The organism is Paraburkholderia fungorum (assembly GCF_902833645.1).
Lineage (GTDB): Bacteria > Pseudomonadota > Gammaproteobacteria > Burkholderiales > Burkholderiaceae > Paraburkholderia > Paraburkholderia fungorum.
The window spans coordinates 115,344-173,014 of record NZ_CADFGE010000017.1 but is presented as its reverse complement, the minus strand read 5'-3'; the positions used below and the strand labels follow the sequence as shown (position 1 = coordinate 173,014).

General features: G+C 62.7%; 52 protein-coding genes (1 of these 52 only partly in view). 13 read left to right on the top strand and 39 right to left on the bottom strand.

Going from position 1 to position 57,671, the window contains the following annotated elements:
* Positions 1–129: 129 nt before the first annotated feature.
* Positions 130–624: a peptidylprolyl isomerase gene (locus tag HWX91_RS36845; protein ID WP_007181373.1), complete on the top strand. Its 495-nt coding sequence runs from the start codon at positions 130–132 to the stop codon at positions 622–624.
* A gap of 47 nt (positions 625–671) precedes the next feature.
* A complete protein-coding gene (locus tag HWX91_RS36840; RefSeq protein ID WP_028199555.1) occupies positions 672–1,469 on the top strand; it encodes a UDP-2,3-diacylglucosamine diphosphatase in 798 nt (265 codons plus the stop codon).
* 100 nt (positions 1,470–1,569) lie between these two features.
* Here HWX91_RS36840 and cysE read toward each other — a convergent pair whose 3' ends face one another.
* Both cysE and HWX91_RS36830 read right to left on the bottom strand, forming a co-directional pair.
* Entirely contained in the window at positions 1,570–2,382 is an 813-nt protein-coding gene (gene cysE / locus HWX91_RS36835; protein ID WP_028199554.1) for a serine O-acetyltransferase, read from the bottom strand.
* 210 nt (positions 2,383–2,592) lie between these two features.
* A complete protein-coding gene (locus tag HWX91_RS36830) occupies positions 2,593–3,444 on the bottom strand; it encodes an RNA methyltransferase (RefSeq protein ID WP_028199553.1) in 852 nt (283 codons plus the stop codon).
* 396 nt (positions 3,445–3,840) lie between these two features.
* Between HWX91_RS36830 and HWX91_RS36825 the strand changes: the two genes are divergently transcribed.
* From HWX91_RS36825 to HWX91_RS36810, 4 genes are all read left to right on the top strand, one after another.
* Positions 3,841–4,644, top strand: coding sequence for an inositol monophosphatase family protein (locus HWX91_RS36825; RefSeq protein WP_028199552.1), 804 nt, complete (start codon positions 3,841–3,843; stop codon positions 4,642–4,644).
* Between the two features lie 243 nt (positions 4,645–4,887).
* On the top strand, positions 4,888–6,186 hold the full coding sequence (gene lplT, locus HWX91_RS36820) for a lysophospholipid transporter LplT (protein ID WP_028199551.1): 1,299 nt from the start codon (positions 4,888–4,890) through the stop codon (positions 6,184–6,186).
* 148 nt (positions 6,187–6,334) lie between these two features.
* The gene (gene mutS, locus HWX91_RS36815) at positions 6,335–9,019 is read left to right on the top strand and encodes a DNA mismatch repair protein MutS (RefSeq protein ID WP_028199550.1); all 2,685 of its coding nucleotides are present in this window, start codon (positions 6,335–6,337) and stop codon (positions 9,017–9,019) included.
* A complete protein-coding gene (locus tag HWX91_RS36810; protein WP_028199549.1) occupies positions 9,006–10,388 on the top strand; it encodes a hypothetical protein in 1,383 nt (460 codons plus the stop codon). The genes mutS and HWX91_RS36810 overlap by 14 nt, the downstream gene beginning before the upstream one ends.
* Here the strand turns inward: HWX91_RS36810 and HWX91_RS36805 are convergent.
* A complete protein-coding gene (locus HWX91_RS36805) occupies positions 10,368–10,910 on the bottom strand; it encodes an FKBP-type peptidyl-prolyl cis-trans isomerase (protein WP_028199548.1) in 543 nt (180 codons plus the stop codon). The genes HWX91_RS36810 and HWX91_RS36805 overlap by 21 nt on opposite strands.
* A 32-nt stretch (positions 10,911–10,942) precedes the next feature.
* On the opposite strand from HWX91_RS36805, the gene HWX91_RS36800 reads away from it, so the two are divergent.
* Together HWX91_RS36800 and HWX91_RS41010 are read left to right on the top strand one after the other, a co-directional pair.
* Positions 10,943–12,193, top strand: coding sequence for a cupin domain-containing protein (locus tag HWX91_RS36800; RefSeq protein WP_028199547.1), 1,251 nt, complete (start codon positions 10,943–10,945; stop codon positions 12,191–12,193).
* A 231-nt stretch (positions 12,194–12,424) separates the two neighbouring features.
* Positions 12,425–12,685 carry a hypothetical protein gene (locus HWX91_RS41010; RefSeq protein WP_081588221.1) on the top strand — a complete coding sequence of 87 codons (261 nt, stop codon included), beginning with the start codon at positions 12,425–12,427 and terminating at the stop codon, positions 12,683–12,685.
* A 147-nt stretch (positions 12,686–12,832) separates the two neighbouring features.
* Here the strand turns inward: HWX91_RS41010 and yoaA are convergent, their stop codons facing one another.
* From yoaA to HWX91_RS36780, 3 genes are all read right to left on the bottom strand, one after another.
* On the bottom strand, positions 12,833–15,088 hold the full coding sequence (gene yoaA / locus HWX91_RS36790; protein WP_028199546.1) for a DNA repair helicase YoaA: 2,256 nt from the start codon (positions 15,086–15,088) through the stop codon (positions 12,833–12,835).
* Between the two features lie 63 nt (positions 15,089–15,151).
* Positions 15,152–15,370: a DUF465 domain-containing protein gene (locus tag HWX91_RS36785; protein WP_028199545.1), complete on the bottom strand. Its 219-nt coding sequence runs from the start codon at positions 15,368–15,370 to the stop codon at positions 15,152–15,154.
* Positions 15,371–15,481: 111 nt separating this feature from the next.
* The gene (locus tag HWX91_RS36780; protein WP_028199544.1) at positions 15,482–16,417 is read right to left on the bottom strand and encodes a hypothetical protein; all 936 of its coding nucleotides are present in this window, start codon (positions 16,415–16,417) and stop codon (positions 15,482–15,484) included.
* Between the two features lie 393 nt (positions 16,418–16,810).
* Between HWX91_RS36780 and HWX91_RS36775 the strand changes: the two genes are divergently transcribed.
* A complete protein-coding gene (locus HWX91_RS36775; RefSeq protein WP_028199543.1) occupies positions 16,811–19,153 on the top strand; it encodes a Tex family protein in 2,343 nt (780 codons plus the stop codon).
* A 156-nt stretch (positions 19,154–19,309) separates the two neighbouring features.
* Here HWX91_RS36775 and HWX91_RS36770 read toward each other — a convergent pair whose 3' ends face one another.
* From HWX91_RS36770 to ndk, 17 genes are all read right to left on the bottom strand, one after another.
* Positions 19,310–21,196, bottom strand: a complete 1,887-nt coding sequence (locus tag HWX91_RS36770; RefSeq protein ID WP_028199542.1) for a potassium transporter Kup — start codon at positions 21,194–21,196, stop codon at positions 19,310–19,312.
* A gap of 302 nt (positions 21,197–21,498) precedes the next feature.
* Complete coding sequence (locus tag HWX91_RS36765) at positions 21,499–22,083, bottom strand: phosphoribosyltransferase (protein WP_028199541.1); 585 nt, start codon at positions 22,081–22,083, stop codon at positions 21,499–21,501.
* A 3-nt stretch (positions 22,084–22,086) separates the two neighbouring features.
* Positions 22,087–23,433 carry an adenylosuccinate synthase gene (locus HWX91_RS36760; protein WP_028199540.1) on the bottom strand — a complete coding sequence of 449 codons (1,347 nt, stop codon included), beginning with the start codon at positions 23,431–23,433 and terminating at the stop codon, positions 22,087–22,089.
* Positions 23,434–23,646: 213 nt separating this feature from the next.
* Positions 23,647–24,798, bottom strand: coding sequence for an ATP phosphoribosyltransferase regulatory subunit (locus HWX91_RS36755; RefSeq protein ID WP_028199539.1), 1,152 nt, complete (start codon positions 24,796–24,798; stop codon positions 23,647–23,649).
* Positions 24,799–25,017: 219 nt separating this feature from the next.
* Positions 25,018–25,209: a DUF2065 domain-containing protein gene (locus tag HWX91_RS36750; protein ID WP_028199538.1), complete on the bottom strand. Its 192-nt coding sequence runs from the start codon at positions 25,207–25,209 to the stop codon at positions 25,018–25,020.
* 44 nt (positions 25,210–25,253) lie between these two features.
* Positions 25,254–26,156 carry a protease modulator HflC gene (hflC, locus tag HWX91_RS36745; RefSeq protein ID WP_028199537.1) on the bottom strand — a complete coding sequence of 301 codons (903 nt, stop codon included), beginning with the start codon at positions 26,154–26,156 and terminating at the stop codon, positions 25,254–25,256.
* A gap of 12 nt (positions 26,157–26,168) precedes the next feature.
* Positions 26,169–27,560 carry an FtsH protease activity modulator HflK gene (gene hflK / locus HWX91_RS36740; protein WP_028199536.1) on the bottom strand — a complete coding sequence of 464 codons (1,392 nt, stop codon included), beginning with the start codon at positions 27,558–27,560 and terminating at the stop codon, positions 26,169–26,171.
* A gap of 49 nt (positions 27,561–27,609) precedes the next feature.
* Positions 27,610–28,797, bottom strand: a complete 1,188-nt coding sequence (gene hflX, locus HWX91_RS36735; protein WP_028199535.1) for a GTPase HflX — start codon at positions 28,795–28,797, stop codon at positions 27,610–27,612.
* A 57-nt stretch (positions 28,798–28,854) separates the two neighbouring features.
* A complete protein-coding gene (gene hfq / locus HWX91_RS36730) occupies positions 28,855–29,091 on the bottom strand; it encodes an RNA chaperone Hfq (RefSeq protein WP_006051315.1) in 237 nt (78 codons plus the stop codon).
* 155 nt (positions 29,092–29,246) lie between these two features.
* Positions 29,247–30,584: a ribosome biogenesis GTPase Der gene (der, locus tag HWX91_RS36725; protein WP_028199534.1), complete on the bottom strand. Its 1,338-nt coding sequence runs from the start codon at positions 30,582–30,584 to the stop codon at positions 29,247–29,249.
* 414 nt (positions 30,585–30,998) lie between these two features.
* Complete coding sequence (bamB, locus tag HWX91_RS36720; RefSeq protein WP_028199533.1) at positions 30,999–32,144, bottom strand: outer membrane protein assembly factor BamB; 1,146 nt, start codon at positions 32,142–32,144, stop codon at positions 30,999–31,001.
* A 75-nt stretch (positions 32,145–32,219) separates the two neighbouring features.
* Complete coding sequence (locus HWX91_RS36715) at positions 32,220–32,849, bottom strand: YfgM family protein (protein WP_012433528.1); 630 nt, start codon at positions 32,847–32,849, stop codon at positions 32,220–32,222.
* Positions 32,850–32,914: 65 nt separating this feature from the next.
* Positions 32,915–34,255, bottom strand: coding sequence for a histidine--tRNA ligase (gene hisS, locus HWX91_RS36710; protein ID WP_028199532.1), 1,341 nt, complete (start codon positions 34,253–34,255; stop codon positions 32,915–32,917).
* Positions 34,256–34,275: 20 nt separating this feature from the next.
* Complete coding sequence (gene ispG, locus HWX91_RS36705) at positions 34,276–35,607, bottom strand: flavodoxin-dependent (E)-4-hydroxy-3-methylbut-2-enyl-diphosphate synthase (protein WP_028199531.1); 1,332 nt, start codon at positions 35,605–35,607, stop codon at positions 34,276–34,278.
* A gap of 87 nt (positions 35,608–35,694) precedes the next feature.
* A complete protein-coding gene (locus HWX91_RS36700; protein ID WP_028199530.1) occupies positions 35,695–36,828 on the bottom strand; it encodes a helix-turn-helix domain-containing protein in 1,134 nt (377 codons plus the stop codon).
* Between the two features lie 216 nt (positions 36,829–37,044).
* Positions 37,045–38,196, bottom strand: a complete 1,152-nt coding sequence (rlmN, locus tag HWX91_RS36695; protein ID WP_028199529.1) for a dual-specificity RNA methyltransferase RlmN — start codon at positions 38,194–38,196, stop codon at positions 37,045–37,047.
* Between the two features lie 174 nt (positions 38,197–38,370).
* The gene (ndk, locus tag HWX91_RS36690; RefSeq protein ID WP_028199528.1) at positions 38,371–38,796 is read right to left on the bottom strand and encodes a nucleoside-diphosphate kinase; all 426 of its coding nucleotides are present in this window, start codon (positions 38,794–38,796) and stop codon (positions 38,371–38,373) included.
* A gap of 299 nt (positions 38,797–39,095) precedes the next feature.
* On the opposite strand from ndk, the gene HWX91_RS36685 reads away from it, so the two are divergent.
* Positions 39,096–39,794, top strand: coding sequence for a Bax inhibitor-1/YccA family protein (locus HWX91_RS36685; RefSeq protein WP_028199527.1), 699 nt, complete (start codon positions 39,096–39,098; stop codon positions 39,792–39,794).
* 157 nt (positions 39,795–39,951) lie between these two features.
* Here HWX91_RS36685 and HWX91_RS36680 read toward each other — a convergent pair whose 3' ends face one another.
* The 10 genes from HWX91_RS36680 to HWX91_RS36635 all read right to left on the bottom strand — a co-directional run bounded on the left by HWX91_RS36680 (position 39,952) and on the right by HWX91_RS36635 (position 49,062).
* Entirely contained in the window at positions 39,952–40,725 is a 774-nt protein-coding gene (locus HWX91_RS36680; protein ID WP_028199526.1) for an MBL fold metallo-hydrolase, read from the bottom strand.
* A gap of 7 nt (positions 40,726–40,732) precedes the next feature.
* The gene (gene bamC / locus HWX91_RS36675; RefSeq protein WP_028199525.1) at positions 40,733–41,872 is read right to left on the bottom strand and encodes an outer membrane protein assembly factor BamC; all 1,140 of its coding nucleotides are present in this window, start codon (positions 41,870–41,872) and stop codon (positions 40,733–40,735) included.
* A 129-nt stretch (positions 41,873–42,001) separates the two neighbouring features.
* Positions 42,002–42,916, bottom strand: coding sequence for a 4-hydroxy-tetrahydrodipicolinate synthase (dapA, locus tag HWX91_RS36670; RefSeq protein ID WP_028199524.1), 915 nt, complete (start codon positions 42,914–42,916; stop codon positions 42,002–42,004).
* Between the two features lie 43 nt (positions 42,917–42,959).
* The gene (locus HWX91_RS36665) at positions 42,960–43,571 is read right to left on the bottom strand and encodes a class I SAM-dependent methyltransferase (protein WP_042276610.1); all 612 of its coding nucleotides are present in this window, start codon (positions 43,569–43,571) and stop codon (positions 42,960–42,962) included.
* 23 nt (positions 43,572–43,594) lie between these two features.
* Positions 43,595–44,797 carry a tryptophan--tRNA ligase gene (locus HWX91_RS36660; RefSeq protein WP_028199522.1) on the bottom strand — a complete coding sequence of 401 codons (1,203 nt, stop codon included), beginning with the start codon at positions 44,795–44,797 and terminating at the stop codon, positions 43,595–43,597.
* A 6-nt stretch (positions 44,798–44,803) separates the two neighbouring features.
* Complete coding sequence (locus HWX91_RS36655; protein ID WP_028199521.1) at positions 44,804–45,466, bottom strand: site-2 protease family protein; 663 nt, start codon at positions 45,464–45,466, stop codon at positions 44,804–44,806.
* A gap of 47 nt (positions 45,467–45,513) precedes the next feature.
* Positions 45,514–46,149 carry an L-threonylcarbamoyladenylate synthase gene (locus HWX91_RS36650; RefSeq protein ID WP_028199520.1) on the bottom strand — a complete coding sequence of 212 codons (636 nt, stop codon included), beginning with the start codon at positions 46,147–46,149 and terminating at the stop codon, positions 45,514–45,516.
* A gap of 97 nt (positions 46,150–46,246) precedes the next feature.
* The gene (locus HWX91_RS36645) at positions 46,247–47,077 is read right to left on the bottom strand and encodes a 3',5'-nucleoside bisphosphate phosphatase (RefSeq protein WP_028199519.1); all 831 of its coding nucleotides are present in this window, start codon (positions 47,075–47,077) and stop codon (positions 46,247–46,249) included.
* Positions 47,078–47,180: 103 nt separating this feature from the next.
* Positions 47,181–48,065, bottom strand: coding sequence for an alpha/beta fold hydrolase (locus tag HWX91_RS36640; RefSeq protein ID WP_028199518.1), 885 nt, complete (start codon positions 48,063–48,065; stop codon positions 47,181–47,183).
* A gap of 85 nt (positions 48,066–48,150) precedes the next feature.
* On the bottom strand, positions 48,151–49,062 hold the full coding sequence (locus HWX91_RS36635; RefSeq protein ID WP_028199517.1) for a ferritin-like domain-containing protein: 912 nt from the start codon (positions 49,060–49,062) through the stop codon (positions 48,151–48,153).
* 318 nt (positions 49,063–49,380) lie between these two features.
* Between HWX91_RS36635 and HWX91_RS36630 the strand changes: the two genes are divergently transcribed.
* The 3 genes from HWX91_RS36630 (at position 49,381) to HWX91_RS36620 (ending at position 51,469) form a co-directional block, all read left to right on the top strand.
* Positions 49,381–49,905 (top strand): gamma carbonic anhydrase family protein, encoded by a 525-nt coding sequence (locus HWX91_RS36630; RefSeq protein WP_028199516.1) that lies wholly within the window; start codon positions 49,381–49,383, stop codon positions 49,903–49,905.
* 64 nt (positions 49,906–49,969) lie between these two features.
* Positions 49,970–50,920, top strand: coding sequence for an Hsp33 family molecular chaperone HslO (gene hslO / locus HWX91_RS36625; protein ID WP_028199515.1), 951 nt, complete (start codon positions 49,970–49,972; stop codon positions 50,918–50,920).
* A 168-nt stretch (positions 50,921–51,088) separates the two neighbouring features.
* A complete protein-coding gene (locus HWX91_RS36620) occupies positions 51,089–51,469 on the top strand; it encodes a hypothetical protein (RefSeq protein ID WP_028199514.1) in 381 nt (126 codons plus the stop codon).
* A 57-nt stretch (positions 51,470–51,526) separates the two neighbouring features.
* Here the strand turns inward: HWX91_RS36620 and ftsB are convergent, their stop codons facing one another.
* The 6 genes from ftsB to HWX91_RS36590 form a co-directional block, all read right to left on the bottom strand.
* A complete protein-coding gene (gene ftsB, locus HWX91_RS36615) occupies positions 51,527–51,961 on the bottom strand; it encodes a cell division protein FtsB (protein ID WP_028199513.1) in 435 nt (144 codons plus the stop codon).
* 107 nt (positions 51,962–52,068) lie between these two features.
* A complete protein-coding gene (gene eno, locus HWX91_RS36610; RefSeq protein WP_028199512.1) occupies positions 52,069–53,352 on the bottom strand; it encodes a phosphopyruvate hydratase in 1,284 nt (427 codons plus the stop codon).
* Between the two features lie 164 nt (positions 53,353–53,516).
* Positions 53,517–54,371, bottom strand: a complete 855-nt coding sequence (gene kdsA, locus HWX91_RS36605; RefSeq protein WP_028199511.1) for a 3-deoxy-8-phosphooctulonate synthase — start codon at positions 54,369–54,371, stop codon at positions 53,517–53,519.
* Positions 54,368–56,041, bottom strand: coding sequence for a CTP synthase (locus tag HWX91_RS36600; protein ID WP_028199510.1), 1,674 nt, complete (start codon positions 56,039–56,041; stop codon positions 54,368–54,370). The genes kdsA and HWX91_RS36600 overlap by 4 nt, the downstream gene beginning before the upstream one ends.
* Positions 56,042–56,295: 254 nt before the next feature.
* The gene (locus HWX91_RS36595) at positions 56,296–57,099 is read right to left on the bottom strand and encodes an alpha/beta fold hydrolase (protein ID WP_028199509.1); all 804 of its coding nucleotides are present in this window, start codon (positions 57,097–57,099) and stop codon (positions 56,296–56,298) included.
* A 106-nt stretch (positions 57,100–57,205) separates the two neighbouring features.
* Positions 57,206–57,671 carry the 3' portion of a DNA internalization-related competence protein ComEC/Rec2 gene (locus tag HWX91_RS36590; protein WP_028199508.1) on the bottom strand. It continues 2,255 nt past the right edge of the window, so only the last 466 of its 2,721 coding nucleotides appear in the window; its start codon lies beyond the right edge, outside the window; its stop codon occupies positions 57,206–57,208.

Below are 57,671 nucleotides of genomic sequence, written 5' to 3'. Positions count from 1 at the left end.
CCCGGCGCGCTGTACACGAAGTCAACGATAACTGATAACTCTACGCACCCGGCGCGGCCCGTCGTCATTGCATCTCACATGACGGGCGGCCACGCCTTTTACTCACTCCGATCATCAAAGGATTCCATCATGGTTGAACTGCACACGAACCACGGCGTCATCAAACTCGAACTGGACGCTGAAAAGGCACCGAAGTCGGTTGAGAACTTCCTCAACTACGTGAAGGCCGGCCACTACGACAACACGGTGTTCCACCGCGTGATCGACGGCTTCATGATCCAGGGCGGCGGTTTCGAACCCGGCATGAAACAGAAGCCGACGGCAGAGCCGATCACCAACGAAGCGAACAACGGTCTGAAGAACGTCAACGGCTCGATCGCGATGGCTCGTACGAACGACCCGCACTCGGCAACGGCGCAATTCTTCATCAACGTGAACGACAACGACTTCCTGAATCACTCGTCGCCGACGCCGCAAGGCTGGGGCTACGCCGTGTTCGGCAAGGTCGTCGAAGGCATGGACATCGTCGAGAAGATCAAGAAGGTCAAGACGGGTTCGAAGGGCTTTCATCAGGACGTGCCGGCCGACGACGTCGTGATCGAAAAAGCAGTGATCGTCGACTAAGCGTCGGATCAACGCTACCCCGTTCGAACTGAAATCAGGCACCTTCAATGCTGCAAGAAACGCCGCTGCGAAGCGTCGCCGCGGGCGTGCCTGGCGAGGGCAAACGCCCGCACGCCGCACGCCCGTTTTTTTTCCTCTCGGATATTCATCTGAGCGAGGCGATTCCGCGCACCGTCGCCGCGTTTGAACACTTCATACGCGTCACGGCCGAGCAGGCGGATTCGGTTTTCATTCTCGGCGATCTGTTCGAGTACTGGATCGGCGACGACATGCTGGTCGAGCCGTTTGCCGCGCGAATGGCAGCATTGCTGCACACGCTGTCGGAGCGCGGCATCGCGCTCTACATCATGCACGGCAATCGCGATTTTCTGCTCGGCAAGCGCTTCATGAAAGCAGCCGGCGCGATCTGGCTGCCCGACCCGTTCGTGATCACCGCATTCGGCACGCGCATCATCCTCGCGCACGGCGACGGCCTCTGCACAGCGGATCGCGGCTATCAAATTTTCCGAGGCCTCGCGCGCTGCCGTCTGGCGCAGATGCTGTTTCTCGCGTGGCCGTTTCGCTGGCGTCAGGCGCTGGCGGAAAACATGCGCTCGAAAAGTGAGCAAGGCCGCTCGCGGCCGATTTCGGCGAAATATGACGTGACGGCGAAGGCCGTCGCTGCGTTATTCAAGTCGTCGAAAACGGCCACGATGATTCACGGACACACGCACCGACCGGCGCGGCATCGCGAACCGGACGGCACGCGCTGGGTTTTGCCAGATTGGGATCTCGACCACGGCGAGCGCCGTGGCGGCTATCTGCGGATCGACGCGGAAGGAATTCGGGCGTTGCCGCTGGATTGATCTGGGCGCGCGGATGGGCCGGTAACCGTGCGCATGAGCATGTGCACGTCCATGATTCGCCGGTGCCTTGCGCGAGGCGTTCTCGTGCACCGGCCGAGAATTAGCGCGCCGCCACCCCGTCCGCTTTTCCCGCAATCGCGGCCGACAGGCGCCGCAAGTCGAGCAATGCCGCATCGGCGCCTTGCAGACCTTCCAGACTTGTTCCCAGCCGCTCCAGCGCGTCGACGATTTCGTCGATACGCTTCGATTGCGTGGCGGCGTGATCGATCAGGCCGTGAATCGCCAACGAAACCGGGTCGTCCGCATTCGGTGTGATGCCGTAGGCGCAGAATCCGCTGCTTTCAGACGCGCGTTTGACCTCGTGCGCTGCACCGCCGGACTGCGCACCGGACCCCGCCGCCGGAACAATGATCCGGGCCGGATTGCCCACCGCCGTGCCGCGTGCCGGCACGGGCTTCGTGACCACCGCATTCGAGCCGATCTTCGCGTCCGCGCCAATCGTGAAGCCGCCGAGCACCTTCGCGCCGGCGCCGACGATCACGCCGCGCTCGAGCGTCGGATGGCGCTTCGCACCCCGTGTGAGCGACGTACCACCGAGCGTCACGCCCTGATAGATCGTGCAGTCATCGCCTATTTGCGCGGTCTCGCCAATCACGACACCCATGCCGTGGTCGATGAACACACGGCGGCCAAGCGTCGCGCCCGGATGAATTTCGATGCCGGTCATGAAACGCGCCATCTGCGAGATGAAACGCGCGAGCCAGCGGCGCCTCGCCTGCCAGCATCCATGCGCGAGCCGGTGCAGCACGAGGGCGTGCAGACCCGGGTAACACGTGAGGACTTCCCATGCGCTGCGGGCGGCGGGATCGCGCTCGCGGATCGTGGCAATGTCTTCGCGAAGTCTCGTGAACATGGCAGGGACTGTGTCGTGGGGGAAAGGACCGCAGGCGTGAAACACCACGCATCGCGGAGGCTTGCCGCATAGCAGATCGGCAGCTTTGCTTAGAACGTTTTGAGCAATTGTAGGGCGATTGCGCGAAACCTGCCGGAAGCCCACGCTGCCGGCAAGGTCGTCGATTGCAGGGAGATCGGCGCACCGCCAGTGCGCGCCGCCCCGCGTCCTTCAAGAAGCGTCGCCGCCGGGCGTTCTGGTTTTCAGCAGTATATGCTTGGCGATGCCGCGCACGATGTTGACCTCCTCCCGCTCCAGACCGGAACGCGCGAATAGGCGCCGCAAACGCGACATCAGCTTTTTCGGATTGGCCGGATCGAGAAACTCGAGCGCAATCAGCGCACTTTCCAGATGCGCGTACATGCTTTCGATTTCGTCGCTCGCCGCCCGTGCGCCGAGCGCTTCGCCCTGTCCCGAGGACGCCTGCCCCGCGCACGCCTGAGCCGCGGCGGCCGGCGCGGATGTTGCGTCGCCGGCAGACAGATACGCCGTGCGCAACTCATACGCCAGCACCTGCACCGCCTGCGCAAGATTGAGCGAACTGTAGGCCGGATTGGCCGGAATATGCGCGAGCGCGCTGCAACGCTCGACGTCCTCATTCGACAAACCCGTGCGCTCGTTGCCGAACACCAGTGCGATCTCGCCATGCACAGCCTGCTCGCGCGCGGCGCCGGCCGCGGCACGCGGCGTCCATTGCGGCGGCCCGTATTCGCGCAACCGCGCGGTCAGCGCGATCGACCAATGCACGCCGCTCAACGCGTCGGTAAGCGTGGGCACGACGTGCGCGGATGCCAGCACGTCGTCGGCGCCGCTCGCCATGGCGATGGCTTCCGGATCGCTTTGCACGTGCGGCACGCGGGGCGACACCAGCACAAGGCGTGAAAAACCCATGGTTTTCAGCGCGCGAGCCGCCGCGCCGACGTTGCCGGGATGGCTGGGCTCGACGAGCACGAAGCGCGTCGACGTAAAACCGCCGCGCAGGTCCGCCACGGCGGGATCGGAGGAATGGTGGGTGTGGTCCACGATGAAACTCGGCAGGCTAAAGAACGCGTATGGTAGCGCCAACCCCGCGCCGGCTCCGAATTGCGCATGAATTGCGCATGAATTGGCGCATGCCGGCCGCACAAAACGTGTGCCCATCTTTGCCAATCGCCAGTCATACCGGCTGCCGGACAGCAAGCGCTGCCGCGGCGGCCGGACTCAGGTAAAATACCGGGATTCGCGTCCGGCTTTGGTCTGTAAAAAGTCCGGCGCCTCGTTCTTATTCAATTCGTCTCCGTCGGCGGAATCCGCACCGATCCTTTACCGGACGTGCGTTCCGTGCTGTTTCCGCGCCCCTTGATGGCGCTCAGTCAGCGCTCATCCCGCGCTCATTTACCGGCAAGCAGCCGTGCTGCCCCGGCACAAGGATCCAGTCTCATGCATCCCATGCTCAATATCGCTGTGAAGGCCGCGCGCCGCGCAGCCCAGATCATCAACCGCGCGTCGCTCGACCTCGATCTCATCCAGGTCAGCAAGAAACAGCACAACGATTTCGTCACGGAGGTCGACAAAGCGTCTGAAGCGGCGATCATCGATACGCTCAAGACCGCCTACCCCGATCACGCCATTCTCGCCGAAGAATCCGGCAAGTCGCAGAACGAGTCCGAATATCAGTGGATCATCGATCCGCTCGACGGCACCACCAATTTCATCCACGGTTTCCCGTACTACTGCGTGTCGATCGCGCTCGCGCATAAGGGCATCGTGACGCAGTCGGTGGTCTACGATCCGACCCGCAATGACCTGTTCACCGCCTCGCGCGGCCGCGGCGCGTTCCTGAACGACCGCCGCATCCGTGTCGCCAAGCGCGACCGTCTCGCCGACGGCCTGATCGGCACCGGTTTTCCGTTCCGCGAAACCGACGGCCTCGAAGCGTACGGCCGCCAGTTTGCCGAAATGACGGAAGCCTGCGCCGGCCTGCGCCGTCCGGGCGCCGCCGCGCTCGATCTGGCCAACGTCGCCGCCGGCCGGATGGACGGCTTCTTTGAACAAGGCCTGAATCCGTGGGACGTCGCCGCGGGCAGCCTGCTGATCACGGAAGCCGGCGGTCTGGTCGGCAATTACACGGGCGACTCGGATTTCCTGCACGTCGGTGAAATCGTTGCGGGCAATCCGAAGGTCTATGCGCAGATGATCCCGATCCTGTCGCGCTACAGCCGCACGCGTCAGCAATCGGCTTAAGGTTTCTGGCCTGGAGCCTCCGGACAGGCGCTCAAGCCTGCTATCCGGGCGACTCTGCATCGGCTTGAGCAACACAAGAAAGCGGCTTCGGCCGCTTTTTCGTTGGCGCGCCTGCATCCCGCGAGCGTTCGTGCTACAAAGCGGAAGGCCGCGCCGGCATGCTCGATTCGCCGGCTGCGTTTCGCGCGTCTTTCACAGCGCCCTGCTTCGCGTCACATTTGCGCGCAGCTTCGAACCCGCTTCATGAAAAAAGGCTTCTACACAATTATCGCGGCGCAGTTTATTTCGTCGCTCGCGGACAATGCCCTGCTGATCGCCGCCATCGCCTTGCTATCGGTGATCCGCTCGGCCGCCTGGGTCACGCCGCTGCTGCAGATTTTCTTCACCGTCTCCTACGTGCTGCTTGCGCCCTTCGTCGGCGCATTCGCCGACGCGCTGCAAAAGCGGCACGTGATGTTCGTCTCCAACGCGCTCAAGGCAAGCGGCTGTCTGATGATGATCGCCGGCGTTCATCCGATGATCGCGTACGGCGTGGTCGGTTTTGGCGCGGCCGCATACTCGCCAGCCAAATACGGCATTCTCACCGAACTGCTTCCCGCGGAAAAACTCGTCAAGGCAAACGCCTGGCTCGAATCGGCCACCGTGCTGTCGACCATTGTCGGCACGATGGTCGGCGGCGCGCTGATCAGCACACTCGCCGATAAATTCGTCGCCCACGCGCATTTGCCGCTGATCCGCTCCTCCGCCGATCTGGCCATGTTCGCGGTAATGCTCACGTATGCCGTCGCGGCCGGGATCAACATCTTCATTCCCGACACCGGCGCGCGCTATCCGAACCGTTTGACCGAACCGAAGAAACTGGTCGGCGATTTCTATCACTGCTTCAACGTGCTGTGGGCCGACAAGCTCGCGCAGATTGCGCTGTGGGTCACGACGCTGATGTGGGGCGGCGCGGTCACGCTGCAATTGCTGGTGCTGAAATGGGCGAATGTGAACCTCGGTTTGTCGCTCTCGAAAGCCGCCGTGATGCAAGGCGTCACGGGCCTGGGCATCGCCGTCGGCGCGGCGGCTGCCGCCGCGCTAATTCCGTTGCGCCGTTCGCTGCGGGTGCTGCCGATCGGCATCCTCACGGGCGCGGTAGCGATCGCCATGGCGTTCTACAACAAGGACCTGTTTCCGGCGGGCGCCGGCATTCGCCTCGGCTCATACGTCCTGCCGTTCTATATCCTGTTCGCCTATCCCTTGATGATTCTGCTCGGCGCGCTGTCCGGATTTTTCATCGTGCCGATGAACGCTATTCTCCAGCACCGTGGCGCGACCCTGCTCTCCGCCGGTCATTCGATCGCGGTGCAGAATTTCAACCAGAATCTGGCCGTGCTGCTGATGCTCGGCGCCTACGCGATCCTGCTCACCGCGAAGATGCCGGCGCAATGGATCATCGTCGTGTTCGGCAGCTTCATCACGTTCATGATGTGGCTCGCAAAACGGCGCAGTGCCGTGAATGAGCGCACAGTGGATATGCGGGCGCTGGTGGAAGAATGACGGCATGGCAAGCGTCACACGACAGGTGCGAGTATGGACGTGCCGGCATGCGAACAGTATGGCGGATTGGCCGTCCGGCCAGGGTCCGCTCGCCGCGCCGGCGGGTTAAACTCACGCCCTGAACAGCTAACGCAAAAAGACACCAAGGATGGGTATTCAAACCGCAGCGGCCAATGACGTCGCACAACACACGCCCATGATGCAGCAGTATCTACGCATCAAGGCGGATCATCCGGGCACGCTGGTGTTCTACCGGATGGGCGACTTCTATGAACTCTTTTTCGAAGATGCGGAAAAAGCCGCGCGTCTGCTCGATTTAACACTTACGCAGCGTGGTGCGTCGGCAGGCAACCCGATCAAGATGGCGGGCGTGCCGCATCATGCGGTCGAACAGTATCTGGCCAAGCTGGTGAAGCTCGGCGAATCCGTCGCGATTTGCGAGCAGATCGGCGATCCGGCTACGTCGAAAGGGCCTGTCGAGCGCAAAGTCGTACGCGTAGTCACGCCGGGCACGCTGACGGACGCAGCCCTTCTGTCCGACAAGAGCGATGTCTATCTGATGGCGCTGTGCGTCGCGCATAACCGGCGCGGCGTCGCGACGAGCGTCGGGCTCGCGTGGCTGAATCTGGCGAGCGGCGCATTGCGCCTCGCCGAAGTTGCTCCCGATCAGGTGGCAGCCGCGCTCGAACGGATTCGTCCCGCGGAAATTCTGGTGGCCGATACGTCGGCCGATTCCGCGAGCTGGACGCCGCCCGTCAACGCCGGCGCCCTCACCCGCGTGCCGGTCTGGCACTTCGATATCGCCTCGGGCACGCAACGCCTGTGCGATCAACTGGAAGTGGCCGGCCTCGACGGCTTCGGCGCGCATTCGCTGACCGCCGCATGCGGAGCGGCAGGCGCGCTGCTGCTGTATGCGGCGGCCACGCAAGGCCAGCAACTGCGCCACGTGCGCAGCCTGAAGGTCGAGTACGAGTCCGAATATATCGGCCTCGACCCCGCCACGCGCCGCAATCTTGAACTCACGGAAACGCTGCGCGGCACCGAATCGCCCACGCTGTGCTCGCTGCTCGACACCTGCTGTACGACGATGGGCAGCCGTCTGCTGCGTCACTGGCTGCACCATCCGCCGCGTGAAGCCGCCGTGGCGCAAGCACGTCAGCAGGCCATCGGCGCATTGCTCGACGCGCCGCTGGCGGCAAGCGTCGACACGCTGCGCGGCGCGTTGCGGCAGATTTCCGACATCGAGCGGATTACCGGGCGTCTGGCACTGCTATCCGCGCGGCCTCGCGATCTGTCGAGCCTGCGCGATACGTTTATCGCCTTGCCCGAACTGCGCACGCAACTCGCGGCCGTTTCGTCCAATGCAGATTCGCTGGCGCGTATCGACGCGTCGCTGGAACCGCCGCAAGCGTGCGTCGAACTCCTCAGGCGCGCGGTCGCGCAGGAGCCATCCGCCATGGTGCGCGACGGCGGCGTGATCGCGCGCGGCTACGATGCGGAACTCGATGAACTGCGAGATATTTCGGAGAACTGCGGGCAGTTCCTGATCGACCTCGAAACACGCGAACGGGCGCGCACCGGCATCGGCAATCTGCGCGTCGAGTACAACAAGGTGCACGGCTTCTATATCGAAGTCACACGCGGCCAGACCGACAAGGTGCCGGACGACTACCGCCGCCGTCAGACGCTGAAAAACGCCGAGCGTTACATCACGCCGGAACTGAAAACGTTCGAAGACAAGGCGCTCTCCGCACAGGAACGCGCGCTGGCCCGGGAACGCTCGCTGTACGACGCGTTGCTGCAAGCGCTGCTGCCTTTTATCCCGGACTGCCAGCGGGTTGCCGCAGCACTCGCCGAACTCGATCTGCTGGCTGCATTCGCTGAACGCGCCCGCGCACTCGATTGGGTCGCACCGACGTTTTCGCCGGACACCGGCATCGAAATCGAGCAGGGCCGGCATCCGGTTGTCGAGGCCCAGGTCGAGCAGTTCATCGCCAACGACTGCACGCTCACCCCCGAGCGCAAACTGCTGCTGATCACCGGCCCGAACATGGGCGGTAAATCGACCTTCATGCGGCAGACCGCGCTGATCGCCTTGCTGGCGTACGTGGGCAGCTATGTGCCGGCACGGCGCGCGTCATTCGGCCCGATCGATCGCATTTTCACGCGCATCGGCGCGGCGGACGATCTGGCCGGCGGCCGTTCCACCTTCATGGTGGAAATGACCGAAGCGGCGGCGATCCTGAACGACGCGACGCCGCAAAGTCTCGTGCTGATGGACGAAATCGGGCGCGGCACATCGACATTCGACGGCCTTGCGCTAGCCTGGGCCATCGCGCGGCACCTGCTCTCGCACAACGGCTGTCATACGCTGTTCGCCACGCACTACTTCGAGTTGACGCAGTTGCCCGCCGAGTTTCCACACGCGGCCAATGTGCATCTGTCGGCGGTCGAGCATGGGCACGGTATCGTGTTCCTGCATGCGGTCAATGAAGGTCCGGCGAATCAGAGCTACGGTTTACAGGTCGCGCAGCTGGCCGGCGTGCCAAACGCGGTGATCCGCGCGGCCCGCAAGCATCTCGCGCATCTCGAGCAGCAGTCCGCGGCGCAACCCGCGCCGCAACTCGATCTGTTCGCGGCGCCTGTGCCCATGCTCCTTGAAGACGCCGAAGACGAACGCGGCGCGAAGCCGGCAGCAGCGATATCGCCGGCCATGCAGGCACTCGCCGAGCGCCTGCGCGCCATTGATCCGAACGATCTGCGGCCGCGCGAAGCGCTCGACCTGCTGTACGAACTGCACGAGCTGGCCACCGCGCCGGATGCAGATCATTGACGCACACAGGCCCTCGCAGCGCCCGCGCAAACTTTGCGCGGCGCTGAGCCTCGTCCTCACGCGCAGCCTTGCGTCGCTCGCGTGTCTGGGTTCGCTACTGGCGCTCACCCCGCTCGCCCACGCCGAAACGTCGCGCTATGTGTTCGCGGTCATCGCCAGCACGATGCAAAGTCCCGCGGACGAGGCGCCCACGCAACGCCTGATCGACGCGATCAGCCGCGAACGCAACATTTCGTTCATTGTCTACGACGGCAATCTGAGGGGTACGAAAGAAGCCTGCCGGGATGCGCTATACGAACGCCGCCATGCGCTGCTTGAAACATCGCGGCCCGCCCTCTTCTTCATTCCGGGCCAGCATGACTGGACCGACTGCGGCACGGCCGAGGCCGGCGGCTTTGACCCGGTCGAGCGGCTCGATCAGTTGCGCCAGACCCTGTTCACCGACCCCACGTCGATGGGTCAAAGCCCGATTGCATTGACGCGCGAAAGCGAGGTATCGCGCTTTCGTCCGTTTCGGGAAAACGTGCGCTGGCAAGTCGGCGACACCGTCTTCGTCGGCCTCAACGTGCCGGGTCCGAATAATCACTACCTGACCGCGGGCGGCCGCAACGGCGAGTTCGAAGACCGCGTGATCGCCAATGCATTCTGGCTCGAGCACGCCGGTGAATATGCCAAGCGCCGCGACGCCCGCGCGATTGTCGTCTTTATTCAGGGTGACCCCGATCCCGAGCGCTACGAACGGCCTGACCGTTTCGCGTGGCTGCGCTTTGCGCGCAACACGCGCCGCGACGGTTTTCTGGAATTCAAACGCAGCCTTGTCAAACTCGCGCAGATTTTTCGCGGCCCGGTGCTGCTGATTCATTGCGATGACGAACGCGCGAGCGGCGGCTTCGTGATCGATCAGCCGCTACGCAATGACAAGGGGATGCTGGTGACGAATCTCACGCGTGTCGCGATCGCGCCGCATGATCGTCTTAACCAGTGGATTCAGATTGATGCGGATCTCGGCAAGAAACCGCCGTTCCGCGTGAGTGTGCGCGATGTGCCGAGGCAAATGCCAATGCCCACCACGCCGTCCCTGCCGCAGCGCGACGAGCCGGCCGCTTCAATGCCGGCAGTGCCTGCGTTAGGCCCGGCTTCCGAGTTGCCGCCCATGTTGCCGACACCTGGGCAACCTCAACCGCTCCAGCAGCAACCCGACCAGCCGCAATCCAAACCGGCGGACGACGGCAGCGGCGAGTATGGACAATACGGCCCGTATGGACCCGCGATGTCCGGGCCGCCCGCTTCAGCCGTGTTGCCGCACGCACCGGTTGCGCCCTCAGGCGCTCCCGGGCTGCCCGCAAGCTCAGTGCAGCGTGGGCCCTGACTTTTCGTCATCGGCTTCGTCGTCATCGTCATCGAGGACTTCGAGGCCGTCGGCGCCATGCGCGTGTTCGTGCGTGATTTCGTCTTCGGTAGCCGGACGCACGTCCTTGACGGTCAGTGCGAAACGCAGCGCCATGCCGGCAAGCGGATGGTTGCCGTCGAGCACGACTTTGTCTTCTGCCACGTCGGTCACCACGTAGACGAGCGAATCGAGATCCTCATCGCCTTCTTCCGGCGTGCCTTCGAATTGCATGCCGACTTCAAGCGGTTCCGGGAAGCGATCGCGCGGCTCGATCTTCACGAGATCAGGGTCGTACTCACCGAACGCGTCTTGTGGCTCGAGCTGGATCTGGGTCTCGAAGCCGGCCTCGTGGCCGTCGAGCTCTTCCTCGATCTTGGGGAACGTGCCATCATAGCCGCCGTGCAGATAGACCATCGGCTCGTCGCTTTCTTCAATCAGATTGCCCTGCGCATCCGACAGCTTGTAAGCGACCGACACGACGGTGTTCTTTGCGATTTTCATTCGATTCTCCAGAATACAACTTACATTATACGATGCCCAAGCGGCCCACTGACCACCCGGCCGACGCAGCTTCGGCACGGAAATCTTCGCCGGCTTCGAAGCCGGTGCTCCCCAGCCTGCCGCCGTCGCCCGACACGCCCACGCCCTTGCTCGGCAATCTGACACCGTCGCAATTCATGCGCCGATATTGGCAGAAAAAGCCCTTGCTGATCCGCCAGGCGATTCCGAACGTGGAAGCGCCGCTGTCACGCGACGAGTTTTTCGAGCTGGCTGATCGGGACGAGGTCGAAGCCCGGCTGATCACGCACTTTCGCAACAAGTGGCAAATGGAGCACGGTCCGTTCGCGCCCGATGAACTGCCCTCGGTAAAGCAGCGCGCCTGGACCTTGCTCGTGCAAGGCGTGGACCTGTACGACGATCGCGCGCGGGCCTTGCTCGACCGTTTCCGCTTCGTGCCGGACGCCCGTCTGGACGACCTGATGATTTCGTATGCGAGCGATGGCGGCGGCGTGGGCCCCCATTTCGATTCCTACGATGTGTTTCTTTTGCAAGTAAAAGGTAAGCGCCGGTGGCGCATCAGCGCACAGAAAGATCTGACGCTGCAGGGGGGTTTGCCTTTGAAAGTTTTACAGCATTTCGAGCCGGAACAGGAATGGCTGCTCGAACCGGGCGACATGTTGTACCTGCCGCCGCATATCGCTCATGACGGTGTCGCCGAAGGCGAGTGCATGACCTGCTCGATCGGTTTTCGCGCCCCGTCGGCGGGCGAGCTGACCGCGCAGTTCCTCTACCATCTGGCCGAGCGCGGCGAGTCGGCGCCGCGCCCCGCCGCGCTCTATCGCGACCCCCAGCAACCGGCGGTCGACCGCCCGGCAGAACTGCCCGCAGCATTGATCGAACGGGTTGGCGCAATCCTTGCTGGAGTCAAATGGAATGAGCAGGACATTGCGTCGTTCCTTGGCACATATCTCAGCGAACCGAAGCCGAGCGTCGTGTTTGATCCGCCGCAACGACCGCTCAACGTAGCGCGTTTCATTGGTCAGGCATCGAAGTCCGGGATCCGGCTCGACCGCAAGACTAATTTGTTGTACAACCGCCGTTTTTTCTTCGTAAATGGAGAGGAAATGCCGTTCGATGGCGCGAAAAAATGGCTGTTTGACCTCGCGGACCATCGGTGTATGAGTGCGAAACGCTTTGTAACACTCTCACACGATTCGTCGGTGACAGCACTACTACACGAGTGGTATTGTGCGGGCTGGATACAAGTGGGCGAGCTTGCGTAACTCTGCCCGCGTGTTATACCGTACTGTGAAATTTTGTATGAGAAAGACAACGTATTGACCCCGGATTTATGGATTGTCAGTACGAAAGTGCATATAATTTCCGCCCAAGCCGTAGGGAAGATTCTAGCTCGTCAAAAGAGCGTCTCCACCAGCGGCCCAGGTCGGTGTTGGAGCACATTACCGGTATTATTTTGCGCTGTTGCTTACCTTTAACCATAAAAGGACGTGATCATGAAGAAATCCCTCCTCGTAGCATCCCTGTTGGCAGCTGTGGCACTGGCTGCATGCAACAAGAGCAACGATCAAGCCGCTGCCCCGGCTAGCGACGCAGCTGCTGCTTCGGCACCGGCTGCTGCAGCTTCGGATTCGGCTGCTGCTGCATCGGGTGCGGCTGCTGCTGCGAGCGACGCTGCTGCTTCGGCTTCGGCCGCTGCTTCGGACGCAGGCGCTGCTGCTTCGGCTGCTGCTCCGGCTTCGGGCGCAAGCCAGTAAGCTGTCGCATAGGGTTCGCCTTCGGGCGGAAACTGCTCCAGGAAATCATCTTGATTTCCTGGGCAGTAAAGCGAAACGCCACGGATTCACATCCGTGGCGTTTTGTCATTTAAAAGCCGCTTTTTACAACGGCATTCACTTAATCACCTATTGAGCGGGCATTGCCTTCTCTTCGAAGAATTCGCGCACGACTTCGATCTCACGCGTGCGCTTGAATGGCGGCAGGCTCTGCCATATACGGCGCCCATACGGCTTGTCGACCAGACGCGTGTCGCAGATCATCAGCACACCGCGATCGGTCTCAGCGCGAATCAGACGGCCTGCGCCCTGCTTCAGCGTAATGACGGCCTGCGGCAGTTGATGGACCGCAAACGGGCTCAGGCCTTTCTTCGTCAGCGCATCCAGGCGCGCCGACAGCACCGGATCATCAGGCGGCGCAAACGGCAGCTTGTCGATCACGACCAGCGAGAGCGCATCGCCGCGCACATCCACGCCTTCCCAGAAGCTCTGACTACCCACCAGGATCGCATTGCCATAGGTACGGAAGCGGTCCAGCAACTCGGTGCGGCTCGCGTCGCCCTGCACGAGCAGCGGGTAGTTCCAGCCGCGCGTTTCGATGACGTCGCGCAACTTGTTCGAAATGCGATCGACCGCGCGCAGTGTCGTGCACAGCATGAATACGCCACCGCCGGAGGCCTCGATCGCCGGCAAGGCGGCGTCGAACACGGCATCCGTAAACATCGGCGAGGAAGGCTGCGGCAAGTTGCGCGGCACGTACAGAAGCCCTTGCGTCGGATAGTCGAAGGGGCTTGGCAGCGTCATCGAACGTTTTGCGTTCAGGCCCATCTGCGCCGCATAGTGCGTGAAATCGCCCCGCACCGACAATGTCGCCGACGTGAAGATCCACGCGCGCGGCACACCGGCACGCTGCTTGGCGAAGATCGGCGCGACCGACAACGGCGTTTCGTGCAACTGCACCGTATGCGCGAAAACTTCGATCCAGCGCACCTTTTCATTCGGATCGGCAGGCTCGGCCCTGGCATCGCCCGCAGCGGCGTCAGCGGCTGCCCGTTCGGTCTCGGTGGGCGGCGTCGTCCAACCCGCCAGAACGCCTTGCAACTCGCGCGCGCGACGCAAACAGGCGCCGATCGATTCGGCGCGCTCGGCCTGGCTCGACAACGCGGAAGTCAATGCGTCGAGCTCGGTCTCAAGCGTTTCGAGCGCGGGAAATAACGGGTGATCGTCGGGTAGCTGACCGATCGACAAGCGTATCGAGTCTTCCTTGAACGCGAGCCGCACGTCACGCGCCGCGCGTTCGAGCGTCGAGCCAAGTTTGACCCAGTCGACCGACTCGCGCGCATGGCCCAGCCCCTCCGCTACGGAATCGCGCGCGAGCTCGAGAAACTGCGTGGTCGAAAGCGTTTCGCCGAAAAACAGCGTCGCGGTTTCCGGCAGTTGATGCGCTTCGTCGAAGATAACGGTGTTCGCCGTTGGCAGCAATTCGGCCATGCCGGTATCGCGCAACATGATGTCGGCGAAAAACAGATGGTGATTGACCACCACGATGTCGGCCTGTTGCGCCTCGCGGCGCGCCTGCATCACAAAGCACTCCTTGTAGTGCGGGCACTCCTGGCCGAGACAGTTTTCACGCGTGGACGTGACCATCGACCACACCGCCGCCGTTTCCGGCACGCTCGCGAGTTCGGCCTTGTCGCCGGTGCGCGTGATCTTGGCGAAACGAATGATGTCCTGCAGATACGAGGTTTCCTGGCGCGACGGCAAACGGCCGTTATCCGCCGTGCGCTGCAGGTAGTAATGGCACAGATAGTTCGCCCGCCCCTTGAGCATCGCCACCGAGACCGGCACGGCGAGTGCATCGCGCACAGTCGGAATGTCGCGCTGAAAGAGCTGATCCTGCAAATGCTTGGTGCCGGTGGAGACGATCACCTTGCCGCCCCACAACATGGCCGGCACGAGGTACGCATAGGTCTTGCCCGTGCCCGTACCTGCCTCCACGATCAGCGTGTTTTCGCTGCCGTCGAGTGCGTTCGATTCATCAGGTTCGGAGGCTTGCGCCGCCGCATCGGTGCCCGGCGCTTGCAGACGCCGCGCCGGACGCTTTTGCGCTTCGAACATCGCCGGTTCGGGCATGGCACGGCCCGACGCTTCCATGGCGGCCGCGACGGCGCGCGACATCTCGATCTGCGACGCTCGCGAGCGATAGCCGTCGATCTGACGGGCGAGCAAGCCGTTGTCGGCGAAGATATCGTCCAGTTCGGCGGCGCGGCGTGGATTCAACGACGCGGAGAGCGCGGACGCGGGAGGACGCGGCGCCGGCGCGCCGGCCACGGGGGCGTCGTCGGCCGCCGTGGCGTGTGGTGAAGTTTCAAGCGGTGAATTCAAGGCAAGCGTTTCCTGCAAAGTCCGGCGCGCGCGGCGCGACCCGGCGCCCGCCAGGCCACGAACTCAGGCGCGTGCGTCCGGTTCGAGCTGCAATTGCAGCAAGATGATGGTGTCCTTGACTTTGAGTTTGCGCTTTTTCAGGCGCTGCAACTCGAAGTCGTCGATGCCGGGCTCATCCGACATTCGGTCGATCAAGCGATCGAGCCCACTATGCTCCGATTCCAGTTGCAGGATACGGTCGCGAAGTGTGTCCGCGGTGATGACGTGATGTTGATCGCGCATGCTCGCCTCCTCTCGTAAGCGGCACGGGCTGCGTGGCGCCGCCCGATGCCTGAGGTTGCTGTCCGGCTTAAAACGCGTACGACTACCCTACCAGAACCCGCTACAGCCCATCTACTGTTGTTGCTGTTGCTGCTTCTGCTGTTCTTCAAGTTGCTGCTGCTGTTTCAACTGGTCCTGACGCTTCTGCTCGGCTTTCTCGGCCGCCTGCTTCTGGCGCGCTTCCACGTCGGCCTTGTGCTGCGCCGCATCGGCCTGCTTCTTCTCGAAGCTTTGCTGCTTCTCCACCCGCTCCTGCGCCTTTTGCGCGCCCTGCTGACGCGCCTGCTCGAGCTTACGCTGGAAATCGTCCTGCTTCTGCTCGTACGCCTGGGTGTTGGCAGCGGCTTGCGACGGACTGATGCCGCGCTGCGCCTGATCCAGCGCATGCTGTTGCTGTTTCTGCTGATACGCTTGAGCATTGGCGGCGCGTTGCGGCGCCTCGGCCGCGCGCTGCGCCTGATCGATCTGATGCTGGCGCTGCTTGTCTTCGTAGGCCTGTGCGTTGCGCGCTTCGTCGGCGGCGCGCTGCGGCGCGCCAGCTTCGTCCTGAGCGCGTTTGAGCGCTGCCTGCTCGTCACGCTCACGGGCGCGCTGGACACGCTGCTCGCCGTCGAGCGCGAGCTGCTCCTTGCGAATGTCGGCCTGCACCGAGCGCATACTGTCACGCGCCTTGCCCAGACAATAGTTCACGAAGAACTTGCTGTAGCAGTCGTGTTCGGCAACCGCGTAACGGTAGTTGTTTTCCTCGGTGCGCTGATCCAGCACTTTCTGCCGCGCGTCGAATTCGCTGTCAAGCGATGCCGCGCTATCAGCGTTGCCGGCACTATCCGCGTTGTCCACATTGTCCGCACTGCTCGCGCCCGCGCCGTTCGTGGCGCCCATTGCCTGCGTCGCGCTGGTTGCCCGCGCGCCCGAAGCGGCTGCCGGGGTCGCCGATTGTGCCGCGGCCGGCGCGGACACGGCTAGCGTTGCGGCGAGGAGGCACGAGGCGCACGAAGCAAAAAACATCCCATTGGACGGGAGCGTTGCTCCAGGCACGAACCGCGACGTCCACCCAGTCGACAGGAGCGACATCAACAACATAAGCGGCGAGCGCGCCAAACGCGGCGACGAAGAAAACGGCAATTGTGACAAGCGAGAGACCAAGCGGGAGCCCAGGCGGTTGAGGGACAAGGAGGTAGGCAACGTCGTAAATGGTCAACGGAACATGCCCGAAATTCTATCACCCTGCGGTTGAGCCCTTTGGCATTTATGGCAAAATGCCCCGCTCCAGCAACCTGGTCGCAGCGCGCACGCCCAGCGTGCACCGGCGTGTCCGACGTGGGCCCGGCGTGTCACGCGTGCGAAGCGTGTGGCATTAGCGCGCGACCTTTGATTGAGTAGCAGGAACACCAAGACCTTATGACGGAAACCGTAGCACTCAAGATCGTACAGCGCATCGCCGCCGAACTGTCCGTCCAGCCGCGCCAGGTCGCGGCCGCGGTGCAACTTCTCGACGAAGGAGCGACTGTTCCGTTCATCGCCCGCTACCGGAAGGAAGTGACCGACAATCTCGACGACACGCAACTGCGTAACCTCGAGGAACGCCTGCTGTATCTGCGCGAACTGGAAGACCGGCGCGCCACGATCGTCGCCAGCATCGACGAACAGGGCAAACTCACCGACGAGCTGCGCGCCGCGATCGAAGGCGCCGACAGCAAGCAGGTGCTGGAAGACCTGTATCTCCCTTATAAGCCGAAGCGCCGCACGCGCGCGCAGATCGCCCGCGAAGCCGGCCTGCAGCCGCTCGCCGACGCCTTGCTGGCCAACCCGCTGCTCGACCCGCAAACCGAAGCCGCAGCCTACGTGGACGCCGAAAAAGGCGTGGCCGACGTCAAGGCCGCGCTCGACGGCGCGCGCGACATTCTCTCCGAGCAGTTCGGCGAAACCGCCGAACTGCTCGGCAAGCTGCGCGACTACCTGTTCAACCAGGGCGTGGTGTCGTCGAAAGTGGTCGAAGGCAAGGAACACGCGGAAGAAGAAAAATTCCGCGACTACTACGACTATGCGGAAACCATCAGGACCGTGCCGTCGCATCGCGCGCTGGCCCTGTTCCGCGGCCGCAATGCCGGCGTGCTGATGGTCAAGCTCGGGCTCGGCGAGGAGCTCGACGCGCAGGTTCCGCATCCGGGCGAAGCGTTGATCGCCCGCCACTTCGGCATCGCCAATCAGAACCGCCCGGCCGACAAGTGGCTCGCCGACGTGTGCCGCTGGTGCTGGCGCGTGAAGGTGCAGCCGCACATCGAAAACGAGCTGCTGACCAATCTGCGCGACGAAGCCGAACACGAAGCAATTCGCGTGTTTGCGCGCAATCTGAAGGATCTGTTGCTCGCCGCGCCCGCCGGGCCGAAGGCCGTGATCGGCCTCGATCCGGGCATGCGCACCGGCGTGAAAGTCGCGGTAGTCGATCGGACCGGCAAGGTGCTTGCCACCGACGTGATCTATCCGCACGAGCCGCGCCGCGACTGGGACGGCTCGATCGCGAAACTGGCGCGCCTCTGCGCGCAGACTCAGGCTGAGTTGATCAGTATCGGCAACGGCACGGCATCGCGCGAAACGGACAAGCTCGCGAGCGAACTGATCGCGCGTCATCCGGAGTTCAAGCTGCAGAAGATCGTTGTGTCGGAAGCCGGCGCGTCGGTGTACTCGGCCTCCGAACTCGCGGCGAAGGAATTCCCGGACATGGACGTGTCGCTGCGTGGCGCCGTGTCGATTGCGCGCCGTCTGCAGGACCCGCTCGCGGAACTGGTGAAGATCGAGCCGAAGGCAATCGGCGTCGGCCAGTATCAGCACGACGTGAATCAACGCGAACTGGCCCGCTCGCTCGATGCGGTGGTCGAGGATTGCGTGAACGCGGTCGGTGTGGACGCCAACACGGCATCGGTCGCCTTGCTGGCGCGCGTGTCGGGTCTGAACGCCACGCTGGCTCGCAACATCGTCGACTATCGCGATGCAAACGGTCCGTTCCCGTCGCGCGAACATCTGCGCAAGGTGCCGCGCCTCGGCGACAAGACCTTCGAGCAGGCCGCCGGATTCCTGCGCATCAACAATGGCGAAAATCCGCTCGATCGCTCGTCGGTTCACCCGGAAGCCTATCCGGTCGTGGAACGCATCCTCGCGAAGATCAGCAAGCATGTCGGCGAAGTGCTCGGCAATCGCGACGCGCTGCGTGGCCTGTCGCCAGCGGAATTCGTCGACGAACGTTTCGGTCTGCCGACCGTGCGCGACATTCTGCTGGAACTCGAGAAGCCGGGCCGCGACCCGCGCCCCGAGTTCAAGACCGCGACCTTCCGTGAAGGCGTCGAGAAGGTCAGCGACCTGACGCCGGGCATGGTGCTGGAAGGTGTCGTGACGAACGTGGCGGCCTTCGGCGCGTTCATCGACATCGGCGTGCATCAGGACGGCCTGGTGCACGTGTCGGCGATGTCGACGAAGTTCATCAAGGACCCGCACGAAGTGGTCAAGGCCGGCCAGATCGTCAAGGTGAAGGTGCTGGAAGTCGATGTGAAGCGCCAGCGTATCGCGCTGACCATGCGTCTGGACGACGAGTTCGGCGCGGCAGCCGCGCCGCGCAGCGGGGGCGGCGCCCAGCAGGATCGTGGCCGCTCCGGCGGCGGTGGACGCGGTGCGCAACAACAGCGCTCGCGCGAACCGGAAGCAGGCGGTGCAATGGCGGCCGCGTTCGCCAAGCTCAAGCAGAAGTAAGCGGATCCGTCAGTGCGCGATTCCATCGCGCACTGACGTTCACGAGCGCCGGCTAAGCGGCAATAAAAAAGCCCACGCAAATTGCGTGGGCTTTTTTTATCGCATGCCGGTTGCGGCACCCCGGCTTGCGAGGTGCAGGTGAACCTGGGTCCGCGTTCAGATCTCGATCTTCGTTCCCAACTCCACCACCCGATTGGCCGGAATACTGAAGAAATCGGTCGGTTTGGCGGCATTCTGATGCATCCAGGCGAACACACGTTCGCGCCACACCGACATGCCCGGCAACTGCGTCGGCACGACCGTTTCGCGAGCGAGGAAGAACGACGTGTCCATCAACTCGAACGTCATGTCGTGCGTGCGGCCGACTTCGAGCAACACAGCCTTCACGTCAGGCGTTTCGTTGAAACCGTACGCCGCCTTGACGAGGAACAAGCCGCCGTCGAGATCCTTCACCGTCACGCGTTCCGCGTCATTCACATACGGGATATCGAGCGTCACAAAGGTCAGGAAAATCGTGCGCTCATGCAGCACCTTGTTGTGCTTCAGGTTGTGCAGCAAGCTCACCGGCACAAGCGAATCGCTGCCAGTCAGATAGATCGCCGTACCCGACACGCGGTGCGGCGGATGCGCGAGCAGGCCTTGCAGGAACGGCATCAGCGGAATACCGTCGGCCGCCGTGCGTTCCTTGACGATCATCCGGCCCTTGAACCAGGTCATCAGCAGGAAGAACAGAAGCGCGCCGATGCCAAGCGGCAGCCAGCCACCCTCCGCCACCTTGAGCAGATTGGCGCCGAAAAAGCCGAGGTCGACCGCCATGAATACGCCAATGATCAACGCCACGAGGAACTTGTTCCATTTCCACACGTTCACCATCACGACGCAGGCGAGGATCGTGGTGATCACCATGGTGGCCGTCACCGCGATACCGTAAGCGGCGGCGAGGTTATCCGAGCTCTTGAACGCAATCACGATGCACAGAATGATGAACAGCAACATCCAGTTCACCACTGGCACGTAGATCTGGCCGATCGCCAGTTCCGACGTGTGCAGGATCTTCATGCGCGGCACGTAGCCGAGCTGGATCGCCTGACTCGTCAAAGAGTAGGCGCCGGAGATCACCGCCTGCGACGCGATCACGGTCGCCACCGTCGACAGCACCACGAGCGGCAGCAGCGCCCAATCCGGCGCGAGCAGGAAGAACGGGTTTTCGATCGCCTTCGGGTCGTGCATCAGCAACGCTCCCTGCCCGAAATAGTTCAGCACCAGCGAAGGCATCACAAGGAAATACCAGGCCATGCGAATTGGCTTGGCGCCGAAATGGCCCATGTCGGCGTACAGCGCTTCGGCGCCGGTCAGCACCAGCACGACCGAGCCGAGCACCACATAAGCCTGCAACACGTGCGCGGCCATGAAGGTATAGGCGTAGTACGGGTTCAGCGCGCGGATCACGTTCGGCGACTGCAGGATATGCCACAGGCCCAGCGCGGCGAGCACCAGGAACCACAGCACCATGATCGGACCGAACAGGCGGCCGACCGTAGCCGTTCCGTGCCGCTGAATCCAGAACAGCAGCACGAGGATGATCATCGTGAGCGGCAGCACCAGATGGGACAGATTGGGCGCAGCGATCTCCAGGCCTTCGACCGCCGAGATCACCGAAATGGCCGGCGTAATCACCGCGTCGCCATAGAACATGCAGGCGCCGAAGATACCCAGCATCATCAGCAAGCCGGCCATCTTCGATTTTTGATCGATGGAGCGCAGCGCCAGCGCCATCAGCGCGAGAACACCGCCCTCGCCGTTGTTATCGGCGCGCATCACGAACAACACATACTTGACGCCGACCACGATCATGATCGCCCAGAACAGCAGCGAGATCACGCCCAGGATCGACTGATCGGTCAGAGGAATGCCATGTGAAGGGCTGAACGCCTCTTTCAGCGAGTACAACGGGCTCGTGCCGATATCGCCGAACACCACCCCAATCGCGGCAATCGCGAGGGAAGGCAGGGGCTGTTTGTGCACGTGATTGTTATCTGTCATAAACGCGAGAAAATCCGTTCCCTGAGCGGAAAAAACGACCGCTATTTTAAACTGCCCGTCTGACGCCGCCCGGCTTGTTGTGGATACACCACGCGGATGGTCCGCGAAGTGTAGCACTGCGATTTGGGCACGTCTGCTACGTCAGACGTTTCACGAGGGCAGGTGCGCGCGTTCCGCGAAGCGCCAGCGCAAAACCTACGCGACGGACACGCAGCGCACAAAAAAAAACGGAGCCCGGTCGGGCTCCGTTTTGCAGGTACTGCACGGGATACGACGCAACAGGTATGGCGTCGTAACTCGCATCACGTGCCCGACGACTCCTGCTGCATACCGCGCTTGATCCACGCGCCGAGATTGTGCGGACGAACCGTGTCCCATTCCTCGAACGGCTGGTGAATCCACGGATTGGTGGGCAGATACTGCACGTGGTAGTCGGGCTTCACTTTCGAACAACCCTTGTACCAGAGCACCGCCGAACGTACCGCGGTGATCGCCGGATAGCGTTCCTTCAGATGTTGCTGCACACGTGCCAGCGTCACACCGGAATCGACCAGATCGTCGACCAGCAGCACGTTGCCGTGCAATTCGCCGCGCGTCATCGTGATGTATTGCGCGATGTCGAGTTCGCCCTGCTCCGTGCCGGCCGCTTCGCGATACGAACTGGTGGCGAGAATCGCCAACGGCAGATCGTAAATACGCGAAAGCTGATCGCCGACGCGCAAACCGCCGCGCGCGAGACACAGGATCTTGTCGAACTTCCAGCCCGACTCGTGCACCTGCAACGCCAGCAGTTCGATCAGCCGGTGATACTCGTCCCAGCCGACCCACAGGTTCTTGTCGTCGTTGCGCGGATCTTTCATCGCAATCATGGGTACACCTTGAACCATGGCTTAAACCTTGAACGGATGACGGAGCAGAATCGTTTCGTCGCGATCCGGACCGGTCGACACCATGTCGATCGGAATACCCGCGACTTCCTGCACACGGGTCAGATACGCACGCGCGCTGGCCGGCAGCTTGTCCCACTGCGTGATGCCGACGGTGCTTTCCTTCCAACCGGGGAAAGTTTCGTACACCGGCACGCAACGCGCGACTTCCGACGCGCCACGCGGCAGCAGATCGACCGGCTTGCCGTCGACCGTGTAGCCGACGCACAGCTTCACTTCGTCGAGGCCGTCGAGCACGTCGAGCTTGGTCATGCAAAGACCCGACACACCGTTGATCTGGATCGAACGGCGCAGCGCGGCGGCGTCGAGCCAGCCCGTGCGGCGCGGACGGCCGGTGACCGAACCGAATTCCTTGCCGACGGTGGCCAGTTCGAGGCCGATCGCTTCCTGGCGCGCGGCGTTATCCGCGTCGTACAGTTCGCTCGGGAACGGGCCCGAACCGACGCGCGTGCAATACGCCTTGGTAATGCCGAGAATGTAGTTCAGCTTTTGCGGACCGACGCCCGCACCCGCGGTGGCCGCACCGGCCACGCAGTTGCTCGACGTGACGAACGGATAGGTGCCGTGGTCGATATCGAGCAGCGTGCCTTGCGCGCCTTCGAACAGCAGATTGTTGCCGGCGGCGTTTTCGTCGTACAGACGACGCGACACGTCGGTCACCATCGGCTTCAGACGGTCGGCGTAGCTCAGCATCGTGTCGAGCGTTTGCTGGAAGTCGACAGCTGCGACGCCCAGGTACTTGGTCAGCACGAAGTTGTGGTAATCGAGATTTTCACGCAGACGTTCGGCGAAGCTTTCCGGCTCGAACAGGTCTTGCACGCGCAGACCGCGGCGCGCCACCTTGTCTTCGTAGGCCGGGCCGATGCCACGGCCGGTGGTGCCGATCTTGCCCGCGCCACGACGCGCTTCGCGGCCCTGGTCGATCGCAATGTGATACGGCAGGATCAGGGTGGTGGCTTCGGAAATGAAGAGGCGATTCTGAACATCGACCCCGGCGGCTTCGAGCTCGCCAATTTCCTTGAACAGCGCTTCCGGCGACAACACGACGCCATTGCCGATGTAGCACGCGACGCCGGGATGCATGATGCCCGACGGAATCAGACGCAAGATGGTTTTCTTGCCGCCGATGATAAGCGTGTGACCGGCATTGTGACCGCCCTGGAAGCGAACGACGCCTTGAGCGTGGTCCGTCAGCCAGTCGACGATCTTGCCCTTGCCTTCATCACCCCATTGGGTTCCCACGACGACGACGTTACGCCCGGGGTTCACATTCACTGCGCTGGCAGACATGTTGTTTCGTAAGCTGGTTAAAAACGTATTCTACCTATGTTCGCGGAACCTTCCGAATTTTTCCGTTTCCGCTCAATGGTATGCACGTTATGGTGGGTATATCGAAAATAGCGCGGCGAGGAGCCGCGCCGGGTCCGGCGACGCTTTGGACGCCTTCAGAAATGCCCTTCGGTCGCCCCGCGAACGGTTTGACTATCCGGACTCAGTTTGGACTCAGGGCCGCGGTTCGACCACCCACGCGCCGTTGCGCTCGACCAACACGCGGTCGCACGCGAACTCGTCCAGATCGTGCTCGTGGCCAGGCAGTGCCTGGATCACGACTTCACCCGCATCGCGCAACGCCGCGACGCTCACGCGCAGCGCGTCGTCGTGTTGCCACGGCGCGAGAATCGCACTGCTACGGGCCTCGACAGGTGAAATACGGGCGACTTCGCGCAGATCGAGCGAGAAACCGGTTGCCGCGCGAGCGCGACCGTAGGCCTGGCCGACGTGGTCGTAACGGCCGCCGCGCGCAACCGCATTCGGCACACCATCGACATATGCCGAGAACATCACGCCGCTGTGGTAGGCATAGCCGCGCAAATCGGCCAGGTCGATCATGACTTCGGCGCCTTCCACCTGGCTCGCGAGGAACGCGAGGTCGTCGAGCGCGCGGGCAATCGCGGGTGCGTTCGGCAAGCGCGCGCGGGCTTCGTCGAGTACCGATGCGTCGCCGTAGAGCGTGGGAAGCGAGCGCAAAGCGTCGCGCGTGACCGGCGTGAGATTCGCGGTCAGTTCGACGAGGCGCGGCACGTCCTTGCCCGCCAACGCGTCGTAGAGCGATTGACCCAACTCGGCCGCCGCCGGCTCCGCTTCGATCAGCGCGGCGAGCACGCCCGCGTGACACAAGTCGAGCCGCACTTTCGCGAGGCCGGCCAGACGCAGTGCGTCGAGCATCAACTGCTGGATTTCCAGATCCGCCTCGAGGCCGGCGTGACCGTAGATTTCCGCGCCGATCTGAATCTGCTCACGCGTGGCGTGCAGGCCGCGCGGACGCGTATGCGCCACATTGCCGGCATAGCAGAGGCGCGTCACGCCCTGACGATTCAGCAAGTGCGCGTCGATACGCGCGACCTGCGGCGTAATGTCCGCGCGCAGACCGAGCGTGCGCCCGGACATCTGATCGACGAGCTTGAACGTGCGCAGATTCAGATCGTGGCCGCCGCCGGTGAGCAGCGACTCGATGTATTCGAGCAGCGGCGGCATCACCATCTCGTAGCCGTACGAGCGGAAACGGTCCAGCAAACGGCGCCGCAATTCTTCGATCTTGCGGGCTTCCGACGGCAGCACGTCGGCGATATTCTCGGGAAGTAACCAGGTCGACATCGATACAGTCCTACGACGTTGAACACGGCGACTGGGGCGCCGGTAAGTAAGTGTGAATGGCGGGCGACGGCTCTATTTTGGGGGCTGTAGCGGGCGTGGGGCCGCCCTTCCTTCGCAGCCCCTCGGCCAGCCACAGCGCTCGCTATTGCCGCGCCGCTGCCCGCAGCGCATTTCGCCAGTGCAACGGTACGCTGCGAAGCGCGTCGCGCAAACGCCCCGTCAGGTCACGATGAACAGCAGGATCAGTCCGAGCACCATCACGATCAGCCCGCCGATGCGAATCTGTTGGGGGGGCCGTTCCGCAATTTTACGGAACGTATCGCGCCAGGCGCTCGGAAAAACGAAGGGAAACATCCCTTCGATAATCAGCATCAATGCGATCGCGAGCAGTAACGAGCCGGCTATGTCCATGCGAATCAAGGGGCCGCGATGCGGATGCCGCGGCGTTCCGGTTATCAGTGTTTGCGCGGTGCCGCGGAAGCGTCCGGGGCTGCGCCGCCGGTCGGGCTACGCATGAAGCGGAAGAACTCGCTGCTCGGGTCGACCACGATCACGTCGCCCGGCTTGAAGGTGTTCCTGTATGCCTGCATGCTTTGATAAAACTGGTAGAACTGCGGGTCGCTACCGTACGCCGCGGCCGCGATTTCCGCTGCCTTGGCATCGCCCTCGCCCTTGATGGTCTGGGCCTGACGATAGCCGTCCGCGAGAATCGCCTGTTGCTGGCCGAGCGCGTCCGCCTTGATCTGATCAGCCTCGGCCGTACCCTTCGCACGTTCGTCGGCCGCCACCTGCTCGCGTGCGGCGATCATCCGCTTGTAGACTGAGTCGGCCATCGCCGCCGGGAAATCGACTCGCGTGAGTTGCACGTCGAGCACCGAAACGCCCAGCGATGCCGCGGCTTTGTCCATCGCGCCGCGGGCTTCGTCGGCAACGGCTTGCTGCTTCGCCAGCGCATCGGTCAGCGTGACCTTGCTGAACGCGTCGCCGAGCGCGCCGCGCGACAGCAGCGCCAGGCGGTCCGACAGGCTTTGCACATCGCCCTTGGTTTCGGCGAGCAGCTTCAGCGGATCGGTCACGCGGTATTTGATGACCGGGTTAGCCAGCAGATCGGTTTTGTCCGACGTGACGAAGCGGTCTTCATCCGGCGCGTCGAGCGACTGGATGCGGTTATCGACCAGCGTGAGCGTTTGCAACGGCGGCGGCAGCTTCACATGGAGGCCGGGCCCCAGCAATACGGGCGCGGTGTCGCCATGCGAGGACAGCACGGCCATATGCCGCTGGTCGACCACGAATACCATCGACGATGCGGCAAACAGCACGATGACTAAGGCGACGACGAGCGCAATGATCTTGTTCATGATGTGCGCTCCTTATTGAACGTCGTCTTCACGCATACGGCTGCGGAAGGAGTCGCGTGAACGGAGTGCGTCGCTGCTGGCGGCGGCCTGGCTGGCAGGCGTCGCGACCGCGGCGGGTGTGGAAGCAGCAGCGGAAGGCGCGGCGGCAGATGGTGCCGCGCTGCTCGTGCCTTGCGGGACGGCACCCGGCGCACCCGCCGATGCCGCTGCACCCGAAGCGGCCGCTGCCGCATCGGCGACGCGCTGGCGAGTCTGCTCGACCAGTTTATCGAGCGGCAGATACAGCACGTTGTTGCCGCTCTTGCTGTCCACAAACACCTTGGTCGTATTCGAGTAGATCTGCTGCATGGTTTCCAGGTACATACGCTCGCGAATCACAGCGGGCGCTTTCGAGTACTGCGCGTAGACCTGCTTGAAGCGTTCGGCGTCGCCTTGCGCCTGCGCCACGGTCTTATCGCTGTACGTTTTCGCTTCGTCGATCTGACGCGCGACGTCGGCCTGCGCGCGCGGCAGCAACTGGGCCGCATAGGCCTGCGCTTCGTTTTTGGCGCGCTCGTTGTCCTGACGCACCTTGGCGGCATCGTCGAAAGCGGCTTGCACCTGGTCAGGCACCTGCACGCCCTGGATCGTGACGCCGGTCACGGCGAGGCCGGACTGGTATTCATCCAGGGATTGCTGAATCGACGCCATCAGTTGCTGGCGAATTGCTTCGCGATCCTGATAGAGGATGTCGTTGGTGCTACGCGCGCCGACGATGTTGCGCACCGCGGCTTGCGCGGCCTGCATGACGCTCTGATCGGGATCGACGCTGCGGAAAAGATAGTCGGTCGGCTTGCTCACCTGATACTGCACGGCAAAGCGCACGTCGACGATATCGGCGTCGTGCGTGAGCATCGACGCGTCCTTCACGTTAGCGAGACGCACCACATTGTTACGGCCGACCTCCACCTGGCGGATCTGGCCGATATTGACGAGTTCATGCGCTTCGAACGGATACGGCAGACGCCAGTGAACGCCCTGCCCGGCCGTGTAGCGATACTTGCCGAACTGCATCACGACGCCGGCCTGGCCATCCTGCACGACGAACACGCCGCTGCCGAGATAGATCGCGATCAGCACGCCGATCACGATGCCTACGCCAATGCGCGCACCGCGACCGTTGTCCGGGCGGCCACCGCCCGCTCCGCCGCCCTTGCGACCGAACACCCGGCTCAGACGGCGGTTGAAATCGCGCCACATCTCGTCGAGATCGGGCGGACCTTCACCGTCCTTGGTCGACGGACGCTTGGGTTCGTTGGGCCGTTGGCGATCGCCATTGCCGTCGCCCCGGCCCCAGCGCGGATCGTTCAGTGAAAGCATGGCGCGCATGCGCAGCCAGATACTCCGCTCGTTGTAATCGTTCACCTGTGTTCGTTCACCAGAGTAGACAGCGGGTCAGTGCAATTGGAGCGGGTCAGTGCCCGAGTTCTGAGACCTTGCGGTCCTCGCGTGGTGCTGCCGACCGGTCTTCTTCCGACAGATCGACCAGCGTATCGGAGAGAGGTTCGGCAGTAGCGATTTCAGCGATGGCAGCGCGCAATGTATCCAGCCCTTGCCCCGTGCGCGCGCTCAAAAAGACGCGCGAAATATTACCATACTCATCCCGCTCGACCGCGTCCCCACGAGCCGCCAACTCCGGCACGGCGTCGATCTTGTTGAACACCAGCACCTGACGGATCGTGTCCGCACCGATTGCGTGCAACACCTCGTTCACCTGGTCGATCTGGTCGAGCCGCACGGCGCTCGACGCGTCGACCACATGCAGCAGCAGGTCGGCGTGGATGGTTTCTTCGAGGGTGGCGCGGAAAGCCGCCACCAGCTGGTGAGGCAATTCGCGGATGAAACCGACCGTGTCGGACACCACCACCTGGCCGGCTTCGTCGCCCAGATAGACGCGGCGCGACGTGGTATCCAGCGTGGCGAACAGCTGGTCGGCCGCGTACGCCTGGGCCTTCGTCAGCGCATTGAAAAGTGTGGATTTGCCCGCGTTCGTATAGCCGACGAGCGACACCGACATGGTCTGGTTACGACTGCGCGCGCGGCGCTGCGTGCCATGCTGACGGCGCAGCTTCTCGAGCCGGGTCTTGAGCGCCTTGATGCGCTCGCCGATCAAACGGCGGTCGGTCTCGAGCTGCGTTTCGCCTGGGCCGCGCAAACCGATACCGCCTTTCTGGCGTTCGAGGTGGGTCCATGCGCGGATTAGCCGCGTCGATAAGTACTGCAATTGAGCGAGCTCTACCTGCAGCTTGCCTTCGTGGCTGCGGGCGCGTTGCGCAAAAATATCGAGGATGAGGCTGGTGCGATCGATCACGCGGCGGTTAAGCGCCTGCTCCAGATTGCGCTGCTGCGCGGGAGCCAGTGCGTGATTGAAAATGACGAGTTCGATGTCGTTCGCCTCACACGCAAGACGCAGTTCTTCGGCCTTGCCGCTGCCGACGAACATCTTGGCGTCGGGACTGGACCGGCGCCCAGTGAGGGTGACTATGGGATTCGCGCCCGCGCTTTGCGCGAGCAGGCTGAGTTCTTCGAGACTGGCTTCGAAATCGATCTTACCGAAGTCGATGCCGACAAGCGCTGCATTGATCAAATTGGACGGTATCAAAATGAGGCGGCCGGGAGTAATCGCCAACGGGCGACGCTACGCCGGCCGCGACGGGGGTTAGGACTGTTCGGAATCCGGGTGGAAATTCACCGGACGGGCCGGCACGACAGTCGAAATGGCGTGCTTGTAGACCATCTGGGTGACCGTATTCCGGAGCAACACGACGTACTGGTCGAACGATTCGATGTTCCCTTGAAGCTTGATGCCGTTGACCAGGTAGATCGACACCGGCACATGCTCTTTACGCAGTGCGTTCAAAAACGGGTCTTGTAACAATTGCCCTTTGTTGCTCATAGCAAACTCCGTATTTTTTTGCAGGTTGACTGAATTGGCGACGAAGGAAAAAGGGATCCGCCGCCAACCGCTACACTATAGCCGATTTTCATTTTTGCGCGAGCAGGCGGCCCTGGCGGCCAAACCCAGCACGCACGCGGGTTTCAGCCTGAATTTCAGCCTTTGTCCGCGTAAGGGTTCGTCGACGATCTGAACTCTATGCGCAATGGAGTCCCTGTCAGCTTGAAAGTTTCCCTGAAGCGGTTTTCGAGGTAGCGTTTGTACGTGTCGGTGATCGCATCGAGCGCATTTCCGTGAATCACGATGATCGGCGGATTCTGGCCGCCCTGGTGCGCATAGCGCAGCTTCGGGCGCACCGGGCCGCGGCGGCGCGGCTGCTGGAATTCCACCGCATCGATCAGCGCACGCGTCAGTTTCGGCGTCGGCAGCTTGGTCATGGCGGCCTTGTAGGCGTCGTCGACCGAGCGCATCAGCGGGCCAATGCCGGTTTTTTCCGCAGCGGAAATGAAGTGAAATTTGGCGAAGTCGAGAAATTTTAATTTGCGCTCGAGGTCTGCCTTGGTGCGGTCGCGCACATGCGGATCGAGACCGTCCCATTTGTTCACGCCCACGACCAGCGCACGGCCCTGCTCCACCACGAAGCCGGCAATGTGCGCATCCTGTTCCGAGATGTCCTGACGTGCATCGAGCAGCAGGATCACGACGTTCGCGTCCGAAATCGCCTGCAGCGTTTTCACCACCGAGAACTTCTCGATCGCTTCGAACACCTTGCCGCGGCGGCGCAGACCGGCCGTATCGATCAGCGTATACGGCTTGCCTTGACGTTCGAAGTCGACGTAGATCGAATCGCGCGTGGTGCCCGGCATGTCGAACGCAATCACGCGCTCTTCGCCCACCAGTGCATTGATCAGGGTCGACTTGCCGACATTCGGCCGGCCGACGATCGCGATCTTTACACCGTGCGCCGGCTTTCCCTCGTCGCTCTCTTCCGGCTGCCCGGCGTACGCGACGCCGAGTGCCTCGTTGATCATTTCGGTGACGCCGTCGCCATGCGCGGCCGAGATCGCGCGCGGGTCGCCGAGACCGAGTTCGTAGAAGTCGGCGGCCACCGCGCTGTACTTCATCCCCTCGGCCTTGTTGACGACGAGGAAAATTGGCCGGCCGACCTTGCGCAGGTAGTCGGCAATCGTCTTGTCTTGCGGCGCGAGACCATTGCGGCCGTCGACGATGAACACGACGATGTCCGATTCCTCGACCGCCTGACGGGTTTGACGCGCCATCTCATGCAGGATGCCGTCTTTCGCGACAGGCTCGAAACCGCCCGTATCGACGACCAGATACGGCCGGTCGCCGGCGCGACCCTCGCCATAATGGCGATCGCGGGTGAGACCGGGCAGGTCGGCAACCAGCGCATCACGCGTACGCGTGAGACGGTTGAATAGCGTGGATTTCCCCACATTGGGGCGCCCAACCAGGGCAATAACGGGTTTCATCAGATGTTGTTCACGGTGAAACGCGGGATCGAAATCGACCGCCCGCGTAGCGACGCCATGCGGCCGCCACACGGCAGCGTTTGACGAAAATTATCACGAATTCGGCCAGCCCCGGATGTGCTGCCAATATGCGCAACCGGGCGGACGAGAGTTTGGCTGTATGGGGCGGCGCCAATGGGCCGCCGGGTTCAGTCTTTCTTGCTCAACGGCTCGCACGCCAGTTCGGGACGATTTCCTGCGATGCCGTTAAAGGTGGCGCCGCAAGCAGCCACCGAGGCCCACATGGGCCGTTTCTGATCCGACTTGCCGGACCAGCCAGTCCGGCAGAATTTTTCTAGTTAAGCTCTTGCAACACAAAAACGCGTGCGGCCGGCGAAGCCGGCCTGCACGCCTGACTACCCATTGCCTGCGCGATTAGCGCGGGCGATAGCCGTACAGGTCGCCGTCGTGCGTCTGCACAACCAGCGTTTCGCCGGCCAGCACCGGCGCCGCGGTAATCGCGCTGCCGTCGGTCTTCATACGGGCCACGAGCGTGCCGTCGTCGCGCGACAGGAAGTGCACAAAGCCCTGGTAGTCGCCCAGCACGGCGGCGTGACCCAGGATGAACGGGACGCTGAGCTCACGGTTCTTCAGCTTGTCGTTCTTCCACAGTTGCGTGCCGGTGGTGGCGTCGAACGCCGACACCACCGACCAGTCGTCGGCCGCCACCACCGCGCGATCATCCTGCGCGAGGCCGCTCGTGCTCGAGAACGCCTTTTCCCACAGCGCGCGGCCCGAGTTCGCATCGAAGCAGCCAATCTGACCCTGGAACGTCACCGCGCAGGTTTCCGAACCGACCAGCGTAGGCGGACCCGTCACGTCGTTAATACGCTCGACTTCGGTCACGCCCTTCGGATACGACACCGGCGTCTGCCAGTAGTTGTCTCCGGTCTGCAGGTTGATCGCGGCGAACGCGCCACCCGGGAAGCCTGCCAGCACGGCCGCGTCGCCAGCGAACGTCATGCCCGACGAGACGCGCAGATTGAGCGGCACGGCGCGATTGCGGTAGTTCCACTTCTGTTCGCCGGTCTGCGCATTGAACGCGACAATCTGACCGTCGACCGTGCGCACCACCACAAGACCGTTGCCGACCAGCGGCGGCGAGATGATTTCGCCGGGCGCCTTGGCGGTCCACAATTGCTTGCCGTCAGCGCCGAGCACGTAGACATCGCCTTTCAGGCCGCCGACCGCGGTGAGCGTGCCATCGCTGCCGACACCTGCCGAAAGGTCGTCATGCAGTTTGACGCGCCAGATGTCCTGGCCGGTTTGCGCGTCGATCTTCGCGACCGAGCCGTTCGCGCCGGCCGCGTACACCGCGTTGCCGACCGCGACCGGCGAGAACAGGTAACGACCCGCCTTGCCCACGCTGGCCTTCCACGCCTGCTGCACGTCGAGCACAGGTTTGAACTCGGTGAGCGGCGTCGGCACGCGGCGCTCGTCTTTCGTGGATGAGCAAGCCGCCATGGTGAGCACGGTCATCGCACAGGCAACGGGCACAGCGTAACGTTTCAGCAGATTCATCGGTGGACGAAGCATTCAGGAAATTAATTAAAGGAGACCGGTTGGTCGTGTCATGCGGCGCACTGCATACGGCGATTAGCCGCCCAGCGCGTCCAGCTTGAACTGAATCAACTGGCGCGCCGAGCTGTCATTTTTTGACAGCGAATCGAGCGCGAGCTTATAGGCCGCACGTGCATCGTCACGCTTGCCTTGCGCAGCGAGCAGGTCACCGCGGCCATTCGCCACAATGCCCTTGAACGCGTCGGACTGCGGTTCGGCGAGCAGTGCGAGGCCCTGGTCGTAGGCCTTGTCGTCGAGCAGCAGCGAAGCAAGACGCAGCTTCGCGATCTGCTTGAACTCGTCGTCTTTGGCGTGATCGATGGTCCATTGCAACTGGGCCTTCGCGGCGGCTTCGTCACCTGCGGCGTACAGCGCTTTGGCAGCACCGAGCGCGGTCATTTGCGCATACGCGGTGCGACTGAACTTGTCTTCCATGTCGGTGGCGACCCGCGTGATCTTCGCTTTGTCGCCCGATGCTACGGCTTGCTGCACCTGGTCATACAGTACCGCGGCTTCCGCCGCCTGGCGCCGTTGCCAGAAATTCCAGCCGTTCCAGCCGGCTGCGGCAACCAGTGCCACCAGCACGATCCACGTGGTTGCATTACCCCACTGCGTCCACCATGCCTTCAGGCTTTCAATCGATTCTTGTTCGTCGTGGTAACTCATCGCCCGGCGATTTCCTCTTTTTGATACGTGTGCGTGTCGAGCCAGCAGGCTCGACGACATCGCGATCAGTCGTCGCCGTCTTCGGCGGTTGCAACCATCGCATTGATTAGAAATTCGGTCAAGTCTTCAGCGGGCACGTTATGTTGCTCGTTTTTACCGCCGTTAGAACTTGTATCACGGAGCGGTTTGACGCCGACCGTGCCGTTGGCGATTTCATCTTCGCCAAGCACCACCGCGAAGGCCGCACCGCTTGCGTCGGCGCGCTTCATCTGCGACTTGAAGCTCGCCGTCTGGCCGTCTGCGCTGCAATGCAGGATCACGTCAAGGCCCGTATCGCGCAAACGCTCGGCAATAATAAAGGCCTGCTCACGTGCCGCGTCGCCCTGATGGACCACGTAGACATCGCAACCTTCATCTTCCGGCACGAGTTGCTCTTCTTTCAGCAACTCGAGGATACGCTCGACACCCATTGCCCAGCCGCACGCGCCCGTCGGCTTGCCGCCCAGCTGTTCGATCAGCGGATCGTAACGGCCGCCGGCCGCCACTGTACCTTGCGCGCCAAGCTTGTCGGTCACCCATTCGAACACGGTCAGATTGTAATAATCGAGACCGCGCACGAGACGCGGATTGATCGTGAACGGAATGTTGTTCGCCTTCAGAATGCGCTGCAGGCCTTCGAAGTGCGCGCGCGATTCTTCGCCGAGAAAATCGATCAGCTTCGGCGCGTTCTGCGCGACTTCCTGCATCGCCGGATTCTTCGTGTCGAGCACGCGCAGCGGGTTCGTGTACAGGCGGCGCTTTGCCTCCTCGTCGAGCACGTCCATGTGCTTTTCGAGGTACGCGATCAACTCGACGCGATGTGCCGCGCGCTCTTCTGCGAGACCCAGCGAATTGAGTTCGAGCTTGATGCCCATCAGCCCAAGGTCGTCCCACAAGCGCTGGCACATCATGATGATTTCAGCGTCGGTGTCCGGGCCCGCGAAGCCTAATGCTTCCACGCCGACCTGATGAAACTGCCGGTAGCGGCCGCGCTGCGGGCGCTCGTGACGAAACATCGGGCCGATGTACCACAGACGCTTCGGACCGTCGTACAGCATGTTGTGCTCGATCGCCGCGCGCACGACAGCGGCCGTGTTTTCCGGACGCATCGTCAGATTTTCGCCGTTCAGCGCGTCGGTGAAGCTGTACATCTCTTTCTCGACGATGTCGGTCACCTCGCCGATCCCGCGCTTGAACAATTGCGTATGCTCGATGATCGGCGTACGAATATTCTGGTATCCGTACGAACGCAGCATCGACTTGACGGTTGCTTCAAAAAACTCCCACAGCCCGGCTTCCTGCGGAAGGATGTCGTTCATGCCCTTCACGCCGGACAACTTTTCGAGCTTTTTCTTCTGTTCAGTCATCTGTCTTCGATTGACGGTATTTAGTTGAGTGCTTCGGCGCGGCCGGCTTCGGCGCGGCCGTAGCGGCGCTCCACATAGTCACTCACGATTTGCTGGAATTCTTGCGCGATGTTCTCGCCGCGCAGTGTCTTGACCTTCTCGCCGTCGATGAACACCGGTGCGGCCGGATTTTCTCCCGACCCCGGCAAGCTGATGCCGATATTCGCCTGCTTCGACTCGCCCGGACCGTTGACGATACAGCCCATCACCGCCACGTGCATCTTCTCGACGCCAGGATACTGATCGCGCCACACCGGCATCTGCGTACGCAGATAGGTCTGGATTTGCGACGCCAGTTCCTGGAACAGTGTGCTGGTGGTGCGGCCACAACCCGGGCATGCGATCACCATCGGCGTGAACGAGCGCAGACCCATGGTCTGCAGGATTTCCTGACCGACGACCACCTCGCCGGTGCGCGGGCCGCCCGGTTCCGGCGTCAGCGAGATGCGGATCGTGTCGCCGATGCCCTGCTGCAGCAATACGGACAACGCAGCGGTTGACGCCACGATGCCCTTGGAGCCCATGCCGGCTTCGGTCAAGCCAAGATGCAGCGCGAATTCGCAACGGCGCGCGAGTTCACGATACACCGCGATCAGATCCTGCACGCCACTGACCTTGCACGACAGAATGATCTTGTTGCGCGGCAGGCCGATTTCCACGGCGCGCTCAGCCGAGCCGATCGCCGACTGGATCAGCGCTTCGTACATCACGCTCTGCGCTTCCCAGGGCGTGGAACGCGCGGCGTTTTCGTCCATCATCTTCGCGAGCAGGTCCTGGTCGAGGCTGCCCCAGTTGACGCCAATCCGCACCGGCTTGTCGTACTTCACCGCCGCTTCGATCATTTGCGCGAACTGCGTGTCGCGCTTCGCGCCGTGGCCGACGTTGCCCGGGTTGATCCGGTACTTCGACAGCGACTCCGCGCACGCGGGGTAATCGCGCAACAGCAAATGGCCGTTGTAATGAAAATCGCCGACCAGCGGCACCGACACACCCATGCGGTCGAGTTGCTCGCGAACCGCCGGCACGGCCGCCGCCGCTTCCGGCGTATTGACCGTGATACGCACCAACTCAGAACCGGCTTGCGCAAGTTCCTTGATCTGGATTGCGGTGCCGATAGCGTCAGCGGTGTCGGTGTTCGTCATCGACTGGACGCGCACGGGCGCGTCGCCGCCGATAGTGACGAGTTGACCGCCCCAACGGACATCGACCGCGTGCGACTTGCGCCGCGCAGCGTGGCCGCCGAACACCGGTTCGTTTGAAACAATCTTGCTACTGGATTGGGATTGAGCTTCGGATTGCATCGAAAAACCCATTTACGCCGCATGCGCTACACAAAAAACGTAGCGCCTGAATTGAAAAAGCGCCGCGACCGGTTGGCCGCGACGCATACCGTATCTATATCAAGGCAACGCGAAGCGCGCCACGTTGCCCTTGGCTGCCGAATATTTCGACGGATCGACTGGCTGGCCATCGAGCGTAAGCGACTCGAGACCCGCCTTGTTGCCCACCGTAACCTTGAACGGCGCCACGCCCGTCACTTCCTTCGTATCGCCTGCGTGCACGAGGCCGGAAAATACTTCCTTGCCGTCCTTGCCACGCACGCTGAACCAACTGTCTTGCGTCACCCGTAACGCGACGATTGCCTCACCCGCGGCCGGCGCCGCCGTTGCCGCGTTCGATGCGCCTATCGCGGCGACCACCGGCGCATTCGCGCTCGGCGCTACCGCCTGGACCTGCGAACCGGCCTTCGGCGCAACCGCTGCGGCCGCAACTGCCGGCGCGGAAGATGGTGCCGTATCGGCCGTTCCCGTCGCCAGCGGCGCAGGCATCGGCGTGCCCGACGCTGCGTTATCGGCTGCGGCTGCCTGCGAGCCCGGCGTGGGAGCAGCCTCATCTGCGCTTGCCTCAGAACCCGCCTGCTGCCCCTGTGCCACCGCGCCCGATGCTCCGGTCGCACCGCCCGCTGCGCCGTTGGCGCTCGCCTTCAACCTCGCGAGCCACGCCGACGAATCGCCGCCATTGGTATGCCACATGCCGAGCGCGATCACCGCGACGATCACCGCCGCGATGCCCCATAACCATGAGCGGCTCTTTTGCCCACTGCCGCCAAGCGACAGCGAAACGCGGCCGCGCGGCAAATCCTTACCGGACGAGGCCGGCATCGACAGATCCGGCGCAGGCACACCCTTCTCGCGACGCAGAGCCTGGGTGAACGGCGTGGGATCGGCGCCGAGCATCTTCGCGTAGCTGCGTACCACGCCAAGCGCAAAGGTCGTGTCCGGCAAGTGGCTGATGTCACCCGATTCGAGCGCACGCAATTTGGTGACGGATACCTTCAGGCGTGCCGACACGTCTTCGATCGTCCAGCCCTTCGATTCACGCAATTGGGTCAAGCGCGCGCCCACCGCTGCCAATGAATCGAAGCTCGCCGGACCCGACTGCGTAACAGGCTGCACCACCGCCCGAGCGACCGGCGCCGGATGGCCTTCATTTCCGTCTGTGTCCTGCGGCTGCGGGTGCTGCGGCTCACTCATCCCAAATCCTTTCGCGTCGTTTCTTTTTCACTTGTGCAACCCGGACGGGCCAAAGCCTCGCGCCCGAATCGCAGACCGTTTATAACAAAATGCGCGGCCTTGTGTGCCGCTTCCGATCGCTTCTGCAAACTTTCTTTTCAATCGCCGACGACATATCGGGTTTTTTGCGCCCCGGTTGGCTTTCTTCCGGACACCGCGCCCCGCCGTCTCGCGCGATTACACGGCGCGCACCTCGATAATCTTCGCTGCCTTCCCGGTGCGCTCAGCGAGACGCGTGCGGTCTTTCACCGCACCGGCCAACTGACCGCAGGCAGCGTCGATATCATCGCCGCGTGTCTTGCGCACCGTGGTGACGACGCCCGCGTCCATCAACACTTGTGCAAACCGCTTGATCTGCTCCGGCTTCGAGCGGATGAGACCCGACTCGGGAAACGGATTGAACGGAATCAGGTTGAACTTGCATGGTACGTCTCGCGTAACGGCCAGCAGTTCGCGTGCTTGCGCTTCACTGTCGTTCACGCCGTCGAGCATGCAATATTCGAAAGTAATGAAATCGCGCGGTGCAACCTTCAGATAGCGCTGACAGGCGGCCATCAGTTCGCGCAACGGATACTTTTTGTTCAGCGGCACCAGCATGTCGCGCAGCGGGTCGCTTGGCGCATGCAACGAGACCGCCAGCGCCACCGGCAAATCGGCGCCGAGCCGGTCCATCATGGGCACCACGCCCGAAGTGGATAACGTGACACGCCGGCGCGACAGGCCGTACGCGTTGTCGTCCAGCATCAGACGCATCGCGGGCACTACCGCGTCGTAATTAAGGAGCGGCTCGCCCATGCCCATCATCACCACGTTGGTGACGACGCGCTCGCCTTTGCCGTCGCCACCCGTGGCACGGCCACCATCCGTGCCGCGCGTTGCGCGCAGCGCGAACTCGGCCATGCGCAACTGGCCGATGATTTCGCCGGTGGTGAGGTTGCGCGAGAAACCCTGTTTGCCGGTCGAACAGAAACGGCAGTTGACCGCGCACCCGGCCTGTGACGACACGCACAGCGTGCCACGCGTTTCTTCGGGGATATAGACGGTTTCAACCGCGTTGCTGTTGCCGACGTCGATCAGCCACTTGCGTGTGCCATCGGTCGAAATATTGTCGCTGACGATGCCGGGCATCGTGATCGTGGCGCGCCCCTTGAGCTTTTCGCGCAAGGACTTCGCCAGATCGGTCATGCCGTCGAAGTCGGCAGCGTTGTACTGGTGGATCCAGCGCTGCAATTGCTTGGCGCGAAACGGTTTCTCGCCCAGGCTGTCGCAGTAGGCGACAAGCCCTTGGGCGTCAAGGTCGAGAAGGTTGACGGTGGGACTGCTCGTCATATCGAATCCTGCCATTTCAGTGCGAGACTGTGTTCATGCAACAAGCTGCATGAACGCAATGCCGTTCGCGCCCATTCCTGCTGCTTTACCTTACTACTTTGCCGGGCTGTTCGCGCGGATTCGTGCGACAAATCCAACGGCTGCGCACGAATCACGCCGGCAGCTCAAACCCGCTTAACGCGAGTAAACGTTCACTTCCGGGAAGAAGAACGCGATTTCGACTGCTGCCGTTTCAGCGGCGTCCGAACCGTGCACCGCGTTAGCGTCGATGCTGTCGGCGAAATCGGCGCGGATCGTGCCCTTTTCTGCCTTCTTCGGGTCCGTTGCGCCCATCAGGTCGCGGTGCTTCAGGATCGCGTTTTCGCCTTCCAGCGCTTGCACGACCACCGGGCCCGAAATCATGAAATCAACCAGGTCCTTGAAGAACGGGCGTGCTGCGTGCACAGCGTAGAACTTCTCTGCATCAGCGCGCGACAGCTGGACCATGCGCGAAGCCACGATCTTCAGGCCAGCGTTTTCGAAACGGCTGTAGATCTGACCGATCACGTTCTTTGCCACTGCGTCCGGCTTGATAATCGACAGGGTGCGTTCGATCGCCATAAAAACTCCAAAAAATTAAGAGGTTACAGATTCAAATGAATCCGCTATTGTAGCATGTTCCCGTGTATGATTGCGATTGAACCCTTACAGTATTGAAAGAGTCCAAGCGGGAGTCGGAGAATACTGATAGCGTAGGCCGTGTGGACATTTTCTAGGTATTGAAACTCCCCGCCGGCGCGCCAATCTTAGGAAAGAGAACCCTGCGACTGGCGGTAAAAATTCCGGCCGGCGCTGTACGACCTGCTGCCCAACCCGCGGCACAACCATTACGCAACACGCTTCTGAGGTAAGGAGAGACCATGAACGATCATCCGTATAGCTTTGGCCGCAATGGCGCGGTCAGCACGGTCGAGACCCGCAACCGCGTACTGCGGAACACCTACTGGCTGCTAGCGCTGTCCATGATTCCGACCGTGCTAGGCGCGTGGGTAGGCTTGGCCACCGGCTTTTCGCTGTTCGCCGCCACCAGTCCTGCCATGAGCATGCTGGCGTTCTTCGCGATCGCCTTCGGCTTCATGTTCGCGATCCAGAAGACCAAAGACAGCGCAGTCGGCGTGTTCGTGCTGCTCGGTTTCACGTTCTTCATGGGCCTGATGCTCTCCCGCATCCTGAGCTTCGTGCTCGGTTTTTCGAACGGCCCATCGCTGATCATGCTCGCGTTTGGTGGCACTGGTGTGATCTTCGCCTCCATGGCAACGATCGCCACCGTCAGCAAGCGTGACTTCTCGGGTCTCGGCAAGTGGCTGTTCATGGGCGTGATCGTGCTGCTGCTGGCTTCGGTCGCGAACGTGTTCCTGCACCTGCCGGCGTTGATGCTGACCGTCTCGGTGCTGGCCATCGTGATCTTCTCGGCCTACATGCTGTTCGACGTGCAGCGCGTCGTGAACGGCGGTGAAACGAACTACATCACCGCCACGCTCGCGATCTATCTGGACCTGTACAACGTGTTCGTCAACCTGCTCGCGCTGCTCGGCATCTTCGGCGGCAACCGCAACTAAGCCTGACGAGGGCCGGCGCCTGAAACGCCGGCCTTGAAGAAAAAGCCCATGGCGAGCAATCGTCATGGGCTTTTTCTTTTGCAACTGCCGGGCGCGCTAACAGCGTATCGCCGGACACGAGATGGGCGCCGATAATCAGGAACAGATTACAAGCAGATCACAAGCTCAGCCACGCGAAGCCGTCGTCCTGAGAAGCAACGATTACTTCAGTCGGCGCAGCGCCCAGCACACCCGCCATGGCAGCCTGCGCCAGTTCCGGCGAATTGTTCTGCTGGCTCAGATGCGCGGCCACCAGATAGCGCAAGCGCGAGCGGTCGAGCGAGGCCAGGATTTCAGCCGCCGCCTCATTGTTCAGATGCCCATGATTGCCACCAATACGCGCCTTCAGCGATTGTGGATACCGGCTGCCCGCCAGCATCCGCACATCGTGATTGCACTCGAGGACCAGCGCGTCGCAACCGCTCAGCACCGCGCTGATGTGCGGCGTGGAGGTGCCGACGTCGGTCAGCACGCCAAGCCGGCTCGCGCCATTGGAGAGCACGTATTGCAGCGGCTCGCGGGCGTCGTGAGGAACGGTATAGGGGAGAACGCTGAGGTCGCCGATCGCCACCGCTTCGTCGCCCCACAACACCTGCAGATCGACATCGGCTTCGTCGGCACCCACCGCGCGGGCGGTGCCCCAGCTCATGTACAGCGGGATCGACCACTTGCGCGCCAGCGTCAGCGCGCTGCCAATGTGGTCGCTATGTTCATGGGTAATCAAAATGGCGTCGAGACCCTCGACGCCCGCGCCGAGCCGCGCCAACCGCCGCTCGACTTCTTTGGCTGAAAAGCCGCAATCGAGCAGAACCCGCGTGGTGGTCGCGCCGCTCTGCGCTTCCACCAGCAAGGCATTGCCTTCGCTGCCGCTGCCGAGACTGGCGAAGCGCACAGCCCGCTTAGTTCAGTTGCGCGTGCAGCAGCGTCACGATGCGCTGCGCGTCCGACGAGTTATCCACCTGCCCGTTCGCATCCAGCACCGCCACCTGCGTCACGGCGTCGCCCTTCGCGCGGACATTGACGAGGAACTCCTGGCCCGGCTTCTTCGACGGACTGCCGCTGTAGAACAGCTTGCCGAAGAGCCCTTCCTTCTTCAGCTCCTGCATCGAGTCGGCGTACCGCACGTAGTAGATCCCTTTCGCGCGATCACGGTTGTCGACCGTAAAGTTGGTGCGGTCGAGCGCAAGGCCCACGCGCAGCCAGGCGCGATCGAACGATTCCTGCAGGTCGAGCGTCGATACGCCCGCGCTCTGGTCGATCGTGGCCGGTGCAGTGGCCGGGCGGGCATCCGTCAGGAGCTGCTTCGACTGCGCTTCGGTCAGGCCGAACTTCTGCATCAGCTTGGTCAGGAACAGTGCTTCCAGCGCCGGATCGCGCGGACGCTCTTCCCAGCGCGACGATGTCTTGTCCTGGCCCGTCAGCATTTCTTCCATCGCGCTATGCGTGATGGAGATGTCGGTGGTGTCAGCCGGACCGCGCGACACGAGCGTGCGGAAACTGTCACGGGTACCCGATGAGTAAGCAAAGTCAATCACCTTGCCGACCGTACGACGGAACCAGTCGTCCGGAATATTGGCGCGATTTTCGGCCCAGTCGGTCGTCATGATGCCGGTGGCCGGCGCATCGGTTTTCAGCGCGAAGCCATTCTCCTGCCAGAACTCCTGCAATTGCGGCCACAGTTGTTCAGGCGTGCGGCCGTCGACGACCAGCCAGCGGCGATCGCCGTCACGCTCGATGTGCATGCCCAACGGGTCTTGCGCATTCGGCTGGCCTTCGGTGGCATTGCCCGCTGCGGTGACCGCGCGTTGCAGCGAGCCGCCCAGCGCCAGATTGGCCGGCGGCGCCACGTAGCGCTGGTCGGTCGGCGTGGTGGTCAGATCGCCCGGAACGGCGAGCGGCGGCGCGCTGCCCGCGCCCTTGTAGTTGACGCGGTCGGAGGCGAACCAGTCGTTCAGCGTGTCACAGCCGGCGAGCGTGACGAGAGCAAGCGCCAGCGCCGCCATGCGGGTTGCGTGGAGGGAAAGTGCGGAACGTTTCATGAGGTCCTTCGTGATGCTGGAACGCGGTGCCTGGTTCTGTGTGCCGGGAACGTGGGCTGGATCGACGTCGGTTAAGGGAATGCCGGTGGCAGGCTTTGGTTAAGCTGGGAGTTGCCGGGACAAACCCGTTTAGCCCAGCAGACCCGCTTCGCGCAACGCGCCGCGCACCACTTCGTGGTATTGCGCGTCGAGCGGCGTGAGCGGCAGGCGGATTCCGCCCTGCACACGACCCAGTTGCTGCAATGCCCATTTCGCGGGAATCGGGTTCGATTCGATGAACAGGTTCTTATGCAGCGACAGGAGTTTCAGATGAATCTCGCGGGCAGTCTTGGCGTCCGCGGCCAGCGCGGCTTTGCACAGCTCGCTCATCGCGCGCGGCGCGACGTTCGCGGTGACCGAAATATTACCGTGGCCGCCAAGCAGCATCAGCGCGATTGCCGTGGGATCGTCACCGCTGTAGATGCCGAAATGAGCCGGCGCCGACTTGATCAGGTGCGCGGCGCGATCGATGTTGCCGGTCGCCTCCTTCACACCGATGATGCCCGGCACCTGCGCGCAACGCAGAATCGTTTCGTTGCTCATGTCCGCGACCGTGCGGCCCGGCACGTTGTACAGGATCACCGGCAGATCGACGGTTTCGGCAATCTTCGCGAAGTGGCGATAGATGCCTTCCTGGGTCGGTTTGTTGTAGTACGGCACGACCTGCAAGGTGGCGTCCGCGCCGACTTCCTTGGCCTGCTGCGTGAGTTCGATGGCTTCCGTGGTGGAGTTGCCGCCCGAGCCCGCGATCACCGGAATCCGGCCCGCCGTATGCTCGACTGCGGTTTTGACCATCAGCACGTGTTCCTCGACCGACAGCGTGGCCGACTCACCACTCGTGCCGACCACGACCAGTGCGTTCGTGCCCTCTTCGATATGCCAGTCGATCAGTTTGCGAAACGCCGGCAGATCGAGGCCGCCGTCTTCGAGCATCGGGGTAATGATGGCAGGAATGCTGCCGCGAATCTGAACGCCGCCAGTGCTGCTTTGATTGCCGTTAGTCATGAAACGCCATGAATTTGATCAGGTAAACCGCGATTGTAGCGGATTAGCCAGCCAGCTCGTAACAAGGCGGGGGCACCGCCTCTGCGCGGCCGGCTGAACGATCCGCCTCCATGATTGCGCATATCCGCTGGACGTAAGCCGGACGCGGCTGCGCGAGAAATCCGTCTTCAAATGCGACCACCCGGAGATGGCCTCGCACCACCTCGAGCAACTCGCCGGGCGCGAGCAAAAACGCCGGATTAGACGGTTTGCCGACGCTTTCGTTGCCTTGCGCAAAGGTCTCGTAAACCAGCACGCCGCCGGGCGCGAGCGAACGCAATAGCTGCGGAAAGAGCGGCCGGTGCAAGTAGTTCGTGACCACGATCGCGGCAAACTTCGCGTCGGCGGGCAACGGCCACGCGGCACCTTCCAGGTCGGCAACGAGGGTGGTGACAAGCGCTTCGTCGCGCATCAGGTCCAGGGCGGCCGCGTCCCGGTCGAGCGCGGTCACCGGATGGCCCAGCGCGGCAAAGAAGCGCGCATGCCGCCCTGCTCCCGACGCCACGTCGAGTACCCCGCCGCCCGCCGCGACCAGATGCGCCCAGTGACGCACCCAGCGCGACGGTTCGCCGTTTCCGTGCGAGGAACCGTCCGGCATGGTCACGGGCGTGCTCATCGTGTCAGCGCGACAAAGTGGTGTCAGTTGTACGAGAGGCCCATTGCCTCGCGCACGTCGCGCATCGTTTCCGACGCGTACTTGCGAGCCTTGTCGCAGCCGTCGGCGACGATCGCGCGCAACAGCGACGGATCGTCCATGTACTTCTGCGCACGCTCCAGCATCGGCTGCTGTTCGCGCAGAATGCCTTCGATCACCGGCTGCTTGCACTCGAGGCAACCAATCCCAGCCGTCCGGCAGCCCTTCTGCACCCACTCGTGCGTGGCTTCGTCCGTGTAGACCTGATGCAACTGCCACACCGGGCACTTGTCCGGATCGCCCGGATCGGTGCGGCGCACGCGAGCCGGATCGGTCGGCATGGTGCGCACTTTCTTGGCGATCGTTTCCGCGTCTTCGCGCAGGCCGATCGTGTTGCCGTACGACTTCGACATCTTCTGCCCGTCCAGACCCGGCATACGCGACGCCTCGGTCAGCATGGCTTGCGGCTCGACCAGAATGATCTTGCGCGAGCCTTCGAGATAGCCGAACAGACGTTCGCGATCGCTCATCGACAGGCTCTGCGACTCCTGCAGCATTGCCCGCGCCTGTTCGAGTGCTTCGTCGTCACCTTCCTGCTGATAGGCGTTGCGCAGCTCGTGATAAAGCTTGGCGCGCTTGCCGCCCAGCTTCTTCGCGGCTTCATTGGCCTTCTCTTCGAAGCCCGGCTCGCGGCCGTACAGGTAGTTGAAACGGCGCGCAATTTCGCGCGTCATTTCGACGTGCGGCACCTGATCTTCGCCGACCGGCACGAGCGAGCCGCGATACAGCAGAATATCCGCCGCCATCAGCACCGGGTAGCCCAGGAAGCCGTAGGTGGACAGATCCTTGTCCTTCAGCTTCTCCTGCTGCTCCTTGTAAGTCGGCACACGTTCGAGCCAGCCGAGCGGCGTGCTCATGCCGAGCAGCAGCGCCAGTTCCGCATGCTCGGGCACCTTGCTCTGGATGAACAGCGTGGCCTGCGCCGGATCGATGCCGGAGGCGAGCCAGTCGATCAGCACGTCCCAGACGTTCTTTTCGATCACTTCGGGCGTTTCGTAGTGCGTCGTCAGCGCGTGCCAATCGACCACACAAAAGAAACACGGGTATTCGGACTGCAGCCGCACCCAGTTTTTCAGCACGCCGTGATAGTGGCCGAGGTGCAGCGACCCGGTGGGCCGCATGCCGGAGAAGATACGGTCTGGGAACATGGTTATTTAGAAAAGCGAAACAAGTGGAGTCAGAATTGCGGTGATCGCACCATAGCCGAGCGTGACGAGCGGGCTGAGCCAATAACGCGTGAGCGTGCCCGTCATGACCAGCGCCATGACGATGAAAAAACCGTACGGCTCGAGGCGCGACAGCGTGATCGACTGCCGCGGCGGCAACAGCGCCATCAGCACGCGGCCGCCGTCGAGCGGCGGCAACGGGAACAGATTGAGTACGCCAAGCACGAGGTTCACGCCGACGCCGGCGGCCGCCATACGTGTGAAGAAAGGTTCGTCGACGCCCATTACAGCAAGCGCGACGCCGACGAGGCCCCACACCAGCGCCTGCACGAAATTGCAGGCCGGCCCGGCGGCCGCGACCCACAGACTGCCCCAACGCGGATTGCGCAGATTGCCGAAGGCGACCGGCACGGGCTTCGCGTAACCGAACATGAACGCGCCGCTGGTGGCGAAGTACAGCAGCAAGGGAATCGCGATCGTGCCGAGCGGATCGATATGGCGCATCGGATTGAGGGAGACGCGGCCGAGCACGTACGCGGTATTGTCGCCGAGCCAGCGCGCGACGTAGCCATGCGCGGCTTCATGCAGCGTGATCGCGAAAATCACCGGCAACGCGTAAACCGCAATGGTCTGTATCAGGGAAGAATCCATAACTCGCTATTGTAACAACGCGACTGCGTGCGTCTGTCCGCTTTCGCTCATGCCGTCTCTTCGAGACCGAACGGCGCGAGCGAACCGCGCCCCGCCCGCACCAGCACTGGCTCGGCGCCGCTCAGATCGATCACGGTAGATGGCTCGCACACGCACGGGCCGCCGTCGATCACGAGATCCAGCTGTTTCTCGAGCCGCTCGCGAATCTCTTCCGGATCGTTCAGCGGCTGCGTTTCACCCGGCATGATCAGCGTGGAACCGATCAACGGCTGCCCCAGCTCTTCGAGAATCGCCAGTGTGATGGCGTGCTCAGGCACCCGCAGGCCGATCGTCTTGCGCGACGGATGCGACAGGCGCCGTGGCACCTCCTTGGTAGCCTGCAGGACGAACACATAGGGGCCCGGCGTGACCGATTTGATCAAACGGTACTGACGGTTATCGACCATCGCGAAGTTCGCCAGCTCCGACAGATCGCGCACCAGCAGCGACAGCAGCGCCTTCTCGTCGAGCCCGCGAATCCGCCGCAAACGCTCGACCGCGTCCTTGTCGTCGAGATGACAGGCGAGCGCGTAGCTCGAATCGGTCGGCAACGCGACGACGCCGCCATCGTTGATGATCTGCACGGCCTGCTTGACGAGGCGCGGCTGCGGGTTATCCGGATGAAGCCGAAAGTATTGGGACATTTTGGCTAACGGTGACTACGGAAGGAAAATCGGGTGAACGCAAGCCCGTCGAACAAGGGCTTTCGCGCGTATCGTGCCGCCGTGGCGCGGCGCGCGATCACAACCAGCGTTCCCAAACAGGCTTGAGATCGGAAGGCAGTTGCGGCAGCGTGCCGAGCTCGATGCGGCCTTCACCGGGTGCATGGAAGTCGGAACCGCGCGAGGCTTCGAAGCCATAACGGCGCGCGACATCCGCATATTCGCGGTACTGATCCGGCGTGTGACTGCCCGTCACCACTTCGATGGCTTTACCGCCCAGGTCGATGAATTCAGCGAAAAACGCGTCGAACTCCAGCGGCGAGTAGGCGTAGCGACCCGGGTGCGCGACGATCGCCTCGCCGCCGGCCGCCTGAATCCAGCCGACCGCATCCGCCAGTTTCGCCCACCGATGTGACACATAGCCAGGCTTGCCGTCGCCGAGATAGCGATTGAACACGTCCTGCGTCGAGCTCGCGTAGCCGCTTTCGACCATGAAACGCGCAAAGTGCGTGCGCGAAATCATGTCCGGATTCGATACGTATTTGAGCGCGCCCTGATAGGCGTCGGGAATGCCGAGCGTGGCCAGCTGTTCGCCGATTGCTTCGGCGCGCGCCGCGCGGCCGTTGCGGGTACGCGCGAGGCCGTCGATCAGGATCGAACTGGTTGGATCGATGCCGAGCCCGACAATGTGCACCGTGCGCGAAGCCCATGTCACCGAGATTTCCACGCCACTCACGTAAGCCATGCCGAGCGCCTCCGCGGCGCTGCGCGCTTCGTGCTGGCCGCCCAGCTCGTCGTGATCGGTCAGCGCCCACAGCGTCACGCCGCCCGCGTGCGCGCGGCGCGCGACATCGGCCGGGGCGAACTGGCCATCGGAAACGGTGGAGTGACAGTGGAGGTCGGCGTTCATCTTTGTCTTGAGAAGGTTCTGCGTTCATTTTACTGCAACGCAGTAAATGACCGCAGCGCTATCTCGCGAAAGCGGACCTCGCACCGAAACCTTTTTGCAAGCTTCAGGCGCAGAAACCCTCGATCAATGCGGCCACCTGCTCCGGCTGATCGTGATGCACCATGTGTCCGGCTTCGTCGATGATCTTTTCGCGCCAGTTCGGAAACGCCTGGAAACGCGCCTTGAATTCATCGAGTGGAATCTCGCCGGCGATCTGGGCAAGCGTGGGCGAATTCGCGGCCTCGACGTGCAGCACCTTGGCGGCGACCTTGCGCCACACCGCCATCACTTCGTCGAGCCGGTACAGCGTCGGTCCGCGCAGTTTGTGCGCCGGATCGGCGAGCAGCATGAAGCGCCCTTCTCCGTCCGGCCTGGACCAATGCTGCGCAAGGAACTGCGCACGCGGTAAAGGGAGGCGCGGATTGGTCTTGATCAGGCGCCCCGCGACCTCGTCCAGCGACGCGTAGCGCTTCAGTTGCGGCGGATCGCGCAATTCGTCGAGCCAGTTGCGCAGACGTTTGGGTGCCTGCGCCGAGTGCGACGGCGCCAGACCGAAGCCCTCCAGATCGACCACGCGCCGCACCCGTTCCGGCCGCACGCCGGCATACAGACAGACGATGTTCGCGCCCATGCTGTGGCCGACCAGATTCACTTCGCCGGTCGGTGCATAGTGGTCGAGCAGCGCATCGAGATCGGCCAGGTAGTCCTGAATCCAGTAGTTGCCGCCGCCGCGCTCGGCGACCGGCCAGTCCGACAGGCCGAAGCCGCGCATATCGGGCGCGATCACCTGCCAGTCGCCGCCCAATGCGTCGACGACGAACTGGAACGACGCCGCCACGTCCATCCAGCCGTGCAGCATGAACAGCATCGGCGCGTCGGGGTTGCCCCAGCGCCGCACGTGCAGACGGATGCCGCGCACGGCGACGAATTCAGACCTGGAGGTATTCATGAACGGCGCGCCCGAAAAAAGAATGGTCGTTCGATTATAACGAGATAACCCGACGATGCGCGGGGGCTGAGTGTGGAAAAAGGCTTCAGTCGGGCGCGGCCGGCGGGACGGAGGGCTCCGCGTCGAGGCCCGCCAGAGCGACCAGCGCAGCCAGTTCCGTCTCATCAAAACCGGCATCGCGGCGTGCCTCAAAATTGAACGGACCCCGTAATTTCGGTGCGTGATACTGCTCGGCGAGGCGCGTGTAGGTGGTATGCGGATCGACACCGCTCTTGTCGCACAGATGCCGAAACCAGCGGTTGCCGATCAGCACGTGGCCGATTTCGTCGCCCAGGATCACATCGAGAATCGCCGCCGACGCGTGATCGCCCGCCTGTTGCAGACGGGCGCGGATGGGCGGCGAGGCATCGAGGCCACGCGCCTCGAGGGTGCGCGGCACCAGCGCCATGCGCGCCAGCACGTCGGCACGGGTGCGCTCGCACATATCCCAGAGGCCGTCGTGGGCGGGAAAATCACCGTAGGCATGGCCGAATTCCGCCAGCCGCGCGACCAGCAGCGAGAAATGATGAGCCTCTTCCGCGGCAACCTTGAGCCAGTCTGTATAGAACGCGGCGGGCATGCCGGCAAAGCGCCAGACGGCGTCGAGCGCGAGGTTGATGGCATTGAATTCGATATGCGCCAGCGCGTGCAGCAGGACGGCCCGTCCTTCGGGCGATTGCATGCTGCGGCGCTTCAGCTTGCGCGGGTCGACCAGTTCGGGGCGCGCGGGACGACCGGGCAAGTCCGGCGGCTCGGCGAGTTCGAGGTCGGCGGGACAGGCGAGGCGGCCCTCGAGCACTGCGGCGTATAGCGCACGGGCCGCGTCCGCCTTGGTTGCCGGATCGATTTCGCGCAATGTCGCCAGTGCCGCCGTACGCGCGCAATTCGCAAGATTCAAAGTACTTTCAGGATTCGATACTGGCGCAGCGGGCGAACGAGACGGAATAGCGGAATTCATGGCGACAGGTTGGCAAAGAGCACGGCAAAAGGCGCGGCGAAAGGCAAAACCAGGCGGCACGGCGTTCGCCAAAGCTGGGCGCAGGACCGCTTGCAGCACCGCCAAGCGGCCTAAGCACACAACCGTTTACAATACTCGATTCGACCATCTCGCGTGCCTGTTGCGCAGGTCCGGCAGGGCAACCCGCTCCATCGCGACCTTTCGGGCATTCTCGAGCGTTTTGCAGCCCAGTTTTGCAGCCCCGAGGCAGCCCGTTCGTGGCCCGTTCGCCCCGAGCCAACCCGTGCAGCACCTGGCGACCGATCAAGAGGAGACACCGTGACAATTTACAAGCTTGGCGAAGCAGCCCCGACCATCCATGAAAGCGTGTTCGTCGCCGATTCGGCGAACATCATCGGCAAGGTAACGCTGGAAGAAAATTCGAGCGTCTGGTTCGGCGCGACGATTCGCGGCGACAACGAACCGATTACCGTTGGCGCGGGCAGCAACGTCCAGGAAAACGCGGTGCTCCATACCGATCCGGGCTTCCCGCTGACGATCGAGCCGAATGTAACGATCGGCCACCAGGTCATGTTGCACGGCTGCACGATCAAGGAAGGCTCGCTGATCGGAATTCAGGCGGTGGTCTTGAATGGTGCGGTAATCGGCCGCAACTGTCTGGTTGGAGCGGGCGCCATCGTCACGGAAGGCAAGGTGTTTCCCGACAATTCGCTGATTCTCGGCGCGCCCGCCAAAGTGGTGCGCGAACTGACCGAGACGGATATCGCCAATATGCAGCGCGGCACGGCAAGCTATGCCGAGCGCCGCGAATATTTCAAGGCGCAGCTCGTGCGCATCGGCTAACCAGCCGGAGCGCGCGGCGCGCACGGCGCAGCATCAGGCTGCGTCATTCGACCGAGGAAAAGTTGTGAGCGACCAGTTGCAAAAATTCATGTTCAGCGCGGCGCCGGTGCGCGGCGAGATCGTTTCGCTGCGCAATACGTGGCAGGAAGTGCTGACGCGCCGGGACTATCCGGCGCCCGTGCGGACGATTCTGGGCGAGATGATGGCTGCGTGCGCGCTGCTTTCGGCGAACCTCAAGTTTGACGGCACGCTCGTCATGCAGATTTTCGGCGACGGGCCGGCGAAGATGCTGGTGGTGCAATGCAGCTCCGACCTGTCGATGCGCGCCACCGCCAAGCTCTCCGGCGAAGCGGGCAGTACGATCGACGACACCACTTCCATGATCGATCTCGTCAACGCGAGCGGCCACGGCCGCTGTGTGATCACGCTCGACCCGCGCGAGAAGCAGCCCGGCCAGCAGCCGTATCAAAGTATCGTGCCGCTGTCGGGCGTGGACGGCCCGCTCAAGTCGATGTCCGAAGTGCTCGAACACTACATGCATCACTCCGAGCAGCTCGACACGCGCCTGTGGCTCGCGGCGAACACCGAACGCGCGGTCGGCATGCTGTTGCAGAAGCTGCCCGGCGACGGCGGCATCGTCCCGCATCCGGGCGAGCTGGATGCGGATACGTGGGAGCGCGTTTGCACGCTCGGCGGCACGATGTCGCAAGACGAACTGCTGAAAGAAGAGCCGGCTACGATTTTCCGCCGCCTGTTCTGGCAGGAAAACGTCCAGCATTTCGAGCCGGCCACGGCGCGCTTCGAGTGCAGCTGTTCGCGCGAGAAAGTCGGCGCCATGCTGAAAATGCTGGGCCGCGAAGAAGTGGACGGCGTAATCGAAGAGCGTGGCCACGTCGAGATTCATTGCGAATTCTGCAACCAGCGTTATGAGTTCGACCCGGTCGACGTGGCGCAACTTTTTGTCGCCGACGCGCTCTCACAAGGTGTGACGCCGGCCGCCAGCCAGCGGCACTGAAACGGCCCGGCGACGGCTTATTACGCCCCCGATTACCGCAGTAAAATGACACGTCGCCAAGTGCCTTTTCGAGGCGCCGGCGGCGCGTTATCGTTGAGCGTTGCGTTGGATCGTCGGCGGTGCGCGTTGCGCATGTTTTGCTTAGGCATCCGACCGATGGAGATCAAAATGAACATCAATACATCGCTAAAGCACTGCATGCGCACATTCGCCGTGCTGGCAGCCATTGCCGCCGGCGCCGCGCTGACGGGCTGCGTGATGGACCCGCCGGGACCGTCGCCGATTTATAGCCGGTTGCCGGCCGACCAGTCGGGCATGGCCAGCACCGCGCAGCCGCTCACGCCCGAAGAACGTGAGCGCTATGATGCGATCGACCGTCAGGTGATGGCCGAGCAGAATCAGGCGATTGCCGCCGACAACGCGGCTCAGGCGTATGCACGTTACTACTCGCCGCCCGTCAACGTGTACGGCGGTTACTACGGCGGCGGTTGGGGGCACGGCTGGGGTACGGGCGTCGGATTTGGTTATTCGCCGTACTGGGGCTGGTAGGTCGAAGCGGAGACTCCCGAACAGGAGCGCCGCGAGCGATAAGGCCTGGCGCCACGCTCAGTGCGTGGCCTTCTTATCTTTGACCGCGGCCTTACCGGCATGCTTTCGATCCGGTTTCGCGCGCGACTCCGGATTGGGCACCACATGCAGCGGCGCCGCCGACACCTCACCACGCGTAGAGGTGGTCGCTGAAGAAGTATTGGTAGTTGGCAAAGGGGCGTTCGGCGAAACGAACTGCACGAATACCTCGCCGTCTTTCACCATGCCCATTTCGTAGCGCGCCCGCTCTTCCACCGCGGCCGTGCCGTTCTGCAGATCCTGCACTTCGCCCTGAATGCGCTCGTTGCGCAGCTTCGAATCGGCGTTCTTCTGCAGTTGCTGCGCCAGTTGCTGCTGCAACTCATGCACGCGCAACCAACCGCCGTGCCCCCACCAGAGCGGGTACTGGATCAGCGCCAGTAGAACGATCAGGACAGCAGTGACAAGCCGCATGAAGTAAGCACAATAAATACACGCCGCCCTGCGCTATACGCAGGGCGGCGGGGTCAATCAGAAACGAAGGATAACCGGCTCATTGGTCGGCGCTAGCAGCAGGACCATTAGCGCAGATTGTAGAACGCCGACTTGCCCGGATAGCTGGCGATATCGCCGAGGTCTTCCTCGATACGCAGCAACTGGTTGTATTTCGAGATACGATCCGAGCGCGACAGCGAACCCGTCTTGATCTGACCGGCGTTCAGGCCGACTGCGATGTCCGCAATCGTCGAATCTTCGGTTTCGCCCGAGCGGTGCGAGATCACGGCCGTGTAGCCGGCACGCTTCGCCATTTCGATCGCCGCGAAGGTTTCCGTCAGCGTACCGATCTGGTTGATCTTGATCAGGATCGAGTTGGCGATGCCCTTCTCAATGCCTTCCTTCAGGATGCGCGTGTTGGTGACGAACAGGTCGTCGCCCACCAGTTGCACCTTCTTGCCGAGCTTGTCGGTCAGTGTCTTCCAGCCTGCCCAGTCGCTTTCGTGCATGCCGTCTTCGATCGAGACGATTGGGAACTTGTCGGCCAGGTTCGCCAGGTAGTCGGCGAATTCCGTGGACGACAGTTGCAGGCCTTCGCCCGCCAACTGGTACTTGCCGTCGTGATAGAACTCGCTGGCCGCGCAGTCGAGCGCGAGCAGCACGTCTTCGCCCGCGCGGTAGCCGGCCTTTTCAATGGCTTGCAGAATGGTCGACAGGCATTCTTCGTTGCTGCCGAAGTTCGGCGCGAAGCCGCCTTCGTCGCCCACCGCCGTGCTCATGCCGCGGTCCGACAGGATCTTCTTCAGCGCGTGGAACACTTCGGCGCCGCAGCGCAGTGCTTCGCGGAAGGTCGGCTGGCTGACCGGCACGATCATGAATTCCTGGATGTCCAGGCTGTTGTTCGCGTGCGCGCCACCGTTGACGATGTTCATCATCGGCACCGGCAGTTGCATCGCGCCCGAACCGCCGAAGTAGCGATACAGCGGCAGGCCGGCTTCTTCAGCCGCGGCCTTCGCGACGGCCATCGAAACAGCCAGCATCGCGTTCGCACCGAGGCGCGACTTGTTGTCGGTGCCGTCGAGTTCCAGCAGGGTCTTGTCGAGGAAAGCCTGCTCGGAAGCGTCGAGGCCCATGATCGCTTCGGAGATTTCGGTGTTGATGTGCTCGACGGCCTTCAGCACGCCCTTGCCGCCGTAACGGCCGGCTTCGCCGTCGCGCAGCTCGATCGCTTCACGCGAACCCGTCGACGCGCCCGACGGCACCGCAGCGCGGCCCATCGTGCCCGATTCGAGCAGCACGTCGCATTCGACGGTGGGGTTGCCTCGCGAATCGAGAATCTCTCGACCGATGATATCTACGATAGCACTCATGGTTTCCTCAAGAAATGACGTTGAATTCTTTACTGTGAAACTGCACCGGACACCGCCGGTCTCCCCGGCAAACTACTGGCGCCCTGATGCTTTCGACGACCATTGCGTGCATTCGCCGCGCACCGATTATGCAAGCCCATCGTGACACGCGGTGAATGCCTGAATCAGTTGAAATCGCTTTCGAGGAACGGCGCGCGCTTGACCGCCCGATCGAGCGTAACAAGCGTTTCGAGCAGCTCGGCCATGCGATGCAACGGTACCGCGTTCGGGCCGTCCGACTTGGCTTCCGAAGGCTTCGGATGGGTTTCCATGAAGAGACCCGACACGCCGACGGCTACCGCGGCACGCGCCAGCACCGGCACGAATTCGCGCTGGCCGCCCGAACTCGTGCCCTGCCCGCCCGGCAACTGCACCGAGTGGGTAGCGTCGAACACGACCGGCGCCTTGGTTTCGCGCATGATCGCAAGCGATCGCATGTCAGAAACCAGGTTGTTATAACCGAACGACACGCCGCGCTCGCACGCCATGAAGCGGTCTTCCGAAAGCCCCGCTTCACGCGCCGCATCACGCGCCTTGTCGATCACATTCGTCATGTCATGCGGTGCGAGAAACTGGCCTTTCTTGATGTTGACCGGTTTGCCCGAACGCGCACAAGCCTGAATGAAGTCAGTTTGACGGCACAGGAAAGCAGGCGTTTGCAGAACGTCGACCACCGACGCAACCTGCTCGATCTCATGCTCCGCGTGCACATCCGTCAGCACCGGCAGACCAAGCTGACGCTTCACTTCCGACAGAATGCGCAAACCTTCGTCCATGCCCAGACCGCGAAACGACTTGCCGCTGCTGCGGTTGGCTTTGTCGTATGACGATTTGTAGATGAACGGAATGTTCAGTTTCGCGCAGATTTCTTTCAGCTGGCCTGCCGTATCGATCGTCATCTGCTCCGATTCGACAACACAGGTGCCTGCGATCAGGAAAAACGGCTTGTCGAGCCCGATTTCGAAATCGCCCAGCTTCATGCTTTCTCCCCGACTTCCGCCGTCGTGCGCGGCTGCTGGTGCGCGAGCGCCGCTTCGACGAACGACTTGAACAACGGATGGCCGTCGCGCGGCGTGGACGTGAATTCCGGGTGGAACTGCACGCCGACAAACCACGGGTGCATGCTGCGCGGCAATTCCATCATTTCCGGCAGATCTTCACTCGGGGTACGGGCGCTGATGATAAGGCCACCGGCTTCGAGCTGGGGCACGAAACGGTTATTGACCTCATAACGGTGACGATGGCGTTCGTTCACATCCTTGCCATAGATCTCTTCGGCCATCGTGCCGGGCTTGATCGGGCAACGTTGTGAACCCAGGCGCATCGTGCCGCCCAGATCCGATTCTTCGGTACGCTTCTCGACCCGGCCTTCACGGTCGTACCACTCGGTGATCAGCGCAACCACGCGGTTCTCGGTTTCCGGATCGAACTCGGTGCTGTTCGCGTCTTTCAGGCCGACCACGTCGCGGGCGAATTCGATCACGGCCAGTTGCATGCCGAGGCAGATGCCGAGATACGGCACCTTCGCTTCGCGTGCATAGCGGATCGCGGCAATCTTGCCTTCAGTGCCGCGACGGCCGAAGCCACCCGGCACGAGCACGGCATCCAGATGCTTGAGGCTCTCGACGCCTTGCGTCTCGATCTCTTCCGAATCGATGTACTCGATGTTGACCTTGGTCGACGTATGCATCGACGCATGGCGCAGCGCTTCGATCAGCGACTTGTACGACTCGGTCAGATCGACATACTTGCCGACCATGCCGATCGTGACTTCGTGCTTCGGATGCTCGAGTTTTTCGACGAGATTCGCCCACATCGACAGATCGGCGGCCTTCGGCGTGAGCTTGAGCTCTTCGCAGATGATCGCGTCAAGACCCTGGTCGTGCAGCATCTGCGGAATCTTGTAGATGCTGTCGGCGTCCCACACGGAAATCACCGCGTCTTCCGGCACGTTAGAGAACATCGAGATCTTCGCGCGCTCGTCGTCCGGAATGCGGCGGTCGGCGCGGCACAGCAGCACGTGCGGCGAGATACCGATTTCACGCAGTTTCTGCACGCTGTGCTGGGTCGGCTTGGTTTTCAGCTCGCCCGCGGTCGCGACCCAGGGCACCAGCGTGAGGTGCACGAAGCACGCGCTGTTGCGGCCCATGCGAAGACTCATCTGACGCGCGGCCTCGAGGAACGGCAGCGATTCGATATCGCCTACGGTGCCGCCCACTTCGACGATGGCGACGTCCGGCTCACCGCACGTAGCGGAAGCCGCGCCGCGTTCGATGAACGCCTGGATTTCGTTGGTGATGTGCGGAATGACCTGCACCGTCTTGCCGAGATAATCGCCACGGCGTTCCTTGCGGATCACCGATTCGTAAATCTGGCCTGTGGTGAAGTTATTGGCCTTGCGCATCTTCGTGCTGATGAAGCGCTCATAGTGGCCAAGGTCAAGGTCAGTCTCCGCTCCGTCTTCCGTCACGAACACTTCGCCGTGTTGAAACGGGCTCATCGTGCCGGGGTCGACATTGATGTAGGGATCGAGCTTGAGGAGGGTGACTTTAAGACCGCGCGATTCGAGGATCGCGGCGAGGGAAGCGGCGGCAATACCCTTGCCGAGGGAAGATACTACGCCGCCGGTGACGAAAACATATTTGGTCATCGCTGGATGCTCGCGGGAAAAACGGATTATACCGTAAAGCAGGGTCTCAACCCAGCGAATTCCTGGCGACATCCGCACGAAAGTATGCCGCGGCGATGGCAATCGCCGTTCGTCGATCATGCACCGTTTTCGCGGCGCCGGTGAAGCGCTTTAGCGGACCGCGCCGCGCTCGCGTCTGCGGTCACGCCTCTTGTGAACAGGCTACCACGCCGGTGAACGCGGACGCCGCCTCGCGCGCGGTGCCCGTCACGGCCTTAGGCGCGCCGCTCCAGTTCGCGCAACATCCGCTGCACCGCACGCGCGGTTTCGAGCGGTTTTTCCATTGGATACAAATGGCTGCCTTCGATCCATTCCACATGCCCGCCGGTTGCGCGGCGGGTGGCGTCCAGCCCCGCCTGGCGCACTTCCTTTGACCGCGTACCGGCGATGAAGCCCACCGGCACCGGCGCGCCACGCGCGAGGCGAGGCCCAAGCGTATGCGGCAAGGTCTTGTAGATCTGATATTCGGTGCGCCGGTCGAATGCAAGCGAGCGGCCTCCGTCCGGCGAGCTCTGCGGGATGCCGAAGTCGATGTAGTCCGACAGCATGCGCTCGTCCCAACGCGCGAACGCCGGTTTCGAATGAAAGTGCCGCCACGCCTCCTCTCGGCTTGCCCACTGCGTACGGCGCGAGCGGGTGGCCGCCGCGGGCGACAGGCGTTCGTCGAGTCCCGTCCATTGCGACACTCGCAGCATGCTGCTGCGCCAACCCGCGATCACGGGCGAATCGAGCATGATCACGCCTCTCACCCACTGCGGCTTTTTCAGCGCCGCCATCAGCGACAGATAGCCGCCCAGCGAATGGCCGACCAGCCACACCGGCTGCTCGTAACACCGGCCCACGTCGTCGAGCAACTGCTCGACCAGATGCGGCCAGTCCTGCGTGACCGGATAACGCGCGTCGTGACCGATGCGCTCGATCGAGCGCAGTTCGTAGTCGTCGGCGAGCTCGGCGAAGATCGTTCGGTAAGTCGACGCCGGGAACCCGTTCGCATGCGAGAAGTGGATGATGTTTTTCAACTGCGGCACTCTCCGTTCTGTTTCGGCGCCTGGGCCCCGCGCCTGACTCTTGGTTCAGACTCCGGCCCGGCGGCGCATTTATTCTCTTCGTGCGGCCGGCAATCCATCAGCGATCCATCCAGTAGCGGTGCTGCGTGTCGCGATAGCGCTCGAGCGTCAGGGTGGCGGCGCCAAGGCCCGGATCGACTCCTTCGGCGACTGCGGAATCAAGTCCCTCGCTGGCCTTCGGCCCGGCGCCTGGTTCGATGGTCGGGTCGATGTCGGGGTTGATGTTCGGATTGACGTCAACCCGCACCGCACCGTCCGCATCGCTGCGTGCAAGCTCGATATGCCGAGCCTTGTAACGCTCGAACACACCTGCATTCGGATGATGAAACCGGTTGCGATAGCCTACCTGAAATAGCGCGATGAGCGGGTCGATAGAGTCGAGGAACGGCTCAGTCGACGAGGTCTTGCTCCCGTGATGCGGCACGACCAGCACCTGGGCGCGCAACGCGTCGCGATCGCGGGCGAGCAGCATGCGTTCGACCGGCGCTTCGATATCAGCCGCCAGCAAGGCGGCCATGCGCGGC

Excerpts from the sequence above, each read along its gene's own strand:
- HWX91_RS36845 (WP_007181373.1), top strand. The coding sequence starts at position 130 with ATGGTTGAACTGCACACGAACCACGGCGTCATCAAACTCGAACTGGAC.
- HWX91_RS36840 (WP_028199555.1), top strand. The coding sequence starts at position 672 with ATGCTGCAAGAAACGCCGCTGCGAAGCGTCGCCGCGGGCGTGCCTGGC.
- cysE (WP_028199554.1), bottom strand. The coding sequence starts at position 2,382 with ATGTTCACGAGACTTCGCGAAGACATTGCCACGATCCGCGAGCGCGAT.
- HWX91_RS36825 (WP_028199552.1), top strand. The coding sequence starts at position 3,841 with ATGCATCCCATGCTCAATATCGCTGTGAAGGCCGCGCGCCGCGCAGCC.
- lplT (WP_028199551.1), top strand. The coding sequence starts at position 4,888 with ATGAAAAAAGGCTTCTACACAATTATCGCGGCGCAGTTTATTTCGTCG.
- mutS (WP_028199550.1), top strand. The coding sequence starts at position 6,335 with ATGGGTATTCAAACCGCAGCGGCCAATGACGTCGCACAACACACGCCC.
- HWX91_RS36810 (WP_028199549.1), top strand. The coding sequence starts at position 9,006 with ATGCAGATCATTGACGCACACAGGCCCTCGCAGCGCCCGCGCAAACTT.
- HWX91_RS36805 (WP_028199548.1), bottom strand. The coding sequence starts at position 10,910 with ATGAAAATCGCAAAGAACACCGTCGTGTCGGTCGCTTACAAGCTGTCG.
- HWX91_RS36800 (WP_028199547.1), top strand. The coding sequence starts at position 10,943 with ATGCCCAAGCGGCCCACTGACCACCCGGCCGACGCAGCTTCGGCACGG.
- HWX91_RS41010 (WP_081588221.1), top strand. The coding sequence starts at position 12,425 with ATGAAGAAATCCCTCCTCGTAGCATCCCTGTTGGCAGCTGTGGCACTG.
- HWX91_RS36785 (WP_028199545.1), bottom strand. The coding sequence starts at position 15,370 with ATGCGCGATCAACATCACGTCATCACCGCGGACACACTTCGCGACCGT.
- HWX91_RS36780 (WP_028199544.1), bottom strand. The coding sequence starts at position 16,417 with ATGTTTTTTGCTTCGTGCGCCTCGTGCCTCCTCGCCGCAACGCTAGCC.
- HWX91_RS36775 (WP_028199543.1), top strand. The coding sequence starts at position 16,811 with ATGACGGAAACCGTAGCACTCAAGATCGTACAGCGCATCGCCGCCGAA.
- HWX91_RS36770 (WP_028199542.1), bottom strand. The coding sequence starts at position 21,196 with ATGACAGATAACAATCACGTGCACAAACAGCCCCTGCCTTCCCTCGCG.
- HWX91_RS36765 (WP_028199541.1), bottom strand. The coding sequence starts at position 22,083 with ATGGTTCAAGGTGTACCCATGATTGCGATGAAAGATCCGCGCAACGAC.
- HWX91_RS36760 (WP_028199540.1), bottom strand. The coding sequence starts at position 23,433 with ATGTCTGCCAGCGCAGTGAATGTGAACCCCGGGCGTAACGTCGTCGTC.
- HWX91_RS36755 (WP_028199539.1), bottom strand. The coding sequence starts at position 24,798 with ATGTCGACCTGGTTACTTCCCGAGAATATCGCCGACGTGCTGCCGTCG.
- HWX91_RS36750 (WP_028199538.1), bottom strand. The coding sequence starts at position 25,209 with ATGGACATAGCCGGCTCGTTACTGCTCGCGATCGCATTGATGCTGATT.
- hflC (WP_028199537.1), bottom strand. The coding sequence starts at position 26,156 with ATGAACAAGATCATTGCGCTCGTCGTCGCCTTAGTCATCGTGCTGTTT.
- hfq (WP_006051315.1), bottom strand. The coding sequence starts at position 29,091 with ATGAGCAACAAAGGGCAATTGTTACAAGACCCGTTTTTGAACGCACTG.
- der (WP_028199534.1), bottom strand. The coding sequence starts at position 30,584 with ATGAAACCCGTTATTGCCCTGGTTGGGCGCCCCAATGTGGGGAAATCC.
- bamB (WP_028199533.1), bottom strand. The coding sequence starts at position 32,144 with ATGAATCTGCTGAAACGTTACGCTGTGCCCGTTGCCTGTGCGATGACC.
- HWX91_RS36715 (WP_012433528.1), bottom strand. The coding sequence starts at position 32,849 with ATGAGTTACCACGACGAACAAGAATCGATTGAAAGCCTGAAGGCATGG.
- hisS (WP_028199532.1), bottom strand. The coding sequence starts at position 34,255 with ATGACTGAACAGAAGAAAAAGCTCGAAAAGTTGTCCGGCGTGAAGGGC.
- ispG (WP_028199531.1), bottom strand. The coding sequence starts at position 35,607 with ATGGGTTTTTCGATGCAATCCGAAGCTCAATCCCAATCCAGTAGCAAG.
- HWX91_RS36700 (WP_028199530.1), bottom strand. The coding sequence starts at position 36,828 with ATGAGTGAGCCGCAGCACCCGCAGCCGCAGGACACAGACGGAAATGAA.
- rlmN (WP_028199529.1), bottom strand. The coding sequence starts at position 38,196 with ATGACGAGCAGTCCCACCGTCAACCTTCTCGACCTTGACGCCCAAGGG.
- ndk (WP_028199528.1), bottom strand. The coding sequence starts at position 38,796 with ATGGCGATCGAACGCACCCTGTCGATTATCAAGCCGGACGCAGTGGCA.
- HWX91_RS36685 (WP_028199527.1), top strand. The coding sequence starts at position 39,096 with ATGAACGATCATCCGTATAGCTTTGGCCGCAATGGCGCGGTCAGCACG.
- bamC (WP_028199525.1), bottom strand. The coding sequence starts at position 41,872 with ATGAAACGTTCCGCACTTTCCCTCCACGCAACCCGCATGGCGGCGCTG.
- dapA (WP_028199524.1), bottom strand. The coding sequence starts at position 42,916 with ATGACTAACGGCAATCAAAGCAGCACTGGCGGCGTTCAGATTCGCGGC.
- HWX91_RS36665 (WP_042276610.1), bottom strand. The coding sequence starts at position 43,571 with ATGAGCACGCCCGTGACCATGCCGGACGGTTCCTCGCACGGAAACGGC.
- HWX91_RS36660 (WP_028199522.1), bottom strand. The coding sequence starts at position 44,797 with ATGTTCCCAGACCGTATCTTCTCCGGCATGCGGCCCACCGGGTCGCTG.
- HWX91_RS36655 (WP_028199521.1), bottom strand. The coding sequence starts at position 45,466 with ATGGATTCTTCCCTGATACAGACCATTGCGGTTTACGCGTTGCCGGTG.
- HWX91_RS36650 (WP_028199520.1), bottom strand. The coding sequence starts at position 46,149 with ATGTCCCAATACTTTCGGCTTCATCCGGATAACCCGCAGCCGCGCCTC.
- HWX91_RS36645 (WP_028199519.1), bottom strand. The coding sequence starts at position 47,077 with ATGAACGCCGACCTCCACTGTCACTCCACCGTTTCCGATGGCCAGTTC.
- HWX91_RS36640 (WP_028199518.1), bottom strand. The coding sequence starts at position 48,065 with ATGAATACCTCCAGGTCTGAATTCGTCGCCGTGCGCGGCATCCGTCTG.
- HWX91_RS36635 (WP_028199517.1), bottom strand. The coding sequence starts at position 49,062 with ATGAATTCCGCTATTCCGTCTCGTTCGCCCGCTGCGCCAGTATCGAAT.
- HWX91_RS36620 (WP_028199514.1), top strand. The coding sequence starts at position 51,089 with ATGAACATCAATACATCGCTAAAGCACTGCATGCGCACATTCGCCGTG.
- ftsB (WP_028199513.1), bottom strand. The coding sequence starts at position 51,961 with ATGCGGCTTGTCACTGCTGTCCTGATCGTTCTACTGGCGCTGATCCAG.
- eno (WP_028199512.1), bottom strand. The coding sequence starts at position 53,352 with ATGAGTGCTATCGTAGATATCATCGGTCGAGAGATTCTCGATTCGCGA.
- kdsA (WP_028199511.1), bottom strand. The coding sequence starts at position 54,371 with ATGAAGCTGGGCGATTTCGAAATCGGGCTCGACAAGCCGTTTTTCCTG.
- HWX91_RS36600 (WP_028199510.1), bottom strand. The coding sequence starts at position 56,041 with ATGACCAAATATGTTTTCGTCACCGGCGGCGTAGTATCTTCCCTCGGC.